The organism is Pseudomonas sp. PA-1-6B, from assembly GCF_021609545.1.
GTDB lineage: Bacteria > Pseudomonadota > Gammaproteobacteria > Pseudomonadales > Pseudomonadaceae > Aquipseudomonas > Aquipseudomonas fluorescens_BV.
On record NZ_WJZM01000020.1, the window covers coordinates 1 to 57,671 of the forward strand.

48 protein-coding genes and 1 pseudogene (1 of these 49 running past the window's edge) are annotated in these 57,671 nt (G+C 62.1%); 18 read left to right on the forward strand and 31 right to left on the reverse strand.

Annotation, left to right across the window (positions count from 1 at the left end; translation table 11 throughout):
* The 5 genes from GIV35_RS11840 to cbiE all read right to left on the reverse strand — a co-directional run.
* Positions 1–298, reverse strand: a 298-nt coding sequence (locus tag GIV35_RS11840) for a DUF2946 domain-containing protein (RefSeq protein ID WP_236491392.1), incomplete at its 3' end; no start/stop codon positions are given.
* A 10-nt stretch (positions 299–308) separates the two neighbouring features.
* Positions 309–791 carry a copper chaperone PCu(A)C gene (locus GIV35_RS11845; protein WP_236265375.1) on the reverse strand — a complete coding sequence of 161 codons (483 nt, stop codon included), beginning with the start codon at positions 789–791 and terminating at the stop codon, positions 309–311.
* Between the two features lie 47 nt (positions 792–838).
* On the reverse strand, positions 839–1,231 hold the full coding sequence (locus tag GIV35_RS11850; RefSeq protein WP_236265377.1) for a DUF2946 domain-containing protein: 393 nt from the start codon (positions 1,229–1,231) through the stop codon (positions 839–841).
* 277 nt (positions 1,232–1,508) lie between these two features.
* Entirely contained in the window at positions 1,509–2,228 is a 720-nt protein-coding gene (locus GIV35_RS11855) for a cobalt-precorrin-6A reductase (protein WP_198715497.1), read from the reverse strand.
* Positions 2,225–3,430: a precorrin-6y C5,15-methyltransferase (decarboxylating) subunit CbiE gene (gene cbiE / locus GIV35_RS11860; RefSeq protein ID WP_236265379.1), complete on the reverse strand. Its 1,206-nt coding sequence runs from the start codon at positions 3,428–3,430 to the stop codon at positions 2,225–2,227. Before cbiE ends, GIV35_RS11855 begins: the two co-directional genes overlap by 4 nt.
* 38 nt (positions 3,431–3,468) lie before the next feature.
* Between cbiE and cobG the strand changes: the two genes are divergently transcribed.
* The 5 genes from cobG (at position 3,469) to GIV35_RS11885 (ending at position 8,819) form a co-directional block, all read left to right on the forward strand.
* The gene (gene cobG, locus GIV35_RS11865) at positions 3,469–4,815 is read left to right on the forward strand and encodes a precorrin-3B synthase (RefSeq protein WP_236265381.1); all 1,347 of its coding nucleotides are present in this window, start codon (positions 3,469–3,471) and stop codon (positions 4,813–4,815) included.
* Entirely contained in the window at positions 4,808–5,434 is a 627-nt protein-coding gene (locus GIV35_RS11870; protein ID WP_034126410.1) for a precorrin-8X methylmutase, read from the forward strand. The genes cobG and GIV35_RS11870 overlap by 8 nt, the downstream gene beginning before the upstream one ends.
* Entirely contained in the window at positions 5,434–6,165 is a 732-nt protein-coding gene (locus GIV35_RS11875) for a precorrin-2 C(20)-methyltransferase (protein ID WP_236265383.1), read from the forward strand. Before GIV35_RS11870 ends, GIV35_RS11875 begins: the two co-directional genes overlap by 1 nt.
* The gene (gene cobJ / locus GIV35_RS11880; protein WP_236265385.1) at positions 6,165–7,802 is read left to right on the forward strand and encodes a precorrin-3B C(17)-methyltransferase; all 1,638 of its coding nucleotides are present in this window, start codon (positions 6,165–6,167) and stop codon (positions 7,800–7,802) included. The genes GIV35_RS11875 and cobJ overlap by 1 nt, the downstream gene beginning before the upstream one ends.
* 237 nt (positions 7,803–8,039) lie before the next feature.
* The gene (locus GIV35_RS11885; RefSeq protein ID WP_202691037.1) at positions 8,040–8,819 is read left to right on the forward strand and encodes a hypothetical protein; all 780 of its coding nucleotides are present in this window, start codon (positions 8,040–8,042) and stop codon (positions 8,817–8,819) included.
* Here the strand turns inward: GIV35_RS11885 and GIV35_RS11890 are convergent.
* From GIV35_RS11890 to GIV35_RS11950, 13 genes and pseudogenes are all read right to left on the reverse strand, one after another.
* On the reverse strand, positions 8,816–9,412 hold the full coding sequence (locus GIV35_RS11890) for a MarC family protein (RefSeq protein ID WP_003171467.1): 597 nt from the start codon (positions 9,410–9,412) through the stop codon (positions 8,816–8,818). The genes GIV35_RS11885 and GIV35_RS11890 overlap by 4 nt on opposite strands.
* A 100-nt stretch (positions 9,413–9,512) precedes the next feature.
* Positions 9,513–12,287, reverse strand: coding sequence for a hybrid sensor histidine kinase/response regulator (locus GIV35_RS11895; protein ID WP_198715492.1), 2,775 nt, complete (start codon positions 12,285–12,287; stop codon positions 9,513–9,515).
* A 116-nt stretch (positions 12,288–12,403) separates the two neighbouring features.
* Complete coding sequence (gene purD, locus GIV35_RS11900) at positions 12,404–13,696, reverse strand: phosphoribosylamine--glycine ligase (protein ID WP_014716727.1); 1,293 nt, start codon at positions 13,694–13,696, stop codon at positions 12,404–12,406.
* A gap of 170 nt (positions 13,697–13,866) precedes the next feature.
* Positions 13,867–15,474, reverse strand: a complete 1,608-nt coding sequence (gene purH, locus GIV35_RS11905) for a bifunctional phosphoribosylaminoimidazolecarboxamide formyltransferase/IMP cyclohydrolase (RefSeq protein ID WP_034126415.1) — start codon at positions 15,472–15,474, stop codon at positions 13,867–13,869.
* An 82-nt stretch (positions 15,475–15,556) separates the two neighbouring features.
* On the reverse strand, positions 15,557–15,877 hold the full coding sequence (fis, locus tag GIV35_RS11910; protein ID WP_002555375.1) for a DNA-binding transcriptional regulator Fis: 321 nt from the start codon (positions 15,875–15,877) through the stop codon (positions 15,557–15,559).
* Positions 15,874–16,887: a tRNA dihydrouridine synthase DusB gene (dusB, locus tag GIV35_RS11915; RefSeq protein WP_034126416.1), complete on the reverse strand. Its 1,014-nt coding sequence runs from the start codon at positions 16,885–16,887 to the stop codon at positions 15,874–15,876. Before dusB ends, fis begins: the two co-directional genes overlap by 4 nt.
* 185 nt (positions 16,888–17,072) lie before the next feature.
* The gene (locus GIV35_RS11920; protein WP_236264516.1) at positions 17,073–18,320 is read right to left on the reverse strand and encodes a DUF3426 domain-containing protein; all 1,248 of its coding nucleotides are present in this window, start codon (positions 18,318–18,320) and stop codon (positions 17,073–17,075) included.
* Positions 18,321–18,350: 30 nt separating this feature from the next.
* Positions 18,351–19,229 (reverse strand): 50S ribosomal protein L11 methyltransferase, encoded by an 879-nt coding sequence (gene prmA / locus GIV35_RS11925; protein WP_034134793.1) that lies wholly within the window; start codon positions 19,227–19,229, stop codon positions 18,351–18,353.
* Between the two features lie 294 nt (positions 19,230–19,523).
* Complete coding sequence (accC, locus tag GIV35_RS11930; protein WP_003188188.1) at positions 19,524–20,885, reverse strand: acetyl-CoA carboxylase biotin carboxylase subunit; 1,362 nt, start codon at positions 20,883–20,885, stop codon at positions 19,524–19,526.
* 17 nt (positions 20,886–20,902) lie between these two features.
* A complete protein-coding gene (gene accB / locus GIV35_RS11935; protein ID WP_105225599.1) occupies positions 20,903–21,367 on the reverse strand; it encodes an acetyl-CoA carboxylase biotin carboxyl carrier protein in 465 nt (154 codons plus the stop codon).
* Positions 21,368–21,391: 24 nt separating this feature from the next.
* Complete coding sequence (gene aroQ, locus GIV35_RS11940) at positions 21,392–21,847, reverse strand: type II 3-dehydroquinate dehydratase (protein ID WP_073524980.1); 456 nt, start codon at positions 21,845–21,847, stop codon at positions 21,392–21,394.
* A gap of 836 nt (positions 21,848–22,683) precedes the next feature.
* A pseudogene (locus GIV35_RS27475) lies at positions 22,684–23,199 on the reverse strand (methyl-accepting chemotaxis protein); the annotation flags it as partial.
* Positions 23,200–24,698: 1,499 nt separating this feature from the next.
* Positions 24,699–26,369, reverse strand: a complete 1,671-nt coding sequence (locus tag GIV35_RS11950; RefSeq protein ID WP_223023811.1) for a response regulator — start codon at positions 26,367–26,369, stop codon at positions 24,699–24,701.
* A 298-nt stretch (positions 26,370–26,667) separates the two neighbouring features.
* On the opposite strand from GIV35_RS11950, the gene GIV35_RS11955 reads away from it, so the two are divergent.
* The 4 genes from GIV35_RS11955 to speA all read left to right on the forward strand — a co-directional run bounded on the left by GIV35_RS11955 (position 26,668) and on the right by speA (position 30,884).
* Complete coding sequence (locus tag GIV35_RS11955; protein WP_105225602.1) at positions 26,668–27,735, forward strand: DUF2333 family protein; 1,068 nt, start codon at positions 26,668–26,670, stop codon at positions 27,733–27,735.
* A gap of 2 nt (positions 27,736–27,737) precedes the next feature.
* A complete protein-coding gene (locus GIV35_RS11960; protein ID WP_198715487.1) occupies positions 27,738–28,274 on the forward strand; it encodes an NUDIX hydrolase in 537 nt (178 codons plus the stop codon).
* Positions 28,275–28,456: 182 nt separating this feature from the next.
* Complete coding sequence (locus tag GIV35_RS11965; RefSeq protein ID WP_003188201.1) at positions 28,457–28,828, forward strand: translation initiation factor Sui1; 372 nt, start codon at positions 28,457–28,459, stop codon at positions 28,826–28,828.
* Positions 28,829–28,970: 142 nt separating this feature from the next.
* Positions 28,971–30,884, forward strand: coding sequence for an arginine decarboxylase (speA, locus tag GIV35_RS11970; protein WP_096144003.1), 1,914 nt, complete (start codon positions 28,971–28,973; stop codon positions 30,882–30,884).
* Positions 30,885–30,964: 80 nt separating this feature from the next.
* On the opposite strand, the gene GIV35_RS11975 is transcribed toward speA, so the two are convergent.
* Complete coding sequence (locus GIV35_RS11975; protein ID WP_223023812.1) at positions 30,965–31,291, reverse strand: hypothetical protein; 327 nt, start codon at positions 31,289–31,291, stop codon at positions 30,965–30,967.
* Positions 31,292–31,391: 100 nt separating this feature from the next.
* Positions 31,392–32,738 (reverse strand): MATE family efflux transporter, encoded by a 1,347-nt coding sequence (locus GIV35_RS11980; RefSeq protein ID WP_236264515.1) that lies wholly within the window; start codon positions 32,736–32,738, stop codon positions 31,392–31,394.
* Positions 32,739–33,037: 299 nt separating this feature from the next.
* Here GIV35_RS11980 and GIV35_RS11985 point away from each other — a divergent pair, with 299 nt between their 5' ends.
* The gene (locus tag GIV35_RS11985; protein WP_236264514.1) at positions 33,038–37,933 is read left to right on the forward strand and encodes an alpha-2-macroglobulin family protein; all 4,896 of its coding nucleotides are present in this window, start codon (positions 33,038–33,040) and stop codon (positions 37,931–37,933) included.
* A 130-nt stretch (positions 37,934–38,063) separates the two neighbouring features.
* Here GIV35_RS11985 and GIV35_RS11990 read toward each other — a convergent pair whose 3' ends face one another.
* On the reverse strand, positions 38,064–38,357 hold the full coding sequence (locus GIV35_RS11990; RefSeq protein WP_003188208.1) for a hypothetical protein: 294 nt from the start codon (positions 38,355–38,357) through the stop codon (positions 38,064–38,066).
* Positions 38,358–38,581: 224 nt separating this feature from the next.
* Here GIV35_RS11990 and pbpC point away from each other — a divergent pair, with 224 nt between their 5' ends.
* The 6 genes from pbpC to GIV35_RS12020 all read left to right on the forward strand — a co-directional run bounded on the left by pbpC (position 38,582) and on the right by GIV35_RS12020 (position 45,443).
* On the forward strand, positions 38,582–40,894 hold the full coding sequence (pbpC, locus tag GIV35_RS11995; protein ID WP_419789552.1) for a peptidoglycan glycosyltransferase PbpC: 2,313 nt from the start codon (positions 38,582–38,584) through the stop codon (positions 40,892–40,894).
* 60 nt (positions 40,895–40,954) lie between these two features.
* Positions 40,955–41,263 carry a MazG-like family protein gene (locus tag GIV35_RS12000; protein ID WP_003188211.1) on the forward strand — a complete coding sequence of 103 codons (309 nt, stop codon included), beginning with the start codon at positions 40,955–40,957 and terminating at the stop codon, positions 41,261–41,263.
* Positions 41,256–42,005, forward strand: coding sequence for a methyltransferase (locus GIV35_RS12005; RefSeq protein ID WP_223023815.1), 750 nt, complete (start codon positions 41,256–41,258; stop codon positions 42,003–42,005). Before GIV35_RS12000 ends, GIV35_RS12005 begins: the two co-directional genes overlap by 8 nt.
* A 23-nt stretch (positions 42,006–42,028) precedes the next feature.
* Positions 42,029–42,631: a DUF4136 domain-containing protein gene (locus tag GIV35_RS12010; RefSeq protein ID WP_236264513.1), complete on the forward strand. Its 603-nt coding sequence runs from the start codon at positions 42,029–42,031 to the stop codon at positions 42,629–42,631.
* A 43-nt stretch (positions 42,632–42,674) separates the two neighbouring features.
* A complete protein-coding gene (locus tag GIV35_RS12015) occupies positions 42,675–43,232 on the forward strand; it encodes a DUF4136 domain-containing protein (RefSeq protein ID WP_034126431.1) in 558 nt (185 codons plus the stop codon).
* A gap of 267 nt (positions 43,233–43,499) precedes the next feature.
* On the forward strand, positions 43,500–45,443 hold the full coding sequence (locus GIV35_RS12020) for a pilus assembly protein TadG-related protein (protein WP_236264512.1): 1,944 nt from the start codon (positions 43,500–43,502) through the stop codon (positions 45,441–45,443).
* Positions 45,444–45,850: 407 nt separating this feature from the next.
* Here GIV35_RS12020 and GIV35_RS12025 read toward each other — a convergent pair whose 3' ends face one another.
* The gene (locus tag GIV35_RS12025) at positions 45,851–48,601 is read right to left on the reverse strand and encodes a PAS domain-containing sensor histidine kinase (protein WP_236264511.1); all 2,751 of its coding nucleotides are present in this window, start codon (positions 48,599–48,601) and stop codon (positions 45,851–45,853) included.
* Positions 48,598–49,041, reverse strand: coding sequence for a TadE/TadG family type IV pilus assembly protein (locus GIV35_RS12030; RefSeq protein ID WP_223023818.1), 444 nt, complete (start codon positions 49,039–49,041; stop codon positions 48,598–48,600). The genes GIV35_RS12025 and GIV35_RS12030 overlap by 4 nt, the downstream gene beginning before the upstream one ends.
* 71 nt (positions 49,042–49,112) lie before the next feature.
* Here GIV35_RS12030 and GIV35_RS12035 point away from each other — a divergent pair, with 71 nt between their 5' ends.
* Together GIV35_RS12035 and GIV35_RS12040 are read left to right on the forward strand one after the other, a co-directional pair.
* A complete protein-coding gene (locus tag GIV35_RS12035; protein WP_223023819.1) occupies positions 49,113–49,616 on the forward strand; it encodes a prepilin peptidase in 504 nt (167 codons plus the stop codon).
* Between the two features lie 71 nt (positions 49,617–49,687).
* Complete coding sequence (locus GIV35_RS12040) at positions 49,688–50,473, forward strand: response regulator transcription factor (RefSeq protein ID WP_200649410.1); 786 nt, start codon at positions 49,688–49,690, stop codon at positions 50,471–50,473.
* A 136-nt stretch (positions 50,474–50,609) separates the two neighbouring features.
* On the opposite strand, the gene GIV35_RS12045 is transcribed toward GIV35_RS12040, so the two are convergent.
* The 8 genes in view from GIV35_RS12045 to cpaB are tightly spaced (at most 19 nt apart) and all read right to left on the reverse strand, a layout consistent with a single transcriptional unit that may run on beyond the window.
* Entirely contained in the window at positions 50,610–50,882 is a 273-nt protein-coding gene (locus GIV35_RS12045; RefSeq protein ID WP_105225613.1) for a DUF3613 domain-containing protein, read from the reverse strand.
* 10 nt (positions 50,883–50,892) lie between these two features.
* Positions 50,893–51,618: a tetratricopeptide repeat protein gene (locus tag GIV35_RS12050; RefSeq protein WP_223023820.1), complete on the reverse strand. Its 726-nt coding sequence runs from the start codon at positions 51,616–51,618 to the stop codon at positions 50,893–50,895.
* Positions 51,619–51,628: 10 nt separating this feature from the next.
* Positions 51,629–52,516: a type II secretion system F family protein gene (locus tag GIV35_RS12055; RefSeq protein ID WP_105225615.1), complete on the reverse strand. Its 888-nt coding sequence runs from the start codon at positions 52,514–52,516 to the stop codon at positions 51,629–51,631.
* A gap of 1 nt (position 52,517) precedes the next feature.
* Positions 52,518–53,399, reverse strand: coding sequence for a type II secretion system F family protein (locus GIV35_RS12060; protein WP_105225616.1), 882 nt, complete (start codon positions 53,397–53,399; stop codon positions 52,518–52,520).
* Positions 53,400–53,408: 9 nt separating this feature from the next.
* Entirely contained in the window at positions 53,409–54,680 is a 1,272-nt protein-coding gene (locus GIV35_RS12065; protein ID WP_223023821.1) for a CpaF family protein, read from the reverse strand.
* The gene (locus tag GIV35_RS12070) at positions 54,677–55,870 is read right to left on the reverse strand and encodes an AAA family ATPase (protein WP_200649412.1); all 1,194 of its coding nucleotides are present in this window, start codon (positions 55,868–55,870) and stop codon (positions 54,677–54,679) included. Before GIV35_RS12070 ends, GIV35_RS12065 begins: the two co-directional genes overlap by 4 nt.
* Positions 55,867–57,072, reverse strand: coding sequence for a type II and III secretion system protein family protein (locus tag GIV35_RS12075; RefSeq protein WP_105225619.1), 1,206 nt, complete (start codon positions 57,070–57,072; stop codon positions 55,867–55,869). Before GIV35_RS12075 ends, GIV35_RS12070 begins: the two co-directional genes overlap by 4 nt.
* A 19-nt stretch (positions 57,073–57,091) precedes the next feature.
* Positions 57,092–57,671, reverse strand: partial view of a Flp pilus assembly protein CpaB gene (cpaB, locus tag GIV35_RS12080; RefSeq protein ID WP_105225620.1) — the 3' portion only. 365 nt of this gene lie beyond the right edge of the window; only the last 580 of its 945 coding nucleotides appear in the window; the start codon falls outside the window, past its right edge; it ends in the stop codon at positions 57,092–57,094.

Consider the following 57,671-nt stretch of genomic DNA (forward strand, 5'->3'; position numbering starts at 1 on the left):
GGGTGCCGAGGGTTGCGTAGCAGACGCTGCCGGGCAGGGCCGGGCAACTGAACAGCAAGCTGCAATAGCCGCATTTTTCCCAGAGAACATGATGCTCGTCGGGGGCTTTGCTGTGCTGCGCAGGTTCACCATGGCAGTTGGGCATGTCCATGGTCATGGACATGCTGGCGTGATGATCCATCGGCATCGCTTGGGAAATCAGCGGACCGATAAAAATCATCAGCATGGCGAACAGGCTGATCCAACTGCCGCGCATCAGGCGGCGGTGGGGAGACAACCTGGCGCGAGGGGCGCCCATCGGGTTTGGCTTACTGGGCGTGCATATGCTCGTGGCCGGCCATTGGCGGCGCTTTGTGCACCGACACTTGCACCTGGACCTTGCCGGCTTTTTCGAAGGTCAGGGTCAGAGGGAATTGCTTGCCATCGGCCAACAGGCTGCGGTCTTTGAGGCCCAGCAGCATGACGTGGTAAGCCATCGGCGCGAAGGTCAGCTCACCCTTGGCCGGTACGGCAACGCTGGGTACTTGCTGCATCTTCATCAAATCGCCTTGCATCACGTGCTCATGCAGCTCGGCTTTTTCGGCAACGCTGGTTTCAACGCTGAGCAGGCGATCCGGGGCCGCCCCGGTGTTATGAATTACAAAGTAGGCGGCGACGGTAGGCGCATTCGGTGGCAGTTCCTGAGACCAGGGATCGCTCACCAACAGGTCACCGGCCTGGTAGTCCTCGGCATTGGCAGCACTGAACACCGGCAGCAGCAACGCGGCCAGAAGCAGGGAAGATTTAAGCATGGCAGTTCTCCAGAACGGTTCTAAACGCAGTTCACTTGCGAAGAAGCTCAGACCGTTGGAGAGGCGCGCGGATTAAGGCTTGGCCATTGCTGGCGTGGCGTAGGATTTTGCAATAAGCGCGGCGGCAAGTTCTGCACCGCCTCGAAGCGCGTCACATACAACTGCGGCACATGCCCCGGCAGCGCCACCAACGGCGCCGAACCTGAGCAACACCAGCAATGCTGCATGGCGGAGTGATCGTCCGGCGGTGCGGGATTTTCCAGCTTGCCCAGGGCAATCGCCTTGAGGCTCGCGCCATTGGACGAACAGAACCCGCCCCACATCAGACGCTTGACCGGGTCATCCGTCTGCTGCATTGCACTGGCCAACGGCATGGCAAACGCATTGAACAGCACTGCTAGGCAGGCGATCCAGGCAATTGCAAAGCGTTGACGGGCCATGGCGGATAATCCGTAGGGTTAAACGATCAGGCGGGTATTTAGCCTGATCGGGGGGGATAAGTAAAAAGGGCGGGTGTGGTTTGGTGTCGCAGTGTTGGGTTTGAGGATAGACGAGAACGGCCGCTTGCCAATTTTGCAGAAGGGACGCGGCGCACCAGGCGACGCTGAACACTGTGGGTGCGGGCTTGCTCGCGAAAGCGGTGTGTCAGTCGCTGGATGTTTTGGCCGACACACTGCCTTCGCGAGCAAGCCCGCTCCCACATTGGATAGGTGGTGTTTAGAAAAGGGTGATTGCCTGTAGCAACGCTGCCACTGCCGTAAATTCTCGATCTACGGCAGCCAACACCGGCCGCTTCAACACCAACACCGGCACCCCCCGCTCACGCGCCACTTCCAGCTTCGGCTCTGTGGCGGTGCTGCCGCTGTTCTTGCTGATCAGCACATCAATCCGCCGTTCTTCGAATAACGTCCGTTCATCCTCGATCAAAAACGGCCCGCGTGCGCCGATCACTTCACAGCGCTTGTTGCCCGGATACACATCCAGCGCGCGCAAGGTCCAGAACTGCTCGGCGGGGATTTCGTCGAGGTGCTGCAAGGGTTCGCGACCCAAGGTGAACAGCGGGCGCTTGAAGGGTTTGAGCGCTTCGACCAGTTCGGCCCAGTCGGCGACCTCTCGCCAATCATCCCCCGGCTGCGGCTGCCACGCCGGGCGTCTTAATGCCCAGCAAGGTACGCCGCATGCCCTTGCAGCCTCGGCCGCGTTGCGGCTGATCTGCGCCGCATACGGGTGCGTGGCATCAAGGATCAGGCTGATGCGTTCGTTACGTACAAACTGCGCCAGGCCTTCACTACCGCCGTAGCCGCCGACCCGCACCTGGCATGTGAGGTCGGAGGGTACGCGGCCCACACCGGCCAGGCTGTAGACGTGTTCCGGCCCCAAGGTACGGGCGATGGCCAGCGCTTCCGTGACGCCGCCCAGTAAAAGAATCCTTTTCATAACGGTTTGATCACTTCCAGCAACGTGATCGGCAGCGCCTGGCGCCAGGTATCGAACTCGCCCAGGGGCTGCGCCTGGGCCACGTGGATGCGGGTCAGTTCACCGCCATGCTCGGCACGCCAGTTCATCAAGGTCATTTCGCTTTGCAGGGTCACGGCATTGGCAACCAGGCGGCCGCCGGGGCGCAGGTGTTGCCAGCAGGTATCGAGCACGCCGTCGCGGGTGACGCCGCCGCCGATGAAGATGGCGTCTGGTGTTTCCAGGCCGCTTAATGCCTCCGGCGCCTTGCCGCGAATCAGTTGCAGGCCGGGCACGCCGAGGGCGTCGCGGTTGTGTTCGATCAGGCTTTGTCGGCCTGCGTCGGCTTCGATCGCGAAGGCGCGACAGCTGGGATGGGTGCGCATCCATTCAATACCGATGGAGCCACTGCCCGCGCCCACGTCCCATAACAGTTCGCCCGGCATGGGCGCGAGGCGGGCGAGGGTCATGGCGCGCACATCGCGTTTGGTCAGTTGGCCATCGTGTTTGAAAGCCGAGTCCGGCAAGCCGGCAAGACGCGACAGACGCGGTGCGTTCGCATCCGCCAGGCAGTCGATGGCGACCAGGTTCAAATCGGCAACCGCCGTGTGCTCCCACGCTTGCGCGTGCCCGTCGATACGCCGTTCAGCCGGGCCGCCCAAATGTTCAAACACACTGATGCGGCTGGAGCCAAAACCACGTTCGACCAACAACGCGGCAATCAAAGCGGGGCTGCTAGCGTCATTGCTCAACACCAACAAGCGCACGCCACTGGCCAGATGCGCATTAAGTGCCGCCACCGGACGAGCCACCACGGATAAAGTCATCACCTCCTGCAACGGCCAGCCCAGGCGCGCCGCCGCCAGGGATACCGACGATGGCGCGGGCAAAATCAACAACTCTTCAGCTGGCACTTGCCGCGCCAGGCTGGCGCCGACGCCATAGAGCATCGGATCGCCACTGGCCAGAACGCACACGGGCTCCCCGCGCCGCGACAACACTGGATCCAGGGAAAACGGGCTCGGCCACGCCTGGCGTTCGCCACGAATACACACCGGCAACAGGTCCAACTGGCGTTGGCCGCCTATAATCTGCGTGGCGCGCAACAGGGCATGCCGGGCATTTCTGCCCAGGCCTTTGAAGCCGTCTTCACCGATGCCTACAACCGTCAGCCAGGGCGACATATCAATTCCTTGAACGACATCCGACGGGCAGGCTTTTCATGCCGCCGGACAAAGCAGGCATAATACCGCGCCTTTACCTGTCAACCGGTAGCCCCGTGAACCCAACGCCCGCTGTGAATACCTTGCGCCCCTCGGCTTGTCCGGGGTTGCTGCGTATTGTCCAGGCGTTGGACGGTGGCATTTGCCGAGTCAAATTGGCGGGCGGCGCGATCACTGCCGCCCAGGCCCACGCCGTGGCGGACGCGGCCCAGGCGTATGCGGGCGGGGTGATCGAGGCGACCAACCGCGCCAACCTGCAGATCCGCGGCATCGGCGCCGAGCAGGAAGCGTTGATCGCCCGACTGCTGGCGGCGGGCCTGGGGCCCAGCAACGCGGGCGGTGACGACGTGCGCAACCTGATGCTCAGCCCCAGCGCCGGCATTGACCCGCAGATGCTGTTCGACACCCGCCCGCTGGCCGCGCAGATCCTCGCCACCCTGGAGAACCATCCGCGTTTCCATGAGCTGTCAGCCAAGTTCGCGGTGCAACTCGATGGCGGCGAAGACCTGGCGATGCTCGAGCATCACCACGACCTGTGGTTGTCGGCCTTCGTACGCCATGGCGAAACCCTGCTCGCGTTTGGCCTGGCCGGCTGTCCCGGTCTGGATGCGCCCCTGGCCGCCGTGCCTTTGAACCAGGGGCATGGGTTGGTCGTGGCAGTGCTGGAAGCCTTTCTGGACCTCGCCACCCCAGAGCAAACGCGCATGCGCCATTTGCCTGTGGATAACGTGCTGAGCCATTTGCGCTTGCCGTTGCTGCCAGTCGACGGCTTCACACGTCCGGCCAGCGACGCGTCGCTCCAGGTGGGCACTTATCCACAAGTGCAAAAGAATCAGTTCTATGTCGCCGCCCTCGCGCCCTTGGGCCGCCTGGACCCGGCGATGCTCAAGGGCGCCGCACAACTGGCCAGTGACTATGGGGACGGCACCTTGCGCTTCACCCCTTGGCAGGGCGTGCTGGTGCCCAACGTCGAAAAGCCTTACGCCGTGACCGAGCGCCTGGCGCAACTGGGCTTTATCTGCTCGCTCGACCACCCGCTGGCGCGCATGATTGCCTGCACCGGTTCCAGCGGCTGCGCAAAAGGCTTGGCCGACACCAAGGCCGACGCCGTGCAACTGGCCGCTCTGCAACCGGGCGTTGAGGTGCATCTGTCCGGCTGCCTGCGCTCCTGCGCTGCCGCGCACACCGCGCCAGTCACCTTGCTGGCGGTGAGCCCCGGCCAATACGACCTCTATTTTCGCGATGCAGCCCAGCCTGGTTTCGGCCGGCTGCACGCGCGTACTCTTTCCATTGAAGCGGCGGGCGCCCTGTTGCGCGCTCGTCCACGGAGCAACACCGATGATTGATTACATCCGCGACGGTCAGGAGATCTATCGCAACTCCTTCGCCATTATTCGCGCGGAAGCCAAGTTGGACCGCATCCCGGCTGATTTGGAAAAACTCGCGGTGCGGGTGATCCATGCGTGCGGCATGGTCGAGGCCATCGACGGTCTGCAGTTTTCCGAAGGTGCGGGCAAGGCCGGGCGCGATGCGCTGGCCGCTGGTGCGCCGATTCTGTGCGATGCGCGGATGGTGTCCGAAGGCGTGACCCGCGCACGCCTGCCAGCCAATAACCCGGTGATCTGCACCCTGCGCGACGACAGCGTGCCGGAGCTGGCGCGGGAGTTGGGCAATACCCGTTCCGCCGCCGCTCTGGAACTGTGGCGTCCGCATTTGGAAGGCAGTGTGGTGGTGATCGGCAACGCGCCGACCGCGTTGTTCTACCTGTTGGAAATGCTCGATGCCGGTGCGCCGAAGCCGGCGTTGATCCTGGGTTTTCCGGTGGGCTTTGTCGGCGCCGCCGAATCCAAGGCCATGCTCGCCGCTGATAGTCGTGGGGTGCCGTTCGTGATCATGCAAGGTCGCCTGGGCGGCAGCGCCATGGCTGCCGCCGCCGTCAATGCCCTGGCCACGGAGGTCGAATAATGCAGCTGCGCGGACGTTTGATCGGCCTGGGCGTCGGCCCCGGTGATCCGGAACTGATTACCCTCAAAGCCCTGCGCCTGCTGCGTGAATCGCCGGTGGTGGCGTACTTCGTGGCCAAAGGCAAGAAGGGCAACGCCTTCGGCATCATCGAGGACCACCTGGTGCCGCAACAGACCCTGATGCCGCTGGTGTACCCGGTGACCACCGAAGTGCTGCCGGCGCCGCTGTCCTACGAGCAGGTGATCAGCGACTTCTACGACAATGCCAGCCTCGACGTGGCCGCGCACCTGGACGCGGGCCGCGACGTGGCGGTGATCTGCGAAGGTGACCCGTTTTTCTACGGCTCCTACATGTACCTGCATGACCGCCTGGCCGAGCGCTACGAGGCCCAGGTGATTCCGGGTGTGTGCTCGATGCTCGGTGGTGCCTCGGTGCTCGGCGCGCCGTTGGTGTATCGCAACCAGAGCTTGTCGGTGCTCTCGGGCGTATTGCCCCATGAGGACCTCAAGCGCCGCCTGGCGGATGCCGATGCCGCAGTGATCATGAAGCTGGGGCGCAACTTTCCGAAAGTGCGCCAGGTGTTGAAAGAACTGGGTCTGGCCGAGCGGGCGTTGTACGTGGAACGCGCGACCATGGCCAACCAGAAGATCGTGCCGCTGGATCAGGTGGAGCCGATGTCGTCGCCGTATTTCTCACTGATCATCGTGCCCGGTGAAAGGTGGCAAGGTTGATGACCCCGGCGATTGTGATTCTGGGCCAAGGCAGCCTGGCGACTGCGCGCAGGCTCCAGCAGGTTTACCCCGGCGCGTTGATCCACGGCCTGGCCACACGGGTTGAGGGGGCAGACCGTACCTACAGCGAATTCGGCGCGACCTTGCGTCAGCTTTATCAGCAGGGCACGCCACTGATTGCCCTGTGCGCCGCGGGCATTGTGATTCGCACCCTGGCACCGTTGCTGTTGGAAAAGGGCGAAGAACCCGCCGTGCTGGCCGTGGCTGAAGACGGCAGCGCTGTGGTGCCGTTGCTCGGTGGCCTGGGGGGCGTGAACCTGATGGCGCGCGACATTGCCGCAGCGCTCGGCGTGTCCGCCGCCATCACCACCAGCGGCGAGTTGCGTTTTGGCACCTGCCTGCTCAACCCGCCGGCGGGCTATCAACTGGCCGACATCGAGCTGGGCAAACGCTTTGTCTGCGACCTTCTGGCCGGCGAAAGCGTGCGCATTGAAGGCGCGGCGCCATGGCTGGAGGACGCTAACCTGCCTCAGGATCAACAGGCGCGCCTGGCGATTCATGTGGGCAGTGCCGAGCGCACACCGGCAGCCAACGAGTTGTTGATTTACCCGCAGAATGTCTACGCCACCTGCCGGCCGGGTGCGCAGTTGGCCGAGCGTGTGCGCCAAGCACTGCATGAGGCGGGGATCGCGGTGCAATCCCTGGCCTGCCTGCTGGCCAGCGACCTGCAGATGGCTGACGCGTCCTTGCATGAAGCCGCGTCGGCCTTGGGCGTACCGCTGCGTTTTGCCGTACTGGAACCCGTTGCGGACATCAGTATCACCGTGGCCGAGCAGCCCTTGGATCTGTCACAGGTTGGGCGCCCCCGCGGGCGTCTGGCGGTGATTGGCCTGGGCCCCGGCGCTGCTGAATTGATGGTGCCGGCGGTGAAGGCGGAACTGGCGCGTTGCACCGATGTGCTGGGGTATGAAACCTACGTGCGCATGGCCGGGCCTTTCCGGGACGACCAAGTGCAACACTGCACTGACAACCGCGAAGAAATGCAGCGCGCCCGCCACGCCTTCGAGCTAGCCGCGCAAGGCCGCTCGGTGGTGGTGGTGTCCTCTGGTGACCCGGGTGTATTCGCCATGGCCGCAGCGGTGATCGAGGCGCTGCACGAGTCCAGCGAGCCGGCGTGGCATCAGGTCGACCTGGAAATCCTGCCGGGGGTTTCCGCTTCGCTGGCCACCGCTGCCCAGGCGGGCGCGCCGCTGGGGCATGACTTCTGTGTGATGTCGCTGTCGGATAATCTCAAGCCCTGGGCGATCATCGAAAAACGCCTGGACCTGGCTTCCCAGGCCGACCTGGCCTTGGCGTTCTACAACCCGATCTCCAGGTCGCGGCCTTGGCAACTGGGACGCGCCCTGGAGATCGTCGCGCTGCATCGCACGCCGCAGACGCCGGTGGTGCTGGGCCGTGACATCGGTCGTCCAGGCCAGACGCTGCGCGTCACTACCTTGGGGCAACTGACGCCCGAGCAGGTGGACATGCGCACCATGGTGCTGATCGGTTCATCCACCACCTGTGTGTTCCCGCGCGCGGGTGGCGGCGAGTGGGTGTACACACCACGTTGGTATGGCGACAAACCCAACTCCTGAAAACAGCCCGGTTGGCTGCCGGAAAGCTCCGAATAACCCAGGGATTCCCCTGGCGTTGTTCGGAGCTTTTTCTTTTTTATGCGATGAAAACCGCACGCCTGCCCGCCGCGCCTTGTCATTGCTGGACGCTGGTTTTGGGCGGGGCAGTCCAAGGGATGTTTATCGCATGGAAACCCCGCAGCTCCCTGGACTAGGGTGGAAGCAAGCCCCATGTGGGGTGCTTGTGGAGAACAGAAAATGGAGCGACGTCACAGAAGGATCAACAGTAAAAAAAGGCGCAAGTTGATTGCCGCCTACAAATTGCCGGGCGCACCTGCCAGGCAGGCCGCTTGCGCGCTGGATCGCGACGATGATTGCAATGCGGCCGTGGTCAACAACGGGGTGATTTCATTTGCCGAAGGCTTGTCGGCGTTGAACCGCGAATACGTACGCAAAAGCTATCTGCTGGCCAGCAGTTATGTGAGCGATGTGCTGAACGTCCAGCGGGGCAGCGAGGCGTGGTACGAGGAATTTATCAAGGTGATGGTCAGCCTGGGGTGGCTGCCGCTGCGCAGTCGCTTTGAGCGGGTCTCGCGTGCGGGCAAGGGCCTGACGGTGCAACTGGCGGCGCTGAATATCATCGCCTCGATGCTGACGTCGACGGCGCTGTTCGGGCCACTGCTTAGCGCCTTGCCCAAGCTGGCCGCCGATGCGCTGGATGCATTGAAGCGTCAGCCAGCGTCTTTCGAGCTGTTCAAGCGCAATTGCGCGGTGCATGAGGGCGGCGATTTCGGCCTGGCCTCCTGCGCTGAAACAGACGGCGAGTTGATCATGGTGCTGGTGACCTACAGCACCCATGGTGTGGATAAACAGGTGGGCCTGCCCTTCCTGGAGTGGGACAGCTCCTCGTTCGAGGCCTTCAGCGGGCAGACTTGCCTGGTGCTCAATACCTCTATGGTCAACGAGAAAACCGTCCAACTGATGCGCGAAAGCGCCGGTGACAAAGTGGAAATGGCTATCGCCAAATACCGGATCTAGGGCACCAGGTAGCCGCGTACCCCGGTAAAAATGATTTGCGCGGCCAGGGCGCAGACGAACAGGCCCATCAACCGGCTGACAATCTGCAAGCCCTGGTCGCCGAGAATGCGTTCGATACGGTTGGACAGGTACAGCACCACGCCCACCGTCAGGCTGGCCAGGGCAATACTGAGGATGGCGGTAAGCTTGTCGTCCCAGTGTGGTTGGCTGACGCCCATCACCAGCAAGGCGCCGATGGTGCCGGGGCCGACGGTGAGGGGGATGGTCAGCGGCACGATGGTCACGTCCTGCTGCACGTTGTCGGTCTGCACCGCCGACTTGCCCTGGGCCATGCCCAGGGCGGAGATAAACAACACGCTGCCGGCGCCGATACGGAACGCGTCGACGGTAATGCCGAACACACTGAAAATCACCCGGCCAAACAGGTAGAGCAGCACGCTCGATACCAGGGTGGCCAGTGCAACTTTCCACGCCAGGCGCCGACGCTCCTTGCTGGAATAGCCACGGGTCAGGCTGATAAAGCAGGACAGCACAAAGAACGGGCTGTAGAGCACCAGCATCTTCAGGTAAACGCTGAATAACACATGGAGCATGGGGGCGGCTCGCGGGCGGGGAAAGTGTGGAGGAGTCTATCCGACACAGATCAAATGTGGGAGCTGGCAAGCCAGCTCCCACAGGGGATGGTATTTCAAGTCAGGAAAGGGTGCTGTGCTCAGGGCGCTGTTGGCGCTGCGCCACCCAGTAGTCCACCAGCTCGCGCAACTGCGACAGTTCCACCGGCTTGGCCATATGCCCGTCCATGCCTGCCTGGCGGGCGCGTTCTTTGTGTTCCGACAGGATATGCGCGGTGAGCGCCACCACTGGCGTGCGCACGCGTTGGTGGCTGACTTCCCATGCCCGCAGTTGCTGTGTGGCGGAGAAGCCATCGAGAATCGGCATTTCGCAGTCCATCAATACCAGGTCATAGCGCTGGGTTTTCATCGCTTGCAGCGCTTCTTCGCCGTTGCTGGCGGTGTCCGGGTCGAGATTGAGCTTGCCGAGCATGCCGCGAATCACTTTGGTGGAAATGCTGTTGTCTTCGGCTACCAGGATGCGGAAATCGCTGGGCACGGTGATGGCTGCCGGTGCGCTGGGGGCCGGGCGTGCCACGGGGGCGCCTTTGCTGCGCTGGGCCAGTTCATCGGCCAGGGTGGTCTTGAGGGTGTAGCCAGCCACTGGTTTGGCGAGGATGCGCTTGATCCCGCAGTTGCGCGCAATGATCTTGCTCGGTGCGTTACTGATGCCGGTGAGCATGATCAGCAGGATGTCGTGGTTCAGGCTCGGATCTTCCTTGATCTTCGCCGCCAGTTGCATGCCGGTCATGCCGGGCATGTTCTGGTCCAGCAGTACCACATCGAAATAATCACGCAGGTGCGCCTTGGTGCGCAGCAGCGCCAGGGCCTCCTTGCCCGAAGGCACGGCGCTGACGTTCAGGCCCCAGGCCGTGCATTGCTGCACCAACACTTTGCGGCAGGTGTCGTTGTCGTCCACCACCAGCACGCGGGCGTCCTTGAGCGGGCCGTCGAGGTCGCTGGTCGGGTGTTCCAGGCGTTCCGGGTCCAGCGGCAGGGTCAGCCACAGGGTACTGCCCTGGTGGCTCCCGCTCTTGACGCCGAACTCGCCGTTCATCAACAAGATCAGTTGGCGTGCGATGACCAGGCCCAGGTGGCCGCTCAAGCGCGTCGCCGAAAGGAAGTTCTTGCTGTGCAGTTCGCTGTGCAGCAGGGCGTCGCGTTCGGCAGCTTCCATGGGTACGCCGCTGTCTTGCACGGCAATGCGCAGGCGTGGCTTGCTGCTGCGCTCATCCAGCGCGACAACGATCAGCACTTCGCCTTCATCGGTTTTGTGCAGGGCGTTTTCCAGAAGGCTCAGTAAAGCCTGGCGCAGTCGTGTCGGGTCACCGCTGATCACCCGTGGCACCTGGGGCTGGATAAAGCTGATCAGCTCGACATTCTGTTGCTCGGCCTTGGCGCGGAAGATGCTCAGGCAGTCGTCGATCAATGCATTGAGATCGAATTGCACATCATCGAGTTCGATCTGCCCGGATTCGAGCTTGGAAATGTCGAGAATCTCGTTGATCAGGGTGAGCAACTCATTACCGGCGCTGTGGATGGTCTGCACATAGTCGCGTTGCTTCACCGACAACGGTGTGCCCAGCAGCAACTCGGTCATGCCCAGCACACCGTTCATGGGCGTGCGGATTTCGTGGCTGATCTTCGCCAGGAACTCGGCTTTGGCGGCGACTTCGGCATTGCTGGCCGCCAGATCGCGGCTCAGGCTGAAACGAGTTTCGACAATGGCGCGCTGGCGCTCGCCGAGGGCCAGGCTCATCAGCAGGCCGCTGAGGCAGATAAAGCTCAAGAGGGTGACGATCAGCCCCTGTGGCGCCACCAGGGTAAGGCCGAGCAGTGCGGGCAGAATGATCAGCGTGCCGATGTTGAACACCACCATGGCCGCCACGAACAAGCGCGCCGGGCGGTAGCCTTTTTGCCAGTGATAGGCCGAGACAAACAGCATGCTCAGGCCCGCCAGCGCGACCAGGGCATAGGTGATGATGTTCAGCGGTAAGGTATTGACGAACAACAACAGCAGGCCGCACAGGACGATCAGCAGGATGTCGGCCATCAACACTTTGTTCAGCGGGTGCGGGCCCAGGGGCATGAAGAAGCGGTAGGCAAACATCAGCCCGCAGGGTGCGGTCAGCAGCAGGGCCAGGTAGGCGCCAGGGGTCTGGATTGCGTGCCAGTTCGGCAGCCATGGCCCCACCAGGTTGAGCAACAGCGCCAGGCTGAGCATTAACAGGAACTCGCACGCGGCCAGCCACAGGCTGCTGCGCGAGCGGTGGTAGGCGAAGCGCGTGAGGTTGTGCAGGATCAGCATCGACAGCACGCCGAACAGCAGGCCGTAGATCAGCGTCTGGTTCTGGTTGGCGGCGGCCAGCACCGCTGGTTCCAGAGTGATGTAAGGGCGCAGCTCGTGTTCCGAGACCAGGCGCAGGTACACCTCCAGTGGCCGTTGGCTTTGAGGCATCGGCAGCATGAAGTCACTGCTGGGCAACGGACGCTCAGCCTGGGGCTGGCGTGTGCCGGTGGTTTGTTGCTCCACCAGGGTGTCGCCGTCCAGCACGTACAGGCTCAGGCTGGACAGGTCTGGGGCGAACACCCGCAGCACTTTTTCGTGCTTGCCGGGCTGTAGCCTGAAGCGCACCCACAGCGCACCGTCCGGCTGAGCGGCTGTGATCCGGTCCAGTTCGATGGGGCTGAATTGATTGGTATAGCGGGCGGAACGGATGTCGCTCAGTTGCAGGTCGGCCTGTTCATCGAGCAATACTGCCCAGCCACTGCCTTGCGCGGCGGCCTGGGCCGGTAGCAAGCAGAGCAGGGTCAGCAGACTGATTGTGAAACCTATGGCGATCCTGAGCCAGCGCACGGCGAAATCCCTTCGGTAGGTGGATGCACGGGTTAACTATGCGCGGGGCGACAGGGTACGGCAAGGGCCAAAGGCCCTTACCTAACCGAACGGATAGCTACTGCAAGTGTAGCTGCTCAGTTGTTCTCACCGCGTTCGCGGGCAATGGCACGGTAGCCAATGTCGGTGCGGTAGAAGCAGCCTTTCCAGTCGATTTTCGCCGCCAGTTTGTACGCCTGTTGTTGCGCGGCATCGACACTTGCACCCATCGCGGTGGCGCACAATACGCGGCCACCGGCGGTTACAACTTTACCGTCCTTGAGCGCGGTGCCGGCATGGAACACTTTGCCTTCCAGCGCAGCGGCCGCGTCGAGGCCTTCGATCACATCGCCCTTGGCGTAGTCGGCAGGATAGCCACCGGCCGCCAGCACAATCCCGACGCTAGGACGTGGGTCCCACTGCGCTTCGACCTTGTCCAGGGCCTGGGCGAGGGCGGCTTCCACCAGCAGCACCAGGCTCGATTGCAGGCGCAGCATCACCGGTTGGGTTTCCGGATCGCCGAAGCGGCAGTTGAACTCGATGACTTTGGGGTTACCGGCTTTGTCGATCATCAGGCCAGCGTAGAGGAAACCGGTGTACACGTTGCCTTCATCCGCCATGCCGCGCACGGTTGGCCAGATCACCAGGTCCATGACGCGCTGGTGGACGTCGGCGGTGACAACGGGCGCCGGGGAGTAGGCACCCATGCCGCCAGTGTTCGGGCCGCTGTCGCCGTTGCCGACGCGCTTGTGGTCCTGGCTGGTGGCCATCGGCAATACGTTCTTGCCGTCGACCATCACGATAAAACTGGCTTCCTCGCCGTCGAGGAACTCCTCGATGACCACACGCGAACCAGCGTCACCAAAGGCATTGCCGGCGAGCATGTCGCGCACCGCGTCTTCGGCTTCCTGCAGGGTCATGGCGACGATCACGCCTTTGCCGGCAGCCAGGCCATCGGCCTTGATCACAATCGGTGCGCCTTTCTCACGCAAGTAAGCCAGTGCAGGCTCGATCTCGGTGAAGTTCTGGTAGTCGGCCGTCGGGATCTTGTGGCGAGCCAGGAAGTCCTTGGTAAAGGCTTTCGAGCCTTCCAGTTGGGCGGCGCCAGCGGTAGGGCCAAAGCAATCCAGGCCACGGCTGCGGAACAGATCGACGACGCCTGCTACCAGTGGCACTTCCGGGCCGACGATGGTCAGGGAAACATTCTTCTCGGCAAAATCTGCCAACTGCTCCAGGGCCAGCACGTCGATGGCGACGTTTTCACACTTGGCTTCGATGGCGGTGCCGGCGTTGCCGGGAGCAACGAAGACTTTCTGCACGCGTGGGTCCTGGGCTACTTTCCAGGCCAGGGCGTGTTCACGGCCACCGCTGCCAATGATCAAAACATTCATTTCAAAAACCTCGGATGACGCAAATTCGGGGGAGCACTGTTGGCTGTTTTCCTGTGGGAGCTTGCTTGCCTGCGATGCGGGCACCTCGGTGTGTCAGTTGCACCGAGGTGCCCCCATCGCAGGCAAGCCAGCTCCCACATCAAGCCAGCGCCCGCTTGAGATCAAATCAATCAGTGGCGGAAGTGGCGCATGCCGGTGAAGACCATCGCAATGCCCGCTTCATCAGCGGCGGCGATGACTTCTGCATCACGCATCGAACCGCCTGGTTGGATCACGGCGGTCACGCCTGCTTTCGCGGCGTTGTCCAGGCCGTCACGGAACGGGAAGAACGCATCGGAAGCCATCACCGAACCCACCACCTGCAAACCGGCATGCTCAGCCTTGATCGCGGCGATACGTGCCGAGTTCACGCGGCTCATCTGGCCAGCGCCGACACCGATGGTCTGGCGGTTCTTGGCGTAGACGATGGCGTTGGACTTGACGTATTTGGCCACTTTCCAGGCGAAGATCAGGTCGTTGATCTCTTGCTCGGTCGGCGCGCGCTTGGTCACGACTTTCAGGTCATCGCTGCCGATCATGCCGATGTCGCGGCTCTGTACCAGCAGGCCGCCATTGACGCGCTTGTAGTCCCAGGCCGCGGCGCGGTCTGCCGACCACTCGCCACAGGCCAGCAGGCGCACGTTGGCTTTGGCGGCGACGATGGCGCGGGCTTCTTCGCTGACGCTTGGGGCGATGATCACTTCGACGAACTGACGCTCGACGATGGCCTTGGCGGTCTCGGCATCCAGTTCGCGGTTGAAGGCAATGATGCCGCCGAATGCGGATTCGGTGTCGGTGGCGTAGGCCAGTTCGTACGCCTGGCGGATACCGCCTTCAGCGTCCGGGCTGACGGCCACGCCGCACGGGTTGGCGTGCTTGACGATCACGCAGGCCGGCTTGACGAAGCTCTTCACACATTCCAGCGCAGCGTCCGTATCGGCCACGTTGTTGTAGGAGAGTTCTTTACCTTGCAACTGAGTGGCGGTGGCGATGCCCACTTCGGCCGGCTTGGCTTCCACGTAGAACGCCGCACTCTGGTGCGGGTTCTCGCCGTAGCGCATTTCCTGGGCCTTGATGAACTGGCTGTTGAAGGTGCGCGGGAACTGGCTGCGACCTTCTGTGCTCAGGGTGTCAGCCGCTTGGTTCACTGTGCCCATGTAGTTGGCGATCATGCCGTCATAGGCGGCGGTGTGTTCGAACGCCTTGAGCATCAGGTCGAAGCGCTGGGCGTAGGTCAGGCCGCCGGCCTTGAGGTTTTCCAGGACGTTGGCGTAGTCGCTGGCATTGACCACGATGGCCACGTCCTTATGGTTCTTGGCCGCCGAGCGCACCATGGTCGGGCCGCCGATATCGATGTTTTCGATGGCGGTCGGCAGGTCGCAACCTGGCTTGTTGATGGTGGCTTCGAACGGGTAGAGGTTAACGGCCACCAGGTCGATGGGCTTGATGCCGTGCTCGGTCATGATGGCGTCGTCGATGCCGCGACGGCCAAGGATGCCGCCGTGGATTTTCGGGTGCAGGGTCTTGACGCGACCGTCCATCATCTCTGCGAAACCGGTGTAGTCCGCGACTTCCACTGCGGCCACGCCGTTGTCCTGCAGTAGTTTGAAGGTCCCGCCCGTGGAGAGGATTTCCACACCCAGGGCTTCCAGCTCCCGGGCAAATTCAAGGATCCCGGTCTTGTCTGAAACACTGATCAAGGCACGGCGGATCGGCAGGCGGGTGGTCTGGTCGGTCATCTCAATTTCCATCAAAAGCAAAGGAAGTCAGCAAAAAAGGCGACCGGTTTTACGCGGGCGCCTTTCTGGTTTGATTGAATGCTTACAGCAAATCGTACTGCTTGAGCTTTTTGCGCAAGGTGCCACGGTTGAGGCCCAGCAGCTCACTGGCTTTGGTCTGGTTGCCCTTGACGTAGTTCATCACGCTTTCGAGCAAGGGCGCCTCGACTTCGGAGAGCACCAGGTTGTACACATCCGTGACGGAAGCGCCCTCAAGGTGGGCGAAATAATTGTGCAGCGCCTTCTCGACACTCCCGCGAAGGGTCTGGCCTTCTTCGCTCGGCGTGTTGAGGTGCTGTTTCAAATTGACATTGTCGCTCACGGGTGTTGTTCCACTCACTAAAGTCTCGGTCATCATCGTCATGCGGCCACCCCTTCTCCATCCCCTGTTCCCAGGCTCTTGTCGCGTCCGGCGAAGAACTCACGAACGGTGGCGACCTGTGCCTGCGTTTCATCCAAACGATTGAACTGAGCGCGGAATTCCTTGGCGCCCGGCAAGGTGGCGAGATACCAGCCGACATGCTTGCGAGCAATGCGTACTCCCATCACGTCCCCATAAAAGGCGTGCAGGGCGGCCAGATGCTCTAGCAGAATACGTTCCACCTCGACCAACTCTGGTGCCGGCAAGACTTCACCGGTACGCAGGAAATGCTCGATTTCACGAAAAATCCACGGCCGCCCCTGGGCGGCCCGGCCAATCAACAAGCCATCGGCACCGGTCGCGTGCAGCACGCGCCGGGCTTTCTCGGCACTGTCGATGTCGCCATTGGCAAAGACGGGCATCGACACGGCCTGCTTGATCGCGGCAATGGTGTCGTACTCGGCTTCACCGGTGTAAAGGTCGGCGCGGGTACGGCCATGCACCGCCAGCGCTGTAATGCCTGCCTGTTCAGCGATCTTCGCCACCGTCAGGCCATTCTTGTTGTCCCGGTCCCAACCGGTACGAATCTTCAGGGTGACCGGTACATCCACTGCGCCAACAACGGCCTGCAGGATCTCGGCGACCAACTGCTCATCTTTCAACAGTGCGGAGCCGGCGGCCTTGTTGCAAACCTTCTTGGCCGGGCAGCCCATGTTGATGTCGATGATCTGTGCACCCAGCTCCACATTGGCCCGTGCGGCATCCGCCAGCATCTGCGCATCGCCCCCGGCGATCTGCACCGAGCGTGGCTCGGGATCACCTTCGTGGATCATGCGCATCCGCGACTTGCGGGTGTTCCACAGACTCATGTCGCTGGTAACCATTTCAGAGACTACTAGACCCGCGCCCAAACGCTTGCACAGCTGACGAAAGGGCTGGTCGGTGACACCCGCCATCGGGGCGAGGATCAAGCCGTTTTGCAATGTGTATGGGCCGATGCGTACCGCCGACATAGGACTTCCCTGTTGTGGGGCCGGATCATTAGAGTTCGAAAAAGGGTTGGCATGATACCCGCTCTCGATGACTGGTTAAAGGCTGAATTGGATAAAATCTGAACAGTTACTTTTTTATCGCCATCGGTTTGGTCGACGGCGGTCAAGTCAATAATCCGCCGTCAAACCTCGGTGGGCACACCGTTTTACTCGGGCGAGTGGAAGCTCAGGCTGTAGTTCACGGCTCTATTGCCCGGATCAAGAATGTCCAGGGAGATGTGGATCGGCGTCTGCGAGGGCATTTCGCTGACGCCAGCCAATTCGCCGCTGAGGTATTCGGCGGGCTTGAAGCGACGACTGGCAATCAGGCTGCCGTTCAAGTCCGCAAAGCGCAGCTCCAGCAGCGGGAAGGGCTGGGAGAAGGTCGCGCGGTTATAGATGATGGCATCCACCACCAGCGCCCCGGCGAATTCGGGGTGGCTGCGCACCACCAGATTGCTGCTCTTTATATGGGTAATGTCGACCCGCGATGGCACGGTGCACCCCAGTTTCGGGCATAGCGCCTGGAACCAGGGACGGTAGGCGTCCTGGCGGGCCAGGTCGTCGAATTGGTAGGCGATGTACTGGCCGGCCAGGCCTGCGGCGGCGAGTACCACCAACAATATCCAGACCAGACGGCGACCCCAGCCTGGCGGACGCTTCTGCGCATACAGGTGCAAGGGGTCGTCTTCCAGGTCCTGGAGCAACTCGTCGTGTACACCAGCCTCCGTTCGCGTGCGCTTGCGGCGCGGCTGCGTGCGGTCTTCGGGTTCAGGCTCATCGTGCTCGTCGCGGGTGGGTGTCAGCGGCGGGTCGAGGTCGTCATCCACGGTAGGGGCGTGCAGAGCTGGTTCGTCATCGAGTTCGTCGACGTGGGCCGACATGGACGGTTCGGTGCGCTGTTTGGACGCAGGTGCCTTAACGGGCTCGGGCTCTTCTTCTGGTGCCTGGGCGCGCTCTTCGGGGGGCTCACTGAACAGGCTGGCCGCCCACTTTTCTTCCTCGGCCTTGACTGTGTCGCGGCTGGCGCTGAAGGACTCTTCCTTTTGCCGGCGGTCGGCACCTGGCTGGCGACGTTCCGCACCCAAGGCCTGGGTATGTTGGATCTCGCGACGTTCCAGCTTGGCCAGTTCCTTGTCCAGGTTATCCAGGTCCAGCTCTTCGGCCGTCCACTGTTTCTGGCTGATGGCCCGTGGTGGCTCGGGAGGTGCTTCGCCAATCGGTTCGGGGGTTGTCGGCGCCTCAGGTTCCGGCGCAGACGCCTGGGCACGTTGCTCCAGCAACTGGCGGGCGGCGTTGAACACTTGCAGGCACGAGCCGCAACGCACCACGCCGCGGGCCACGCTCAACTGAGCGTGGTTGACGCGAAAGCGCGATTGGCAATGTGGGCACTGGGTGACGAAACTGTCGGTCATGCGGCCATCCGATTCAGGCAAGCGCTCATTCTAGCGCCGACGACCGCTGATGCGTACCCAGCCATCACGGTTGGCGATCGGGTCCAGCTCGAAGTCTTTGGCGTAGGCCGCAGCCACGTCTTCGCCTTGCTCGGCGAGGATGCCCGACAGCGCCAGGCGCCCGCCCGGCTTGACCAGGCTCGACAGTTGCGGCGCCAGCGACACCAGTGGCCCGGCGAGGATATTGGCCACCAGCACATCGGCCTGAACCTGGGGCAGGTCCTCAGGCAGGTAGAGTGGGAATTTGCCTTCGGCAATGTTGTTGCGCCCGGCGTTATCGCGGGAGGCTTCCAGGGCCTGCACGTCGATATCGGTGCCCACGGCCTCCTTGGCGCCCAACAGCAGGGCGGCGATGGCCAGGATCCCCGAGCCGCAACCGAAGTCCAGTACGTTGCTGTCGGTCAGGTCCTGGCCGTCCAGCCATTCCAGGCACAGGGCGGTGGTCGGGTGCGTGCCGGTGCCGAACGCCAGGCCCGGGTCCAGCAGCAGGTTGACGGCGTCTGGCTCGGGCGCGGCGTGCCAGCTTGGTACGATCCACAGGCGCTGGCCGAAACGCATGGGCTGGAAGTTGTCCATCCAGCTGCGTTCCCAGTCCTGGTCTTCGATGACTTCGCTGTGATGCTCGGGCAGCGGGCCGCCGGTGAGCAGTTCCATATGGGCCAGCACGGCGGCGGCGTCGGTGCCGTCCTCGAACAGGGCCAGCAAGTGGGTGTGGGACCACAGCGGCGTGGTGTTGAGTTCCGGCTCGAAAATCGGCTGGTCTTCGGCATCCATGAAGGTCACCGACACGGCGCCCACTTCGAGGAACGCGTCTTCGTAGGTTTCGGCTTGTTCTGGGCTGATGGCGAGACGGACTTGCAGCCAAGGCATGGCGGGCACCTTTGAAAAAAATGAATGTGCGGCGGGCAGGCCGCGAAAGCGCGCAAGTTTACGCGAGCGGAGGGCAGAAGACGACACCACAGGCAGCACACTGTTTAAATGTGGAGCTCGTGTGGGAGCCGGGCTTGCCCGCGATGCAGGCACCTCGGTTTTTCTGCCGGACCGAGGTGATGCCATCGCAGGCAAGCCAGCTCCCACGCAAGCCTGCTCTCACAGGGCTTTGTGGTGTTATCGGGGCCCATAAACAACAAAACCGCCCGAAGGCGGTTTTGTTGGGTGAAGCACTTACTGGTTGGCCAGCTTGTGTTCCAGGTAGTGAATGTTCACACCACCTTCGCAGAAGCCTTCATCACGAACCAGATCCCGATGCAGCGGGATGTTGGTCTTGATGCCGTCGACCACGATTTCGTCCAGGGCGTTGCGCATACGGGCCATGGCCTCGTCGCGAGTGGCGCCCCAGGTGATCAGCTTGCCGATCAGCGAGTCGTAGTTGGACGGAACCTTGTAGCCGCTGTACAGGTGCGAATCCACACGTACGCCGTTGCCGCCGGGCGCGTGGAAATGCTTGACCAGGCCAGGGCTTGGGATAAAGGTTTTCGGGTCTTCGGCGTTGATGCGGCACTCCAGGGAGTGGCCATGCATCTTCACGTCGTCCTGGGTGAAGGACAGCACGTTACCGGCGGCGATGCTCAGCATCTCCTTGACGATGTCGATACCGGTGACCATCTCCGATACCGGGTGCTCTACTTGCACACGAGTGTTCATCTCGATGAAGTAGAAGCGGCCGTTTTCGTAGAGGAACTCGAAGGTACCGGCGCCACGGTAGTTGATGTCGATGCACGCCTTGACGCAACGCGCCAGTACTTCCTGGCGGGCTTTCTCGTCCAGGCCCGGTGCCGGGGCTTCTTCCAGTACCTTCTGGTGGCGACGTTGCAGCGAGCAATCGCGATCACCCAGGTGGATGGCGTGGCCCTGGCCGTCGGACAGTACCTGGACTTCCACGTGACGTGGGTTGGTCAGGTACTTCTCCAGGTAGACCATCGGGTTGCCGAACCAGGCGCCCGCTTCGGAGCGGGTCTGCTTGGCGGCTTCGATCAGGTCTTCTTCCTTGTGCACCACGCGCATGCCGCGACCACCACCGCCACCGGCGGCCTTGATGATCACCGGGTAGCCGACTTCGCGACCAATGCGCAGAGCGGTTTCCTCGTCTTCAGGCAGTGGGCCATCGGAGCCTGGAACGGTTGGCACGCCGGCCGCGATCATGGCGTCCTTGGCCGAGACCTTGTCGCCCATCAGGCGAATGGTTTCGGCTTTCGGGCCGATGAAGGCAAACCCGGATTTTTCCACTTGTTCGGCGAAGTCGGCGTTTTCCGCGAGGAAGCCGTAGCCCGGGTGGATGCCATCGGCGCCGGTCACTTCTGCCGCGGCGATGATATTCGAGACTTTCAGGTACGAGTTCGTGGCCAGTGGCGGGCCGATGCAGATGCTTTCGTCCGCCAGTTTCACGTGCATCAATTCGGTATCGGCCGTCGAGTAAACAGCGACGGTCTTGATGCCCTCTTCCTTACAGGCGCGCAGGATACGCAGCGCGATCTCGCCGCGGTTGGCGATCAGGACTTTTTGCAGTTTCTTCGCAGGTTTCAACATCGAAGGCGCTCCGCGGTTCAAACGATGGTGAACAGCGGCTGGTCGTACTCAACCGGCTGACCGTTTTCTACCAGGATGGATTCAATGACGCCGGCTTTTTCCGCGGTGATGTGGTTCATCATTTTCATCGCTTCAACGATGCAGATGGTGTCGCCCACTTTCACGGTCTTGCCCACTTCAACGAAGGCTGGCGAGGTCGGTGCCGGGGTGCGGTAGAAAGTACCGACCATTGGCGACTTGACCACGAAGCCGTTCAGCGCAGGAGCGGCTGGGGCGGCAGGTGCAGCGGCGGCGGCAGGTGCGGCAGCCGGAGCTGCAGCGACTGGAGCCGGTGCTTGCATCTGTGGCGCGTAGAACTGTTGGGCCGGGGTCTTGCTGTGACGGCTGATCCGTACGGACTCTTCGCCTTCCTTGATTTCCAGCTCGTCGATACCGGATTCTTCCAGCAGTTCGATCAGTTTCTTAACTTTACGGATATCCATGAATCATCAACTCCCAAGGGTCGGTCAGGGGCGTTTAGCCTGTTCTTCAATGTGTTCCAGGGCGGCCTCCAGGGCCAGTCGGTAACCGCTGGCGCCAAGGCCGCAGATCACTCCTACCGCTACGTCGGAGAAGTAAGAGTGATGGCGGAAAGCTTCGCGTTTGTGCACGTTCGATAAATGCACTTCGATGAATGGGATGCTCACCGCCAGCAGCGCGTCACGTAATGCAACGCTTGTGTGCGTAAAAGCGGCGGGATTGATCAGAATAAAGTCCACGCCTTCGCCGCGCGCGGCGTGGATGCGATCAATCAATTCATACTCGGCATTGCTTTGCAGGTAGAGCAAATGGTGGCCGGCAACACGGGCCCGCTTTTCCAGGTCGAGGTTGATCTGGTCCAGGGTCACTGCCCCGTAGACGCCCGGTTCGCGGGTGCCAAGCAGGTTCAGGTTGGGTCCGTGAAGAACCAGTAAGGTCGCCATTGGCTGTTCCTTGTTATTGGTGTGGGTGCGTCAGAACCCGGCGACTATGCCGCAAAGCCTTTGTGACTGTCCAGTTCTATGCAGTAGCCGGCACGATTAGCGAGGATTGCGCAAAATTTGTGACCAAGAGCCTGCGTTCGGTCAGTGTGGGAGCTGGCTTGCCGGCGATGACGGTGTATCAGTGGCGAACGAGTTGGCTGATCCTGCGCTATCGCAGCGTAGGTATCTATACCACTTCGGTACGACACTGACCCTGTGGCGAGGGAGCTTGCTCCCGTGAAGGCCTGACAACCGGCGCCTGTCTACCTGACACCCCGCGATCCAAATGTGGGAGCTGGCTTGCCTGCGAAGGCGGCCTGACAGTCGACCAGCATGTCAGGCGGTGTACATATTCCGTTATTTAGGTAACGGCCACTTAGGGTTCCGCCCTGACGGCGGCTCACTTTCGAAAAGCGCGAAAGTAAGCAAAGCGCTCTTGCCCCACCACTCGGCATCTCGCTTAGGCTCGATGTGCCCGTAATCCGCCAGTGATTTGGGGGGCCGCCGCCACGCGCCATCCATGGCGCGGGGCGGCTAAACCGGCATCCCTGCCGGTTTACCCCCCAAATCCCTGTCGAATTCCGGCCAGCGTGGTTTAACGGGGCGCCTGAGATCAAGATCAAAAGCAGATCAAGAGCGGCTCGCTTCGCGTCGTGGAGTGTGTGGCCGGACACGGTCAATTGTGGGAGCTGGCTTGCCTGCGAAGGTATCGACTCGGTTCGCCTGAATCACCGAGTTGATTGGATCGCAGGCAAGCCAGCTTCCTCATTTTGGTCTTCATGGAGCATCAGATCGGGTTAGACGCGGAAGGCTTGCACGGCGGTAGTCAGTTGCCCGCCCAGTACCAGCAGGTGCTTGCCCTGGCTACGGCCCTGGCCAATACGCAGCAAATTATCCTCACCCAATTGATGAATCCGCTCACTGTTGTCGCGTATCTCGCTCACGGCGCCACTCTGCTGTGCGGTCACATCGGCAATGCGTACGGCGGTATCCGAGATGGTCTGGATCGCCCCGACGATTTCATCCAGCGCGCCATCCGCCGCCTGGGCCTGCTGGGCGGTGGCTTCGGCGTGTTCGACCTGGGCGCGCATGCCTTCTACCGACTGGTGCGCGGCGCTTTGCAGGCCGGCGATCAGGCCCTGGATTTCGGCGGTGGCGCCGGCGGTACGCTGGGCCAGGGAGCGCACTTCGTCGGCTACCACGGCGAAACCACGTCCGGCTTCACCGGCGCGGGCGGCTTCGATAGCGGCGTTGAGCGCCAGCAGGTTGGTCTGGTCGGCAATCGAGCGAATCACCGTGAGCACGCCGCCGATGGTGGCGGACTCTTCGGCAAGTTTCTCGATCATCTGCGCGTTTTGCTGCACTTCGCCTACCAGCGCATGCAGCCCGGTGAGGCTCAGGCCGATCACACGCTGGCCTTGCTCCACCGCCTGGCCCGCACTGCGGCTGGCCCCGGCGGCCTGGCTGGCATCCCCGGCGACTTGCTGAATGGTGGCTTCCAGCTCGCCCAGGGAGTCACGGATTTGCGCGGTGTCGCCGGCCTGGCGCTCGGCGCCGTCGTGCAGGCCGCTGCTCAGTTCGGCCAGGGCGCGGCTGCTGCCTGCCACTTCTTCGGCATTGCCACGGATTGTGCCGACCAAATCCACTAGGTAGGCGCGCAGGCGGTTAAGGGAGGCCTCGATATCGTGCAGTTCACGGTTGGTCTTGCCCAGGGCAATCGGTTGGCTGAAGTCGCCTTCGGCCCAGGTCGACAAGGCTGGTGCCAGGTTGGTCAGCACGCGCGCCAGGCGGCGTTGCAGGGTATCGATCAGCAATGCGATCAGCAGGATCAGGCCAATCATCACCCCTTGCATCACACGCACTTCACCCTGAATCTTCGCGTGTTGCGCGCGCACCACGGGTTCGAGGCCGGTGATGGCCTGTTGTACGTTGGTGATTTTCAGGTGGGTGCTGGCGGCAAGGTCACTGCGTTGCTGAATCTGTTCACGGGTGCGTTGGAGTTCGGCGGGGTAGCGGGTCAACAGGCTGTTGAGTTCGCGCTTGAGGTCGACGCCGGTGTCCTGGGCTTCGGTTTTTTCGGTATTTTCCAGGCCCATCAACGCGGAAAAATCATCGGTGTTGGATTCAGCGCTGGCCTTTATTCCCAATAAGGGCAGCTGCGCAAGCAGGTCGGCCTGGGTTCGCAGGTTGGTCACTTCTCGCTCGACATCCGCGGCCAACTCGGCGCGCCCGCTGCTGACCAGCTTGTCGCGGGCCAGGGACAGTTTGCCCAGGTGCTGTGAGGCGGCGAGCAGCGGCGACAGATAGCGTGCAGCCTCAGCGGAATTGACACCGCTGGCGTACTGGCTCAATTGCTCCAGGTTCGCGCCCAGTTCACGCTCGGCTTGAAGCAACAGGGCTTGCGGGTCGCCAGCCAATTTACCGGCGGCCAACAGGTCGGTCTTGCTGAAAGTCTCCAGGTCCATGAGGCTGGGGCGCAGGGTTTGCGCCAAGTCGGGCGGCAGTTCGCCCAATTGAAGCTGCAGGCTTTCCAGGCTCTGGGTGGCACTGCTCAGGCGCAGGGCATCGCCGCTGGCCAAGTAGTCCTCGATGTTACGGGCAGCCTGGTTTTGAAAGACCTGGGACAACCCGAGGTAGCGTTCCATCAACAAGTACGGGCGCTCCAGCGCCCGTTGCGACCACCACAGTGTCGCCCCGAGGGCCAGGCACACAGCCACCAGCAGAAGGGTATTGAGATTGGTCAGCAGCTTCAGGCGCATGCGGGGTTTCAACCGACGGCAAGAGATAAGCGCCTGAATTTATTGCGTTTGTATTACAGCGTTATGACCGAATCGGTGGATTCTGGTGAAAAGATGGCACTTTGCTTTGATGTACGAGCGGCTTGCACGCGATTACGTCCGGCGTCCTTGGCGCGGTACAGCGCTTCGTCAGCCTGGGCGGCCATCATCAAGCTGTCGGAACCGTCGCACAGCTCCACCAGGCCGGCGCTGAAGGTGCACCACAAATCCTGCGGTTGGGCGGGGTAGTGGATTTCTGCAAAGCGCCGACGAATGTCGTCCAGCACCTTGCAGGCCGATTCCAGGTCGGTGTCGGGCATCACGATGGCGAACTCTTCACCGCCGTAGCGGCCGATGTAATCGGTCTTGCGCAAACGCTGCTTGAGAAACAGTGCCAGGCTCTTGATCACCCGGTCGCCCATGGGGTGGCCGTGGCTGTCATTGACGCGCTTGAAGTGGTCGATATCGAGCATGGCAAAGCTCAAGGGCTTGTTCTCGCGGCGGGCGCGGAAGCTGCAATCTTCGAGCAGTTGCAGGATATGCGTGTGGTTGTACAGCCCGGTCAGGCTGTCGCGCACCATCCGTGCCTTCAAGTTGCGCGCACGTGACGCACGGTTGCGCACAGTGGTGATCAGGTGACGCGGCTTGATCGGTTTGGTGAGGAAATCGTCACCGCCCTCGCTCATCGCATCCAGCTGTTTATCCAGGTCGTCCTCAGCCGATAGGTAAATGATCGGCACACTGACGTAGCGGTCGTTGTGGCGAATCACCTTGGCCAGTTCGGTGCCGGTACAGGCAGGCATATACATGTCGAGGATGATCAGGTCGGGCTGGAAATCCGCCAGCTCGGCCATGGCCTGGATCGGTTCGGTCAAGGTGCGGGTGACAATGCCGGCACTGTTGAGCAGGCGTTCGGTGTGCAGCGCCTGGGCCCGCGAGTCGTCGATGATCAGCACTTTGTACGGTTCGTACTGGGCCGCGCAGGTTAGCACTTCGATCTTTTCCAGCAGGCTTGAGGCCTCCAGGGTGCCGGTCAGGAACTCTTCGCCGCCGGCGCGTACGGCGGCCAGGCGTGTCGGGGTGTCGGTTTCGTGCAGGCTGAAAAACAACAGCGGCAGCTTTTGCTCCAGGCCCTCCTGGGCCTCTGCCGCGAGCTTCAGGCCCAGGCCCGTGCCGCAGAAGTCCACGTCCATCACGATCGCCGACGGCAAACGCTCGGCCATGGACGCGCGAAAGGCGGCGATGCTGTCCAGGGCGTGGGCGCCCATGCCGAAGAACTCCAACTGCTTGGCCAGGCGTTCGGCGCGGTCATGGTCGGCCAGCATCACATAGATCGGCTTGCGCATTGGCGGCAGGAAGGTTTGCTCAAGCTGATCGCCCTGGCGCAGGCCGGTGCGGGACAGGCGTTGCATCAAGCGGTTGAGCTCGGTGATCAGTTGGCTGCTCAGACGGCCACGGTTCTCGTCCACGGCCTGCAAGGATTGACTGATATGCCGCGCCAGTTGTGTGTGTTCGGGCTGTTCGAAGCGTTCGGCGAAGCGTTGCAGGCGCAGGTTGGCTTCGCTGAGTTCGGAAAAGTCGGCGTTCGACCACTCGCTGCGTTGCAGGCGCTGCCAGATCTCAAGAATTTGACGTGCCTGATGAATTACCCGCTGGGCAAAGTGCTGCTTGAGACGCTCGCGGCTGGGGTCTTCTGACTCGGTCATATCCTGACTACTGTGAGGGTGCATGCTGAGGTCGACTGATGGCTCTATGCTAGCACCTCTTTTCTGATAGATGAGTGTCATACGTCAATTAAGTCTGCGTGCCTGCCATTCAGTTATTGACCAGTGGGTCGCGCAGCGTAAATCGCGTGCATCCTTTATAGTCCAAGCGCGCTGGTGCGCCAGTTTCGTGTAAAAGCCCCGCACCGATGGGCACGATGGGGTAGGGTTGTGGTCGGAATGTCTGAACGCACCCGGACAATTGACGTGCATGAACTCAAGTGATTGAAAGGATATCGCCATGCTGGACTGGAAAAACCGCGAAGGCAGTGCCAAAGGCCCCGCCCCTGAGCCCAAGTCGGCCAATCGCAGCTATTTTCGCAACCTGCTGATGAGCCGGGCGTTGCTCAGCATCATCGGCTTGTACCTGCTGGTCACCGGTGGCCTGGGTTGGTACTGGAGCCAAGAGCCGGCGCTGTTTCCGGTGCAGCAAAATGCCCAGCTTGCCGCCGAGAAGGAAGGCAAGCAGATGGTGGTGGGTTACACCACCGTCGAAACCCTCAAGACCGTGGTCGGCACCTTGCTGAACAAGCCAGGCGGCTACATCTCCAACGACCGTTTCCCGCCAGGCTTGTGGATGGACAACATGCCGAGCTGGGAATACGGCGTGCTGGTGCAGGTGCGTGACCTCACCCGTGCCCTGCGTAAAGACTTCGCCCGCTCCCAGTCGCAGTCGGCTGAAGACGCTGACTTGGCCAAGGCCGAGCCGCGCTTCAACTTCGATAACAAGAGTTGGGTGCTGCCATCCAGTGAGTCGGAATACCAGGAAGGCATCAATTCCCTGAGCCGCTACGAAGCGCGCCTGTCTGACCCGAACCAGCGCGGCGCGCTGTTTTATGCGCGTGCCGACAACCTCAACAACTGGCTGGGCGATGTGGCCACACGTTTGGGCTCGCTGTCCCAGCGCCTGTCCGCCAGCGTGGGCCGGGTCAAGTTGAACACTGCGCTGAAAACCGAGACGCTGGCGCCGGGTGAAGTGCCGCAGGTCGATGAAGAAGTGGTGGAAACCCCATGGATGCAGATCGACAACGTGTTCTACGAAGCGCGCGGCCAGGCATGGGCGCTGTCCCATCTGCTGCGTGCCATCGAAGTCGATTTTGCCGACGTACTGGCCAAGAAAAATGCCACCGTCAGCGTGCGCCAGATCATTCGGGAGCTGGAGGCCTCGCAAGAACCGGTATGGAGTCCTATGATTCTTAACGGCAGTGGCTTCGGCGTACTGGCGAACCATTCGCTGGTGATGGCCAACTATATTTCCCGGGCAAACGCTGCAGTGATCGACTTGCGTCAGCTCCTCAACCAGGGTTGATAATGGACGCGACTCAAAAGGAGGCCGCACACCGAGCGGCCTCCGACGCTGAACTGATCTGCTGGGTCGACAAGCAGGACCACCTGCTCGGTCACCTGGTCAGGTCCGACCTGCGCCAGCGCGGCTTGATCGGCCGCTGCACGTTTATCTTCCTGTTCAATTCCAAAGGCGAGCTGTGTGTGCACCGGCGCACGCTGAGCAAGGCGTTGTATCCAGGGTATTGGGATACGGCGGCGGGTGGGATGGTGGCCAAAGGTGAGAGTTATGCCGTTTCGGCAGCCCGCGAGTTGGAAGAGGAATTGGGCGTCAGCGGTGTGCCCTTGACCGAACATGACCATTTCTATTTTGAGGATGGCGACAGTCGGCTTTGGTGCAAATCCTACTCTGCCGTCTGGGATGGCCCCCTGCGCCTGCAGCCCGAGGAGGTCATGGAAGCGCGGTTTTTAAGCATCGAAATCATCCAGCAAGAGGCCGAACAAAAGCCCTACTGCCCGGACGCCCAGGAAGGCTTGCGGCGCTATCTGGCCTCGCGTCGCTAAAGTTGCAAAAAATGGCGCCATTTGGCTCTTAGCAAGTCGGCTTTTTGCCGTTACACTGCGCGCCTTTTCACCCGAACCACATTAGCGGTTCGGTAGCGCTGCCCCTGCCTGAGTGGGGCTTCGCGGTCGGTCACCGCCTTGTGCGGCGCCGATCAGTCTTCATCCTCCCAAGAGGATTGCCGGTGGCCAAAAAAGCCGCATCCTTCGCCGCCCTTGGTGGCCTGGTATTTTCCACCGACGCAGGTCGACACTGCCCGGACTGTCGTCAGCCCGTGGATTCGTGCACCTGCAAACAGACCCTGATCCCCGAAGGCGACGGTATTGCCCGCGTGCGTCGCGAGAGCAAAGGCCGTGGCGGCAAGACGGTGACCACTATCACCGGCGTGCCCCTGGCTGAAGAAGCCCTGAAGGAATTGGCCACCTCGCTGAAAAAGCGCTGTGGCACCGGTGGCGCGTTGAAAGACGGGGTTATCGAGATTCAGGGCGATCACGTCGAGTTGCTGTTGGCCGAGCTGATCAAACTCGGGTACAAGGCCAAGAAGTCCGGCGGCTGAAAGCCTCTTCCCAACCTGTGGCTAAACTCTGTCCTGCCAGTGGGGTCTACTTCCCTTGCAGGCAAATCGTCATTTTCATTCTTTAGACTGCGCCAGCCTCCGCGAGAGGTGGCGCCTTCGCCTTCATTTATAGGGGACTTCGATGTCCGTACGACGCACACGCAAAGACGATGGCAGCCAATGGACAGTTGCGGACAGCCGCAGTGTTTACGGGATTCGCCATTGGGGGGCCGGGTATTTCGCGATCAATGAAGCCGGTCGCGTAGAAGTCCGTCCGAACGGCCCGAACAGCACGCCCGTCGACCTGTACGAGCAAGTCGATGAGTTGCGCAAAAGCGGCCTGTCGTTGCCGCTGCTGGTGCGCTTCCCCGATATCCTGCAAGACCGCGTGCGCCAATTGACCGGTGCCTTCGATGCCAACATCGAGCGCCTGGAATACCAGAGCAAGTACACCGCGCTGTACCCGATCAAGGTGAACCAGCAGGAAGCGGTGATCGAGAACATCATTGCCACCCAGAACGTTTCCATCGGCCTGGAAGCCGGCTCCAAGCCTGAGCTGCTGGCCGTGCTGGCCCTGGCGCCGAAGGGCGGCACCATCGTCTGCAACGGTTACAAGGACCGCGAGTTCATCCGCCTGGCGTTGATGGGCCAGAAACTCGGTCACAACGTTTTCATCGTCATCGAGAAAGAATCCGAGGTCGAGCTGGTGATCGAAGAGGCCGCCAGCCTCAAGGTCAAGCCGCAGGTGGGCCTGCGTGTGCGCCTGTCGTCCCTGGCATCGAGCAAGTGGGCGGACACCGGTGGCGAGAAATCCAAATTCGGTCTGTCGGCAGCCCAGTTGCTGTCAGTGGTCGAGCGCTTCCGCGCAGCCGGCCTGGACCAGGGCATCCGCCTGCTGCACTTTCACATGGGCTCGCAGATCGCCAACCTGGCCGACTACCAGCACGGGTTCAAGGAAGCCATTCGTTACTACGGCGAACTGCGCAACCTCGGCCTGCCGGTGGATCACATCGACGTCGGCGGTGGCCTGGGCGTGGACTACGACGGCACGCACTCGCGCAACGCCAGTTCGATCAACTACGACATGGACGACTACGCCGGCGTGGTAGTGGGCATGCTCAAGGAGTTCTGCGACGCGCAGAGCCTGCCGCATCCGAATATCTTCTCCGAAAGCGGCCGCTCCCTGACCGCTCACCACGCCATGCTGGTGGTACAGGTCACTGACGTCGAGAAGCACAACGACGAAATCCCAACCATCGAAAACAAGGAAAGCTTGCCGGAAACCGTGCAATGGCTGGTGGACCTGCTGGGCCCGACCGACATCGAGATGGTCACCGAAACCTACTGGCGCGCCACCCACTACATGAGCGACGTGGCCACCCAGTACGCCGACGGCAAGCTGACCCTGGCCGAAAAAGCCCTGGCCGAACAGTGCTACTTCGCGGTGTGCCGCCGCCTGCACAACTCGTTGAAAGCCCGCCAGCGCTCGCACCGCCAGGTGTTGGACGAACTCAACGACAAGCTGGCCGACAAGTACATCTGCAACTTCTCGGTATTCCAGAGCTTGCCGGATACGTGGGCCATCGGCCAGGTCTTGCCGATCCTGCCGCTGCACCGCCTCGACGAAGAGCCGCTGCGCCGCGCCGTGCTGCAAGACCTGACCTGCGACTCTGACGGCAAGATCAAGCAATACGTCGACGAGCAGAGCATCGAAACCAGCCTGCCGGTTCACGGCTTGAACGAAGGCGAGGACTACCTGCTGGGTATCTTCCTGGTCGGCGCCTATCAGGAAATCCTGGGCGACATGCACAACCTGTTCGGTGACACCGACTCGGTGAACATCTACCAGCGTGAAGACGGTTCGGTGTACAGCGCCGGGATCGAGACTCACGACACCATCGAAGACATGCTGCGCTATGTGCACTTGTCGCCGGAAGAGTTGATGACGCACTACCGCGACAAGTGCGCGAGCGCGAAGATCTCGGCGTCCGAGCGTACCCAGTTCCTGGATGCGTTGCGTCTTGGGTTGACTCGTTCTTCTTACTTGTCTTCTTGAGTCGCGCGGCCTCACCGGAACTGAGCGAGTGTTCATTTAGTTCCTGTGAGGCCGACTGCATTGGCACGACGTTGATCAAGTCACCTTACGAGCAAGCATTGCGTCACTGGGCATTTGCTCTCTGAGTGAGCGTTGAGGGCTATCTGCGTTATTGTGCCCTGACTGTTGAGGCGCGACAGGAGCACCTCTTTTCCATCGATTGTCAGGTCCTTTGATTCGCCTTTGGTGATTCTGTGCTGTTCAGTCCCATGTATCACCACGAGTGTGTACTCACCGGCCATTTGGTTCTCCACCCGCAGTGTCCCGGCCGGCTGCGCTGTTGAGTCCGATGGCGCCGTGCAGCCTGCGGTAGTCAGCGTGGCGATTACCCAAAGGGTGACGATGCCTGTTTGTCGTTTGATATTCATAGCGATTTTCCTTGGCGTAAGCAGGGGAGGTTGCCCACCGCTATTCAACGCTTGAAAAATCGGCTTGTAACCTGTCAGAAGTAACAGGTAGGGGCTCGTGTCAGCGGGTATCGCTCAGCCAGCGATTCTGCGTGCTCAACCACCAGGCAATCGCCCCCAGGATCAAGCTGCGTACCGCCATGAATAGCAAAAAAGTTATCCACAGTCCGTGGTTGCCCAAGCCCTGCAAGGCCCAGGCAATCGGCAGTACCAGCAGCACCGTCAGCAACATCCCATCGCGCATTTCCCGCGCCCGCGTTGCACCGATAAACAGCCCATCGAGCAAATAGCTCCACACCGCAATCAACGGCAATACCGCGAGGTAGGGCAGGTAGATATCGGCGGTTTCGCGCACGCTGGGGATATCGGTTTGCATGGCGATGAACAGATGGCCGCCGAGGGTGAACAGCAGGGCGAAACCCACGCTGGCGATCAGCGACCAACCACAGGCAACCACCAATGACCGCCGTAACGCTTGCCGGTCACGTGCGCCGATGGCGTGGCCGCACAGAGCCTCGACCGCGTGAGCCAGGCCATCCAGGGCATGTGCCGTCAGCAACAGGCCATTGAGCAGCAGCGCATTGGCTGCAACGGTAGCGTCCCCCAACCGTGCACCTTGCACCGTGATCATGAAAAAGACTGACTGCAAGGCGAGGCTGCGAATAAAGATATCGCGGTTCACTGCCAGCAGCGGGCGCCAGCTTTGCCACAGTGTCAGCGCGGCCCAGGCGATATGCCCAGGATAGGCGCGCAGGGCTTTTTGCGTAAGCGCCAGGCCGAGCAGGGCGCCGGTCCACTCTGCGATCACCGAGGCTCGGGCGGAGCCGACCACGCCCCAGTCCAGCCCGAGGACGAACCATAGGTTAAGCACAATGTTGACAAGGTTGGTGGTCAGCAAAATCGCCAATGGCGCTCGTGCATTCTGGGTGCCGAGGAACCAGCCGACCAGTGCATAACTGGCGAGGGCGGCGGGCAGGCCGAACAGGCGCGTGTGGAAAAACTCGCGGGTCAGTTGGTTCAGTTCGGGCGAGGGCTGCATCCATTCCAGGGCCAGATGGCTCAGGGGAATGCCCACGGTACCGAGTAACATCGCCAGCCCCAGCGCCAACAGCAAGCCTTGCAACAGGATTTGCCGCAGCGCTGCACCATCGTTGCGCCCGGCGGCCTGGGCGGCGAACCCGGTGGAGCCCATGCGCAGGAAACCCATGGCCCAGGCGAGGAAGGTATACAGGCTGGCGCCGACAGCCACGGCACCCAGTTGGTGGGCGTGGGGCAGGTGACCGATGACCATGCTGTCCACCAGAGCCACCAAGGGCACCGAGATATTCGACAGGATCATCGGCGCGGCCAGGGCCCAGACGCGGCGATGGGTGGGGCGGTGGCGCCAGTCGGTCAGCAGGGCGGTCATGAAGGCTCCTTGGTGGAGCGCCATTGTAACCGTCAACCCGCCACACAGCAGAACCAATGTGGGAGCTGGCTTGCCTGCGATAGCAGTGGGTCAGCCAGTGAAGGTATCGGCTGAAAGACCGCTATCGCAGGCAAGCCAGCTCCCACCGTTTGATCTCCAGTGGCTGTGGGATTTGGCTTGGCTTCATGCCCACCTAGAACCAACCGCCCCTCCGTCGGTCAATGTGACCGGCGCCGCAGCAGCTTGGTCGGCGCTGATATATAGTTCACCCCTCGGTTCCCTCTGACTATGAGTGCCCCATGCTTAACAAAGGACTGTTCCTGGCCTGCGCGCTGGCCCTGCTGAGCGCTTGCGATTCTTCTGATAAACCCGCAGCACCGCCTGCGCCCACTGTGGCGGTAGCGCCGAAGCCGGTGAAAGCGGCGGTGGACGTGGCAGCGTTGAAGCAACGCTATGCCGGACGTGAGCTGAGCGTGGTGGATGTGTCCGAGGTGCAGTTGGATGGGGCCAGCACGCTGTCGGTGAGTTTTTCCATTGCGCTGGACCCCGATCAGAAATTCGCCGACAAGCTGCACCTGGTAGACAGCAAGTCCGGCAAGGTCGATGGCGCCTGGGAACTCTCCGATAACCTGATGGAATTGCGCCTGCGCCACCTTGAACCGCAGCGCAAACTGGTGCTGACCGTGGACGCCGGGGTGAAGGCGATCAACGGCAACACCCTCGCCGCCGAATACAGCGCCCGCCTGGAAACCCGCGACCTGCAAGCCACCGTCGGCTTCGCCAGCCGTGGCACCCTGTTGCCGACGCGCCTGGCCGAGGGCCTGCCGGTGATCGCGTTGAATGTCGACAAGATCGACGTGGAATTCTTTCGGATCAAACCCGAATCCCTGCCGTCGTTCCTGGCGCAGTGGGGGCGTAATACCAGCCTGCAAAGCTATGAGTCCCGTGAACTGCTGCCAATGGCCGAACTGGTGTACGGCGGGCGTTTCGACCTGAACCCGGCGCGCAATACCCGCGAAACCCTGTTGCTACCGATTGCCGGCCTCAAGCAGTTGCAGCAGCCGGGCGTGTACCTCGCGGTGATGCGCGCTTCGGGCACCTACAACTATTCGCAACCGGCCACCCTGTTCACCTTGAGTGATATCGGCCTGTCGGTGCACCGCTATGCCAATCGCCTGGATGTGTTTACCCAGGCCCTGGAAGGCGGCAAGGCACTGAACGGCGTCGAACTGGAAATCCTCGATGCCGAAGGCCGCGTGCTCGGCCAGGGCAAGACCGAAGACGGTGGCCACGCCGAGTTGCCGCTGCCGAAAAAAGCCCAGGTGTTACTGGCCAAGCAGGGCGAGCAAACCAGCCTGCTGCGCCTGGACAGCGCCGCGCTGGATTTGGCGGAGTTCGATATCGGCGGGCAACCGTCCCACCCATTGCAGCTCTTTGTGTTCGGCCCGCGTGATTTGTATCGCCCCGGCGAAACCGTGCTGCTCAACGCGCTGTTGCGTGACAAGGATGGCAAGGCGGTGAAGCCTCAGCCGGTTAGCGTCGAAGTGCGGCGCCCGGATGAACAGGTGAGTCGCAAGTTCGTGTGGGAGGCCGACGCGTCGGGCCTGTATCAATACCCGTTGCAGCTGGCTGGCGAGGCGCCGACCGGGCGCTGGCAGTTGGTGTTCGACCTCGGTGACGGCAAGCCGCAACTCTATGAATTTCTCGTCGAAGACTTTCTGCCCGAACGCCTGGCGCTGGAACTCAAGGGCAGTGACACGGCGTTGAGCCCGGCGGATAACCCGGTCATCCAGGTCAACGGTCGTTACCTCTACGGCGCGCCCGCCTCCGGTAACCGCGTCAGTGGCCAGGTGTACGTGCGGCCACTGCGTGAGGCGGTCAAATCCCTGCCGGGCTACCAGTTCGGTTCCGTCACTGAAGAAGAGCTGAGCCAGGATTTCGAACTGGACGAAAGCGTACTCGACGCCAATGGCGAGCAAGCGCTGACTCTGGAAAGCAAGTGGGCCGAGGCTAAATCGCCGTTGCAACTGATTGTGCAAGCCAGCCTGCAGGAGTCCGGCGGTCGGCCGATCACCCGGCGCCTGGTGCAGCCGATCTGGCCGGCCGAGCAACTGCCGGGCCTGCGTGGCCTGTTTGACGGCAAGGAAACCAACGGCGATGGCCCGGTGGAATTCGAAGTGCTGGTGGCCAACCAGGACGGTCAGAAACTGGCCGCGCAAGACCTCAAGGTGCGCCTGGTGCGTGAGCGCCGCGACTACTACTGGAACTACTCGGAGAATGACGGCTGGAGCTACCACTTCAACGAGAAATTCCTCAACCTCGATGAGCAGAGCCTGAACATCAAGGCGGGCGACACCGCCAAGGTCAGCTTCCAGGTGGAGTGGGGCCCTTACCGTGTGGAGGTTGAAGACCCGCACACCGGGCTGGTCAGCAGCCTGCGTTTCTGGGCCGGCTACCAGGCCCAGGACAACACCGAAGGCGGCGCCGTGCGCCCCGACCAGGTCAAGCTGGCGTTGGACAAGCCCGCCTATGGCGATGGCGACACCGCCAATGTCACCGTCACGCCACCGGCTGCCGGTAAAGGCTACCTGTTGGTGGAGTCTGCCGAAGGTCCGCTGTGGTGGCAGGAAATCGACGTGCCGGCCGAAGGCAAAAGCTTTGCGGTGAAGCTCGACCCGAAATGGTCGCGCCACGATCTGTATGTGAGCGCCCTGGTGATTCGTCCCGGCGAGCGCAAAGCCAATATCACGCCTAAACGCGCCGTGGGCTTGCTGCACCTGCCGCTGGATCGCACCCAGCGTAAACTCGGCCTGACCCTCACTGCGCCAGAAAAAATGCGCCCCAAACAACCTCTGACGGTGAAGATCGCCGCCAGGAACGCCGATGGCAGCGTGCCCCAACAGGTGCACGTACTGCTGGCGGCGGTGGACGTGGGCATCCTCAATATCACCGAGTTCCCAACGCCCAATCCGTACGCCAGTCTGTTCGGCCGCAAAGCCTATGGCGTCGACCAATTCGACATCTACGGCCAGTTGATTGAAGCCGGCCAAGGGCGCCTGGCCAGCCTGGCATTTGGTGGCGACGCGGCGTTGGCCAAAGGCGGCAAGCGCCCGGATACCAGCGTGACCATCGTCGCCCTGCAAAGCGCCCCGGTGACGCTGAACGACAAAGGCGAGGGCGAGGTCAGCGTCAATATCCCCGACTTCAATGGCGAACTTCGCCTGATGGCCCAGGCCTGGAGCGATGATCGCTACGGTATGGCCGAAGGCAAGACGGTGATCGCCGCCCCGCTGATTGCCGAGCTGTCGGCGCCGCGCTTCCTGGCAGGAGGCGACCAGACCACCTTGGCCCTGGACCTCTCAAACCTGTCGGGCAAGGCGCAGAAACTCGATGTGCAATTAACGACGCAAGGGCCGTTGGAACTGGTCAACAGCGACGCGCAATCGGTTGAACTCAAGCAAGGCCAGCGCACCACCCTGCGCATTCCGGTACAAGCCTGGGGCGGTTTCGGTCAGGGCAAGGTCAAGGTTACGGTCAATGGCCTGGACCTGCCGGGGGAAAACCTGCCGCCGTTCAGCCGCGAATGGACCTTAGGCGTGCGCCCGGCGTACCCGGCCTTGCTCAAGCATTACCGCGCCGTGATCAAGGATCAGCCGTGGAGCTTGCCGGCGGGTGCGCTGGATCAGTTCGATGCCTCGGGGCGCGAGGCGTTGTTGAGCCTGTCGAGCCGGCCGCCGTTGAACCTGGGCGCGCAGATCAGTGCGCTCAAGGCGTACCCCTATGGTTGCCTGGAACAAACCGCCAGTGGCTTGTACCCGTCGCTGTACGCCGACGACGCGCTGCTCAAGCGCCTGAGCATCAAGGGCGAGCCGGATGCCGAGCGCAAGCGCAAGATCGAGTTGGGCATCGAGCGCCTGCTGGGCATGCAGCGCTACAACGGCAGCTTTGGCCTATGGGGCGCTGACGGCGAGGAAGAGTATTGGCTGACTGCGTATGTCACCGACTTCCTGCTGCGCGCCCGCGACCAGGGTTTTGCAGTACCGCCTGAAGCCTTGAAGAAGGCCAGCGAGCGCCTGTTGCGGTATGTGCAGGAGCGTAATCTGATCGAGGTGGATTACAGCGACAACGCCGAACACACCCGGTTTGCCGTGCAGGCGTATGCTGGCATGGTGCTGGCGCGCAGTCAGCAGGCGCCGTTGGGTGCCTTGCGCAGCCTGTTCGAACGGCGCAGTGATGCGCGCTCCGGCTTGCCGTTGGTGCAGTTGGCCATCGCCCTGCAGAAAATGGGCGACCAGCCGCGTGCCGATCAAGCCTTGCTTGCCGGTTTGGCGGCGCAGCGCAGTGCCAAGGAGTGGCTGGCCGACTACGGCAGCCCGTTGCGCGATCAGGCGATGATTCTGGCGTTGCTGGAGGAAAATGACTTGGCCAAGGGCAAGCGTGAAGAGCGCCTGTTTACCTTGTCGGACCAGTTGGCGGCCAGCCCCTATCTGTCGACCCAGGAGCGCAACTCGCTGTTCCTGGCCGGGCGGCTGGGTTTCGCCCAGCCCGAATCGGCGTGGAAGGTGCTGTTGGATGGCGGCGACGGGGAGCATGAGCTGAATAACCAGCAGTCGACGCTCAACCTGGAAGGCAAGCTGCTTTCCGGCAATTTGAGCCTGACCAATCAAAGCGATGTGCCGGTCTACCAGCAACTGACAATCTCGGGTTACCCACAAGTGCCGCCTGCCCCGGGTGGCGAGAACCTGAGTATTCGCCGCGAATACCTGGGCATGAATGGCCAGCCGTTGAATTTGCGCAGCCTCAACAGCGGCGACCTGGTGCTGGTGCACCTGGCCGTCAGTGCCAAGCAACGCGTGCCGGATGCCTTGGTGGTGGACTTGCTGCCCGCCGGTCTGGAACTGGAAAACCAGAACCTGGCACAAAGCGCAGCGAGCCTGGAGAACGCCAGCAGCCAGGTGAAGGAGTGGCGCGAGTCGATGCAGAACGCATCGCTCAAGCATCAGGAGTTCAGGGACGACCGCTATGTGGCGGCGATGAATCTGGATGGCTATGGCACCACGCACTTGTTGTACCTGGCGCGTGCGGTGACACCGGGAACCTACCGCGTGCCGCCGCCGCAGGTAGAGTCGATGTATCGGCCGAACTGGCAGGCGGTGGGCGAGACGCCGGTGGATATGGTGATCAAGGGCCGCTGAAAGACACTGTAGGAGCGAGCTTGCTCGCGAAAAACGTCAACGAGAACGCGTGTTTCCTGAATCAACGCGGCGCTTTTGAGTTCTTCGCGAGCAAGCTCGCTCCTACAGGGGGAGTCGAGTGGTTGCACCGTCAGTGCACGACCCAACTGAGTAGCCAAAGCCCCAGCATCAGCCAGATGATCCCCACGATAATCGAGGCCCGCATAAAGGCGCGTACCGCCGAGTACAGGAAGAGCAACCCGACGATCAGAGTGATGATGCTGATGATCGAGGTGTCCATGCCCAAGGTGCGTGACAGGCCGTCGATAAAGTTGCCGCCGGCGTGGGTCAAGGCCCCGAACAAACCGCTGAGCCCGTCGACGATAAAACGGATGACGGAACCGAGCGCCTGGCCCAACCATTCGAAAAAGCTTTCTACCTGCATGTGCGTGTCCTGATGAGAAGGTGGGCGTAACTGTGCCTTTGGTTGTCGATAACGCAGGCGAGTTCCCTGCAAGCATAGAGGTTTGCCCGTTTGAGTTTTAGTTTAATCACCTGCAGATGTACGCGGCCCAATGTGGGAGCTGGCTTGCCTGCGATAGCGGTGGGGCAGTTGTGGATAAGTTGACTGATCCTGCGCTATCGCAGGCAAGCCAGCTCCCACAGTTGCTGCGCTGGGTCTTGGGCTGTGTGGTGTTGGTGGCCGCCCTGCTATGGCTGGCCGATCGCATCTGGCCCTTGCCCCTGCCCCAGGACGACCTGGCGCGGGTGGTGCTGGCCGAAGATGGCACGCCGCTGTGGCGATTTGCCGATGCCAATGGCGTATGGCGCTACCCGGTACAAACCCGCGAAGTCTCACCCTATTACCTCGACGCGCTGCTCACCTATGAAGACCGCTGGTTCTACCAACACCCCGGCGTAAACCCGTTGGCGCTGGTGCGTGCGACCTGGCAAAACCTGAGCGGCGCGCGAGTGGTGTCCGGCGGCAGCACCTTGTCGATGCAGGTTGCGCGCCTGCTCGACCCACACTCACGCACCCTGCACGGCAAGTTACGCCAGCTGTGGCGTACCGCGCAGTTGGAGTGGCACCTGTCCAAGGACGAAATCCTCAACCTGTACCTGAATCGCGCGCCCTTCGGCGGTACGCTGCAGGGCGTGGCGGCAGCGAGTTGGGCGTACCTGGGCAAGTCGCCATCACAACTGACTCACGCCGAAGCCGCGTTGCTCGCGGTATTGCCCCAGGCGCCGAGCCGTTTGCGCCCGGACCGCCATCCGCAGCGCGCCCAGCTGGCCCGGGACAAAGTGCTGCGCCGCCTGGCCGAGTTTCAGGTATGGCCGCAATCGGCGGTGGATGAAGCCTTGGAAGAACCCCTGTTGCTCGCCCCACGCCTGGAACCGAGCCTGGCGCCCTTGCTCGCACGTCGCCTGAATCGCCCCGACAGCCCGCCACTGATTCGCACCACTCTGGATGCCACCTTGCAACGCCGTCTCGAAGACCTGCTGTTGGGCTGGCGCGCACGCCTGCCGGAGCACACCTCGGCGGCCATCCTGGTGGTGGAAGAAGAAAGCATGGCGGTGCGCGCCTACCTGGGGTCGGTGGATATCAACGACACCAAGCGCTTTGGTCATGTGGACATGATCAGCGCGCTGCGTTCGCCCGGTTCCACCTTGAAGCCTTTTCTCTACGGGATGGCGTTGGATGACGGCCTGATTCACTCCGAATCGCTGTTGCAGGACGTGCCTCGGCGCTATGGCGATTACCGCCCTGGCAACTTTTCCATGGGCTTTACCGGGGCGGTACCGGCCAGCACCGCGTTGTCCAGTTCGTTGAACCTGCCTGCGGTGCAACTGCTGGAAGCCTACGGGCCCAAGCGCTTTGCCGCACAGATGCGCATCGGTGGCATGCCCTTGGCGTTGCCGGCATTGGCCGAGCCGAACCTAGCGCTGATCCTCGGCGGTGCGGGCAGTCGTCTGGAAGAACTGGTGAGTGGCTACAGCGCCCTGGCCCGTGATGGCAAGAGCGCCAGCCTGCGGTTACAGCCGGACGATACGCTCAGGGAGCGGCCGTTGCTGTCGCCCGGCGCCGCTTGGATTGTGCGGCGCATCCTCAGCGGCCAGGCGCGGCCCGACCGTGACCCGCGTGCCGAGCTGGTCCAACGGCCGGTGCTGGCGTGGAAAACCGGCACCAGTTATGGCTTTCGCGATGCCTGGGCGATTGGCGTGGGCCCGCGTTACCTGATTGGCGTATGGATCGGCCGGCCCGATGGCACGCCGGTACCGGGGCAGTTCGGCCTGGCGTCGGCAGCGCCGTTGATGTTGCAGGTGCATGACGTGCTGACCAACCGCGATAGCCAGCGCGGCATCAGTGCGCCAGTCAAACCGGTGCCTGCCAATATCGGCGTGGCAGCGATTTGTTGGCCGCTGGGCCAGCCCATGAGCCGCAGCGACCCCAATTGCCGCCGCCAGCGTTTTGCCTGGACCCTGGACAACACCACGCCGCCGACCTTGCAGGCATTGGATCAACCCTTGAGCGTGGGCTTGATGGAAAGCATCTGGGTTAACCCCAAGGGTTTGAGGGTCGATGCCCATTGCCCTGGCGCAACCGCCAAAAGCGTTGCCCTGTGGCCGGCGCCGCTGGAGCCCTGGTTGCCAAGGATTGAACGCCGTGAAGCACGCATTCCTGCGCCTGACCCGGATTGCCCTCCGCCGGCGCTGGCTGCGGCGTCGCCGTTGTCCATCGTGGGCGTACGCGAAGGCGACCAACTGCGCCTGCCCGCTGCCAGTCAACAAGCCTTGCGCCTGAACATCTCCGCCCTGGGCGGCAGTGGCCGGCGTTGGTGGTTCCTCAATGGGGCGCCGTTGGGCGACAGCGCGAACCAGGACAGCATCAATGCCAGTTTTGAACGGCTGGGCCGCTATCAGCTCAGCGTATTGGATGAAGCCGGCCAAACCGCCAGGCTCGAGTTCAGCGTTGTCGACTGATCGTTCCCACGCGGAGCGTGGGAGTGATCGGGTAAGCTATACCCATTCAGGAGCCCCCGCATGAACCTCGAACACCTCACCGAACGCCTGCACCGCATCCGCGATACCAACGACTGGAAGCAGTTCCACAGCCCGAAAAACCTGGCCATGGCTGCCAGTGTGGAAATGGCCGAGCTGGTGGAAATCTTCCAATGGCTCACCGAAGATCAATCCCGCCAACTGCCCGCCGATAAACTTGCCCATGCGGGCCAGGAGGTCGGCGATATTGTCCTGTACCTGCTGTTGCTGTGCAGTGAACTGGGCCTGGATATGAACGAAGTGGTGCGCGCCAAGCTGGCCGATAGCGAACGGCGGTTTGCCCATGAGTGATCGTCATTTCGACCAGTTGGCCACGCGCTTTGCCGAGAAGATCTACGGCGGTGCCAAGGGCGCGATTCGCCTGGCGGTGCTCCAGGCCGACCTGATGGAAGCCTTGCCGCAACGCCCGTTGCGCGTGCTGGATATCGGCGCAGGCCTGGGGCACATGTCGCTGTGGCTGGCCGAGCGCGGCCACGAGGTAACCCTGGCCGAACCCGCGGCGCCGATGCTTGAAGGTGCGCGCCAGCGCTTCGCTGACGCGGGCCAAAGCGCGACCTTTATTCATGCACCGTGGCAGGAGTTGCTCGGCCAACTCACCGAGCCTTACGATCTGGTGCTATGCCATGCCGTGCTGGAGTGGTTGGCCGAGCCCCACGCCATCCTGCCGGTACTGCACCAACTGACGCTGCCGGGTGGCTGGTTGTCCCTGGCGTTCTACAACCGTGATGCGTTGATCTACCGCAACCTGCTCAAAGGCCACTTCCGCAAAATGCGCAAGAACGACATGGCCGGCGAAAAGCAGAGCCTGACGCCGCAACAACCCCTGGACCCACGGGAGTTGGCGGCGCAACTCGAAGGGCTGTGGCAGGTCGAAAGCCAAAGTGGCGTGCGGGTGTTCCACGACTATATGCCGGTGGAATTCCAGGCGCGCGCCAACCTGCAGGACTTGTTGGAGATGGAGCTCGCTCACCGTCGTCACCCAAGCTTTGCCGGGCTTGGGCGATATTTGCACTGGATCTGCCGCCCGGTTTAAGCGGCCCAGCGTGGGAGGTCGACATGCGTCGTCTCGGTTTAATCCTGTTGTCTCTAGGCCTTGTGGCCTGCTCGAGCCCCAATCCTTACGTGGCCAGTTCGGCACCGATGCCGCCGGCGCCCGCCCAGGCGGCCACTACCTTTGATGCCAGCGCCTACCCCGCGCCGGTGCGCGACTATGGTGCCTACCGCAGATGGGGTTGGCTCAACGGTCAGTTGCCGGCGGGCACGGCCTGGGCCGATTCGGCGCAGATTGCCGAGGCTGTCAGCGGCGCCCTCGATCAGCGCGGCTTGCGCCCCTTGCATGACAAGCGTGCACCCGACCTGCTGGTGAGCGCCGATGTACGCCTGGAAAAACGCCTGCGCCAGGTCCAGGACGATTATGGTTACGGCTACGGCGGCTATAACCGCTATGGCAACGGTTACGGCATGTACAACAGCGTGCCCGTGGTGCGCACCTATGAAGTGACAGTGGCCGTGGCGCGTATCAGCCTGTTCGATGCGCGCACCCGCCAGCCGGTGTGGAGCACCAGTGCCGAAACCACCAGCCAGGGCAGCCTGAGCGAACGCGCCGATAGCTTGCGCAAGGCGATGCAGAAGGCAATGGCTGCCTATCCGCCCAGTTAGCAGCTATTCTCATTGCAAGCCCACGTTGTTTTTGGAGAACACCATGCTTCGTCGCATCGCTGCGCTTGCTGTTGTCATGTTGCTGGGCGGTTGCCAGAGCAACCAGGTCAACCACGATTTCGACGCCAGCCGAGACTTCGGCGCCTACCGCAATTGGGCCTGGAAAGACCCAGCGTTGCAGTACCGTCCCGATGATCCGAGGATCAAGAGCGACCTCACCGAGCAACGCATCCGCCAGGCCGTGGGCGAACAGCTGGATCAGCGGGGTTTGCGTCCTGCGGCGGCGGGTACCAAGGCTGACCTGAATGTACAGGCCTACCTGATCGTCGAAGACCGCCAGCAGCAAGTCACCACCAACTATGGCGGTGCCTGGGGCGGCCCGTGGAATGGTTACTGGGGCGCGCCGATGTACAACGAAACCCGCAACATCACCTACAAGGTCGCGACCATCCAGATCGACCTGCTCGACGGCAAGGACGGCAAGCTGGTGTGGCGCGGCAGCGACGAACAGATGATGGCCAGCACGCCGAACCCCGAGGAACGCAACAAAGCCATCCGCAGCACCGTGACCAAGATCCTTTCCAACTACCCGCCGCGCTGATCCCCCCGTACCCCTGTGGGAGCGGGCTTGCTCGCGAAAGCGGTGTGCCAGTCACTGCTTCAGTGACTGCACTACCGCTTTCGCAGGCAAGCCAGCTCCCACATTTGATCTTCAGTGTTTTGAGCATAGCGTTCGCTTAGCTGAGTTGTATTAGGGGGCCGACATTCAGGGCATCTCCGCCAGTCGCCAATGTGGCGAGTTGCCAGCAACCTGCCGAAGCCTTGTCTACACTCCAGTGCAACGGAGAGTTAGCGCAGGAGTGCTTCGATGTCTCCCCGATTCGGTTCCAGGCAGCGTGGTGCAATAGGCTTGATGGCGGCAGGCACCTTGGCCTTGGCCTTGGTGTTTACGTTGCTGGCGGTTGACAGCGGGCGCTTGTATTTGGAAAAGCGCAAGCTGCAATCCGTCGCCGATACCTCGGCGTTGGAGGCAGCCAGTCTCGGTGGCCAATGCGGTACCAACACCACCGCAAACGCCTATGTCACGCAAAATGCCGCGCGCAACGGTTTTGTGGTCGGTAATGGCAGCACCCTGGCGGTGACGTGCGGCACCCTGGCGACCAATGCTCTGAACACCCGTGTGTTTACCGCGGATGCCACCAAGAGCGACGCGATCCGCGTGGTGGCCTCGCGCACCGTCCTGACCAGCATCGCCAATGGCCTGTGGAACCTGTTCAGCGGCGCGCCGATCACCCCGCAAATCAACTTGAGCGCCACCGCCGTCGCAGCGACACCGCCGCCCGTGGCGCAGCTCTCGATCCGCAGCAGTCTGGCCAGCGTCGACTCAGGCAAATCCCCACTGCTCAACCTGGTCATCGGCAACCTGCTCGGCGGTAACCTTTCGCTCACGGCGGCGGGTTGGAACGGCTTGCTGCAGACCAACGTCAACCTGCTCAGCTATTTGGACCAACTGGCGATCAACCTGAACGTGAAGGCCGGTGAATACGATGCCTTGCTCAGTACCGCAGTCTCGGCTACTCAACTGATCGACGCTGCTGTGAAGGTTTTGCAGAAAAACGGTGCGGCGGTCACGGCGGTGGTCAATGACGTGATTTCGATTCAAGCCATTGCACCCAACAGCAAGCTGTTGACCGTGGGTGACCTGATCGACATCGCCACCGGCACGCCGACGGCGGCGCTGAACAGCAATGTGCAATTGTTTCAACTGTTGGAAGCGGTGGCGCAGTTGTCCAGCAGCAAGAATGCGGTGAGCGCGGCGGCGCAGGTCGCGATTCCGCTGGTGGGCAATGTGTCGATCCAGACCAAGGTCATCGAACCGCCGCAGCTGTCGGCCATTGGCAATCCTGTGCTGGCCAAGAAGGGCTTGCAAAATACCCCGCCGACCGATCAGATTTTTGTACGCACCGCGCAAGTGCGCACGTTGGTGACCGTGCAGGCACCGATCATCAAGGCGGTCTCTGGCGTGGCGTCCATATTGACGGGCCTGGGCACGCCGGTGTCCCAGGTGGTCAAGGGCTTGTTGAACCTCAACCTGCCAGCGGTGGTTGGCGGTGTGTTGTGCCTGGTGGCCTGCAATGTGGCTGACGTGGATGTCACCACATCGCTGGCCATTTACATCGAAGCCGGCAGTGCGCAAACCCATGTCACGGATTTCAATTGCGACTCGCCGGCCTCCAAATCCTTGACGGTGGAAACCACTACGTCCCTGGCGACCCTGGCGGTCGGTACGGTGGATCCGGAGGCGGCTTTTTCTTCCTCCGCAGCAGTCGATGTGCAGCCGGTCAGGCTGATCGATTTTGGCCAGCGCTACTGTGTGGTCCTGACGCTGCTGTGCAGCCCTAACCGTACACCCAATGTGGGGGGCGGTTTGCTGTTGAAAGCCAACTCCACCATTGCTGCGCAAACCAGCACGATGGTGTTTGCGCCGGTGGCCGAGATGAATGCGCCGCCCACCTACAAGTTCGCGCCGGGCACCGCCAATATCGTCGGCAGCCTGGCGGCGACCCTTAATGGCTTGCAGGTAACTTATGCACCGCCCAGCGGCAGTGTCTCCAATGGTGCGCTGGCTGGGGTCGCCGGGCTGTTGGCGACCATCACCACGGCGGTGGTGGGGCTGATCCAGAACGTGCTGTCGCCGATTCTCGACCCTATCGTCAACACCTTGCTCAGCGCCTTGGGCATCAACTTGGGCAATGCCGAAGTTGGTGCCAATCTCTCTTGCCATATGGGCCGGGCTTATCTGGTGATTTAGCCTGTTGGTCTATCTGATGCACCGCGTTCCAAATGTGGGGGGTTGCCTGGTATGGCGGCCTGACAGCCGACGCCTATCTGGCTGACACCCCGCGTTCCAAATGTGGGAGCTGGCTTGCCTGCGATAGCGGCCTGCCAGTCGACACAGTTATACCGAGTACATATCCATTGCTGCGGTAACGGCCACTTAGGGTTCCGCCCTGACGGCGGCTCACTTTGCAAAAGCCGGGATGCCGGCCCAGGCCAAAGTAAGCAAAACGCTCTTGCCCCACCACTCGGCACCTCGTCTGGGCTCGGTGTGCCCGTAATCCGCCAGCGTGGTTTGACGGGGCGCCTAAGAGCAAAAGCAGAGCAAGAGCAAGAGCAAGAGCAAGAGCAAGAGCAAGAGCGGCTCTCTTCGCGTCGTGGTTAGCTGATTGAGTTCTGCGCGATGGGTAACTCGACGCAGAATTTCGCGCCGGCCTCGCCGTTGGTGACGCTCAGGCGCCCACCCATGTTTTCCACAATCCCATAGCTCACCGAGAGCCCCAATCCGGTGCCGACGCCTATCGGCTTGGTGGTAAAGAACGGTTCGAAAATCCGCTCCAACAGGCGCGGGTCTATCCCGCCGGCGTTGTCTTCGACCCAGATACGCACATGGCGGCTGTCGTGCTCGCTGTGCAGGGCAATCCAGGGGCGCAGGGCAGGGTCTTTTTCTCGCTGGCTGAGTAATGCGTCGCGGGCATTGACCATCAGGTTGATCAGCACCTGTTCCAGCTGGTCGACATAGCCTTTGACCTGCACCGAGAAGTCCGTAGGGCTGATGCGCACGTCTACACCTTTGCCGCGCAGGCCTTCGCTGAGCAGGGACAGGGTGCCCTCCAGCGCCTGCGCCGGGTCGAATGGTTGTTGCTCGATTTCCGAGCGGCGGCCGAAGACGCGCATATGGTCGACCACCCGTGCCGCGCGTTGCACCTGGGCGTCGATACGGTGCAGTTTTTCCGTGAGGTAGTCGATCTGCACATCGCCATTGCCCAGGCGCTTGAGCACATTGGTGATGGCCATGTGCATCACGTTCAGCGGCTGGTTGATCTCATGGGCCAGGCCGGTGGCCATTTCGCCGAGGGTGGCCATTTTCGCGCTTTGGGTCAGTTGCTGCTGGGAGCGGCGTACTTCGGTGTTGTCGCGCCCTACGGCTTGCACTTCGATCAGGGCGCCTTGTTCATCGAAGACGCCACGGTCCGACCACACCCACCAGGCATGTTCGCGCCCCGGCAGTTGCAGGCTGATTTCCGCGGTGCTCACCGGGAATTCCGGGGTCAGTTGCTGAATGCGCTGCATAAAGGCGGCGCGTTGTTCATCCGACAGCCACTGGCCCAGGTCGATGCCTGGCAGTTGGTCGGGCCGGCATTCCAGGTAATTGGCCAGCGGCGTGTTGCCGAAGGTGAGGATCAGGTCGGGACGGTAGCGACAGATCATCGCTGGCGAGTCTTCCACCAGGATGCGGTAGCGCTCTTCACTTTGGCGCACCTGCTCGGCGGCCAGGGTCGCCTCGGTGACGTCCAGCCAAAGGCCCACGGCTTCCACCGGCAAGCCGAGGTCGTCGCGCAAAAGCTTGGCTTCGTCGAGCAGCCAGTGGTAGTTGCCTTGCTTGTCGCGCAGGCGGTAGCGGCTGCGCACGTTGCCTTCGCGCAGCAGTTGGCGGGTGCGTTCGAAGTAGCGCTCACGGTCGTCGGGGTGGATCAGCGCCGCCAGGGTGTCGTGGTTGCAATCGGCCAAGGTCCAGCCCAGCAGCGGCAACAGGCTGGCGCTGAAAAACGCTGGGTGCAGCGCGCCGTTGACGTAGCGCTGCACATAGATGACGGCCGGTGAGCTGGCGATCAGGTTGTCCAGGCGCGCATGGGCGGCGGCGGCTTGCAGTTGCTGGTTCTGGATGTCGCTGATGTCGAGCATGAAGCCGACCCAGCGCCGTTCATTGCCGGCGCCCAGCACTTGGCCTTGTATGCGGTACCACAGGGGCGACTGCTCGGACTCGGTGCGTTGCAGGCGCACGCTGGTCAGCAGTGGCTTGCCCAGGGCTTGCAGGTCTTGCAGGCGGCTGTCGAGGGCCTGACGGTCGGCGGGGTGGATGAGTTCGAGCCAGGTGCCGAGGGGTTGGCGGGTGGGGCCTTCGTCCAGGCTCAGGTTGCGCAGCAATTGTGGCGCCAGTTGGATTTCCTGGGTGGCGGGCAACAGTTCCCACCAGCCAGTGCCGAGCAGGCCTTGCAGGGCTTCTACCCGTTCCAGTTGCTGGTGGTGACGCTGTTCGCGCAGACGGCCCAGCAGCGGCGCGGCGAGTGCCGCGCACAGGTTCAGCCAGTCACGCTCGCCGGTGTGGTGTGCCTGGCCGTTATAGAAGCCACACAGCAGCCACGCGGCGGCGCCATGGCTGTCGCGGTACGGCACCAGGAAGCCGTCGGCATTGCCAAATACACTGTGCAGGCGCGGGTTGTCGCTGCGCCCCTGGGCAATGTCCAGGCTCAGTGGCGTGTTGCCGTTGATGCTGTCCAGGCTGGTGCCCAGGTGTTGCCCGGTTTGCCATAAGGCTGGGGCGTCGTGCGCGGCGTAGTGGCTGTAGATGCGCCAGCCCTGGTCATCTTCGTCGAGCAGTGCCATGGCGACGCAGGGGATGCGCCAGCGCTGGGCCACGCTGCGCAGGTGTTCGCTGAACACCTGGGGCAGGCGGTTGGGGCTGCACACGCGCAGCTGTTCGCTCATCAGGGCGGCGAGTTGGTGGTTCTGTTCGCGTTGCTGTACCCGTGCTCGGTCGGCCAGCAGGTCCGTGATGTCCAGCAGGTGCAGGGCCCAGCCGTCGCCCTCCGGCTCGATCCAGCCGCGGGTATGCAGGACCTGGCCGGCAGCGCCCTGGAAGTCGAGGTCCAGGCCGTGTCGTTGCCACTCTTGCGGCGTGCCCTCGACACTCAGCGCGCTGTCGGCGCACAGCAAGGTCTGCAACGGTGGGTTCGGCATGCCAGCAAGATGCTGGGCAAGCAAAGGCCTCAAGGTGCCTGAGATGTTCAGCACCCGACCCAGGTTGTCCAGTTGCAGTTGCAGGCCGGGCGCGGGCGTCGTGGGTACATCCAGAGCCAGGGCGCTGGTGCGCCCGCGCAGGCGTGCGAACAATTTATCCCCCGTCGTCAAAACTGAAGGCTCGAGGTGGCGGTGAGGTTGGTGGGCAGGTTCGGTACGGTGCCCACCCCGGGCAATACCAGGGCCGGCAAGACCGCTTTGATATTGGCCGTGGGGTAGGTGATCTTCACCGTCAGCAAATTATTGGTGTAGGTAGCGGTGATATAGCCGGGCAAGAAATTCAAGGAACTGGGGATCCAGTTCAACTGGGCCTGGGTCGCATCCTTGGCGCGTTGTACAACCAGGGCCGAATAGCCTGCACCTGCAGTGATTGGGTCCAGGGACACACTGCGGCGTACCCCTTCGGCCGCCGCTTGGTGAAATGACTGCATCAACAGCAGCGGCAAGCTGTAGCTGAGCATGCCGTAGAACACTGCAAAGAAAATCACGAAAACCAAGGCAAACTCGATCGCCGCAGCGCCTTTTTGCTTTCTCGGGAGGCTCGATTTCATGACTGCGTCTACCCTGAGGCGAGTACTTGATATCAGCATAGAATCATTCAGCCAAAAGGGATGTTTTTTACGTGATCCAGACGCTAGTGATTGTGCTGTGGTTGGGCGTATGTGCTGTGCAGGATATTCGCCGGCGCCAAATTGCCAATACGCTGACCCTGGGCGTCGGGCTGTTGGCGCTGATTTACCTGCTATGGGCGGGCTCGACCTGGCTGGGCGCGCCCCGCAGCGAGGGTGGCCTGGCCTTGGCTTTGGCGCTGGTGCTGACCCTGCCCGGCTACGCGTTGGGCCGCTTTGGCGCGGGGGATGTGAAGTTGCTAGCCGCCTTGGGGCTGGCCTCCAATATCGAGTACCTGCTGGGGTCGTTGATCGGTGCCGGCATCGCCATGGTGGCCTGGACACTTATGCATCAATGGCTTAGCTCAAATAGCGTTGACCGGGCAGAGCACGCGTCAACAAAACAGCCCTTTGCGCCCTTCGTTTTGACAGGTTTTGCCGGCAGCTGGTTTTGGATCCATCAGTCGCACGAGTTGATTAATGCTATGTACATAGTCGGAAAGTACGTCTACGTTTAATGAGTGCTTATGTAGGAATTTTCGTCAGAAAGGATAGGTCATTATTTGGCTTGCCAGGCATGGAGTAGCGCGTGAACAAGCTTACGTCTGCAGTAAAAGTGCTCGTGGTCGACGATCAGCCATTAATCGTGGAGGAGCTCTGTGAATTTCTTGAAAGCAGTGGGTACCGTTGTGTCCCCTGCGAGTCCAGCCAGCAGGCTGTCCAGCGTTTTGGCGAAGACCTTCAGATTGGTTTAGTGCTGTGTGACCTGCATATGCCGGACATGGACGGCATCGAGCTGGTCCAGGCGCTGCAACGGATCGCCGGTAAACATCGCGCGTTCGAAGCGATCATGCTCACCGGTCGCGCCGACAAACAGGATGTGATCAAGGCCCTGCGTGCGGGCATCGCCGATTACTACCAGAAGCCGATCAACCTCGATGAATTGCTCGAAGGCCTCAAGCGCCAGGAAGCCGCGTTGGAGGAACGGCAAAAAGACCTGCAACTGGGCACGCTCAACCAGAAGTTGCAGTACCTGTCCGAATCGATCAACGACTTGTATATGGACTTGGACAAAGTGCGTCGCAACCCGGTGCCCCAGGACCATGACAGGGACCCATCGGCTGATGAAGCCGGGCCGTTGGAGATCCCGGCGATCTTCAATCAGCTGTCACCGCGCCAGCTGGATGTGGCTCGCCTGGTGGGCAAGGGCCAGACCAACTATCAGATTGCCTGTGAACTGGGAATTACCGAGAACACAGTCAAACTGTACGTGTCCCAGGTGCTGCGCCTGACCCATATGCACAACCGCACGCAGTTGGCGCTGGCGTTGTCACCGAGCAACTCGGCGATGCGCCAGCGGGTGACTGCGCACTAAAGGCCCAGGCAAACCTTGCAGGAGTCATCTTTCTGTGGCGAGGGAGCTTGCTCCCGCTCGACAGCGCAGCTGGAGTCGGCTTTTCTTGGGGGCGCTTCGCACCCCAGCGCAAGCAGGCTTGCTCGCCACGGTAGCTTTACTTGCTTCCACTTTGCGCAGTGCCGCCTATTTTCTGATCAAAAAACTCCGGAATCGGGTGCTTGTTGCTGTCCAGCCAGCGCTTGAGCGCCTGTTCGCGTTCTGCCGGCGTGGTTTTTTGCGGGTTGGCCGAGGCTGCGCGCCCGCTCAGTTGCAGCGCCATCCAGTTTTCCGTTTCTGCCTGCCGGGGTGAGGACGGCCCCGCTTCGATGGCCGACGCAAGGAGGGGCAGGGCCAGGCATGCAAGGCCGGCGAGGTAATGGAATTTCATCATCGACTCCCTATTTTACAGAGGCCGGCAGCGTGTCGCTGACCGCCGCTACCTGATCTTTGACTGGGCGCTGCGGTGCCGCGCCAGCGTCCTTGAGGTGTTGCGCCCGTGCCTGGGCTCGGGTCACCTGATCAGGGCTCAACCCGAGTTGGCCGACCACTTTCGCGGCTTGCTCCCAGTTGTCCTGATAGATCAGCAAGGTCACCAGGTTCACCGCCGCCAATTGATCGCTCTGCTTGAGTTCGATGGCGGTCATGAATTCAAAGCGCGCGTCATCCAGGCGCCGTTGATCGAGGTACACCACGCCCAGGTCGTTGCGGATTTTTTCGTCGGTGGGCGCCAACCGTGCTGCGCGTTGCAGGTGAGCCATGGCCTGGCCGTTGTCGCCCTTGGCCGACGCGAGTTGCCCCAGGCCGTGCTCACCGTCGGCGGCCAGGCAGGTGCCCAGCAGGCTGCGGTACAACGGCTCGGCGTCAGGACGGCCTAGCAAGCGATAGGCACGGGCCTGGCGTTGACGAACCTGGGGCAGGGCGCTGGGCAGGTTCTGCAGGTTGGCGAGGCTGGCGTGCAGCTTGCCCTCGTTGGCCATGTCATCGGCCAGGTTCAGCGACAGCTCCTGGTCCGAGCTGGGCTTGGGGCAATTGCCCGGCGCCAGCAACCCGGCCCACGGAACCTGGCCGTTGCTGGCACAGCCGCCCAGCATCAGCAGGCTCAAGGCGACGATCAGTGGTTTCATGGCAGGCTCCTCAAAAGTTATTCAAGGCTCGGGAGATGGCGATCATGGCCGGCCCCCCCAGCACGATCAGCAAGGCGGGAAACAGGAACACCATCATCACCACGGACATCTTCGCGGACATCTTCGAGATGTATTCCTGCAGGCGGGTCAGGCGGCGGTCGTCAAGCAACTGCTTGAGGGCCAGCAAGGATTTCATCGCGCCGCCGCCTTGGTGGATCAACTGCTGAAGGATGATGCAGGTGTCGGTGAACTCATCCACGGCCAACAGGCGTGCGGTCTTGCCCAGCTCTTCGGACAGTTCCAGGCCTGAGTCGACCCTTGCCAGGATCAGGCGCAGTTCATGGGTCAGGTCTGGCAGCAAGCGCTGGGCTTCGGTGCTCAACACCCGCAGCGATTGCTCAACTGCCATGCCGGATTCGAACAGGATGCGCAGTAATGGAATGAAGGTGGAAATTTCCCGAGCGATACGCTCCTGGCGATATTTCGCACTGAGGGCGAGGATGCGTTTGGGCAGCAAGTAACCGATGCCCAGGGCAATCGCCGGGGCAATCCAGGGTGAGCCGGCATGGGGAAACAGCAGTTGCTGGCCGAGCAGGGTCAAGCCCAGCAGCACGATGGGCACGCCGATCTGGAAAGCGGCAAACATGGAGCGCTGGTTGGCTTTGCGCCAGCCGACGCGGTTGAGCAGGGTCTGGGTTTCGTTGTCCAGGCTGACCGAGCGCTGGGCCACGGTGCTGGCGCCCAACTGGCGCATTAGGCTGCCGAGTTTGTCCTCGCGGGTCAGTTGGCCTTGCAGGCGTTGGCTGACCAGGCGTTGACGGCGCCTTTGCTCCAGCAGGTTGCCGACGATCAAGGCGGCGGCGGCGAGCGATAACAGGATGCAAATCAGGATGGCCATCTCAAATACTCCGCAACATGCGCCACATGACGAAGGTGCCCGAAATGTCGAGCGCCACCGCGGCCAGCAGCAGGTGGCGCCCGGTTCCGTCATTCCACATGCTCATCAGGTAGCCCGGGTTGACCATCAGGAAGTAGCCGACCATGACGATAGGCAAACCCGCCAGCACATAGGCGGTCATGCGCGTTTCGCCAGTCATGGCCTTGAGTTGGCGCGCACCCTGTTCGCGCTCGCGGATCATCTTGATCAGGTTTTCCAGCAGCTCGCTGGCGTTGCCGCCGTAGCGGTGGTTGACCTTCAGGCCAAGAGCAAACAGGCGGAATTCATCGCGCTCGTAGAACTCGGCAAAGTCGCTGACCGACTCCGGCAGGCTCACGCCCATTTGCACGTTGCGCTGGATGCGGCTCATGGCCTGCTTGAGCGGCGCTTCGGTGCTGTCGATCGCGCCCAGCACAGCGTCCGCGAGGGTGCGCCCAGACTTGAGGCTGCGCACGCTGTGGTCCAGCAGCTGCGGTAATTGTTCGACCATGCGCTGCACTCGCCGTTGGTAGCGCCAGGCGATATACACCCGCAGCAGCAGCGGCGGCAGGATCAGCATGGCCAACAGGCCCAGCCCGCCGGCCAGCAGATAGCCCAGCAACATGCCCAGCGCCCAGCCGCTCAGCCACAAACCCAGGCGGTCGGTGGGTTTGCCCAGGCCGGCGCGCTGGAACATGCGCTCCAGCGCGACCCAGCTGCCGTTCGGCTCCTGGGGCACCGGCTGGCCGTCGCTGAGCCGCTCCAGCACCCGGTCGGTGCCGGCCTGGCGTAACCCTCGCTGGAACAGCCAGACGGACAGGCTGATCAGCAGGATGCAAATGAGCAGCAAGACAAGTCCGGTCATGAGCCCTCTCTACAACGGCAATGCCGATTCGCGCCGCAGCTTGTCGCCGGCCGGGTTGAGCGCTTCGCGCAGAAAGCCGAAACCGCTACGGCGGTCGAGGCGGAACAGGGTGTTGGTGACATACACGTCGTCGCGCACCCCCACCACTTCCACCACCTCACTGACGCAACGGCGCCCATCGGGCAGGCGCGTCAGTTGCACCACCACATCCAGTGCGGCACAGATCATCTGCCGCAGGGTTTTCTCCGCCACCACCCGGCCGGTCAGGCCCACCAGGGTTTCCAGGCGCAGCAACGCGTCCTGGGCATTGTTGGCATGCACGGTACTCATGGAACCGTCATGGCCGGTGTTCATGGCCGTCATCACGTCGAGCACTTCGACGCCACGGATCTCGCCAAGGATGATGCGGTCCGGGCGCATCCGCAGGGCGTTGCGAATCAGGTCGCTGGCCTTGACCTCGCCATGCCCCTCGGCATTGGGCGGGCGGGTTTCCAGGCGCACCACGTGGGGGTGGCCCAGTTGCAGCTCGGCTACGTCTTCGATGGTGACCAGGCGTTCGTGGGGGTTGATCAATTGGCTGAGGATATTGAGCAGCGTGGTCTTGCCGGTGCCGGTGCCGCCACTGATGAGAATATTGCAGCGCTTGCCCACCGCCTCCTGGAAGAACTCGAAAATATTGTGGTCGATGGTTTGCATTGCTACCAGGTCACTGCTCTTGAGCATGTCCTTGCGAAATTTACGGATCGACAGGCACGGGCCGTCCAGGGCAATCGGCGGGATGATCGCATTGACCCGGCTGCCATCCGGCAAGCGCGCATCGACCATCGGTGACGACTCATCCAGGCGTCTTCCGAGGGGCGCGAGAATGCGCTGCATCACGCGTTCTACATGGTGCGCGTCGATAAAGCGCAGGTCGCTCTGGTGGAGTACTCCGTCACGCTCGATAAACACCCTGTGCGGGCCGTTGACCAGGATCTCGGTGATCGACACATCGCGCAGCAGCACTTCCAGCGGGCCGAAGCCGGTCAGCTCATCGACGATTTCCTCGGCCAGGCGCTCCATCTCATAGCGCGAGATCGCCAGGTGCATGCGCGTGATGTATTCGGCCACTTTGTCGATGACAAATTGCGCCAGGGATTGGCGCGAGCCTTCCAGCAGGTTCTGGCCCGACTCTTCGATGGCATCGATGATGTAGCGATGCAGCACCAGTTTCAGGCCGTCGTGGTCGTTGTGCGGGGTACTTCCACGGGCCGGAGCGCCGAAGAGTTTTTCGCCGTTCATCGACTCGCTCCCAGCAGGCGTTCGAACCAGCGCGTCGAAGGTTTATCCAGGCCTTCGGTGCGTTTGGCCAGGCGCTCGCCCAGGTGGCGCAGGGCTTGGGTCAAGGCTTCGCGTGGGGCCAGGGTGAACAGGCTTTGCCCCTGGTTCTTGGCGTTCAGGCGCACTTCGGGGCTCAGGGGCAGCACGGCGATGCACTCCAGGCCGAAGCTTTTTTCCAGGGCTTCGGTGCCGGGGGCACAGCCTTTGACGTAACGATCGACGAGCAGCTTGGCATGGTCGAGCTTCATGCCTTTTTCGCGCCACAGGTTCAGCATCGCCAGGTTACGCCGACAGTCGAGTACGCATTGGTCGGTGCACCACAACAGCTTGTCGCAGTGGCTGACAAAGGTGCGCAGGGCTTCGCTGTCCGCTTGCCCGGTGAGGTTGACCACGATGTGCTGGAAGTGCTGGCGCAAGGCGCTGAGCAACATGTACAGCTCCGCGGCGCTGGTCATTTCCAAGGGCTCATCGCTGGCGGCGTAGGCGAGGATCCGCAGGCCGTCGTCGGTGCTGGTGAACGCGCTGTTGATCAGGGTGGCGTCGAGGCGGCGCAGGTGGCGCAAGGCGTCGCCGAAATTGAAGGTGCTGTCCAGGCCCAGCAGCGCCAGGCTGTCGCCCCTGGGCAGGCCGAGGTCGAGCATCAGCGTCTGTTGGCCGCTCTTTTGCACCACCATCGCCAAGTGGCTTGCCAGCAGGGCGCCATCGGTATTGCCCTGGGCACCGTAGAGAACGGTGAGGCCGCCAAGATGGGCGTTCGGCGCGCTGGGCGGCAAGCGCTTGCTCAGGCGCCGCACCAGCCCGGCCACTTCGCTGGAGCGTGAGCCATAGGCGACAAAATCCCGAGCGCCGGCACGCATGGCGTTGAGTACCAACTGGTTGTCCATGCCGTCGCCCAAGGCCACCACCGCCAACATCGGCTTGGCTTCCAGGGCGCCTTCGATCAAGGCGCTCTGGGCCACCAGATGCTCGCGGTCCAGGCCCACGAACACCAGGTTGGCGAAGGTCACGTCCACCAGTGCCAGCAATTCATCGAGGCTGCCGCCGCCCACGTTGATCACTTGGCCAAGAGGGGCCAGGGCACCCTGGAGCCATTCCAGGTCGGTGCTGTTGCGGGTGATTGCCAGGAAGGTCTGGCTCAGGCTATCGCTCATTGGGAAAGTCCACTGCGCCGGTCGAAGTTACCGTTTTCCAGGAAGAACAGGCGGAACCAGTTCGGGTCATAGGTGCGCAGTTTTTCGCCGGGCAGCGACGGCAACTGCGCATTGGCAGCCAGTGGCTGGACCAGATGCGGCGTGACAATCATCAGCAGTTCTTTTTCTTCGCTGCTGATATTGGAGTCGCGGAAAAATGCGCCAAGGATCGGGATGTCGCCCAGGCCTGGGAGCTTGGCGATGGTCGAACGGTTGGTGCTGCTGATCAGGCCGCTGATCACGAAGCTTTCGCCGTCGGCCAGTGACACGCTGGTGTCGGTACGTCGCACGGTCAGGGCCGGCACCTGAATGCCTTCGATGCGAATCGCATTGTTGTAATCCAGCTCGCTGACTTCCGGGGCGACTTTCAGGGCGATGCGGTTGTGGTCGATGACCGTGGGCGTGAGGGTCAGGCGAATGCCGAACTCCTTGTATTCGATGGTGATGGTGTCGCTGCCGGCACTGGGCACCGGAATCGGCACTTCGCCGCCGGCCAGGAAGGTCGCGCTCTGGCCGCTCATGGCCACCAGGCTCGGGCGCGCCAGGGTATAGGCGAAACCGCTGCTTTCCAGGGCGTTGATCAGTGCCTTGACCCGGCCACCGCCAAACCCGATGTTGAAGTTGTCGGCACTCACCGGCAATTTGAAAATGCCCTCTGACGGGGACAGTAAATCGGGGCTGCCGAGGAAAAAGTTTTTACCCATGCCCAGGATCTTGGTGCTGGCTTCCTTGAGCTTGGTGCGGCTGACCTCGACAAAGCGAATATCGGTCTGCACCTGGCTGGGCAGCGTCGGGTCTTCGGAGGGCGACAGCGATTGGCTGGTCAGCGCCGAAGTAGCCTTGCCCTTGACGAACACCATGCTCTGGCGCGGCGTGGTCGAGCAGCCGGTCCACACCATCAGGCTGGTAGCGCCGCTGCCGACGCCAGTGAGCAGGAAATGGCGGTCGCCGTTGACCCGCACATCGGCGATTTTCGGGTCGCCGATTGCCAGGCGCGTAATCGCTACCGGCGATTGCAGTTCGGTCTGCAAGCCTTCGCCCACCTCGATCACAGCGGGCAGTTGGCCCAGAGCGTTGCAGTTGCCCGATGCGCCCATCGCCATGCCCAAGGGCAGGCACGGCAGCATCAAGGCCAAGGCCAATTGAGCGTAGCGTTGGCTCATTCAAGGCATCCTTGTTCAATCAGGGGGTAGGTTGTGCTGCCGCTGCGCCGCGAATCACTTCGACGCCCCGACGCTGGCCGGTGTCGGCCACCGTGGGGGTGATTTTTTTTGGCGGGCCGCTGAGGGCCAATTGGGTGAATTGGTAGAGGTCGCGGTTGGCGCTTTGCACCTTGTCCGGGGTGTCGCTTTCACCGGCCCAGTAGCGGCTGAGCAATTGTTCGTCGGCACTGCGCACGGCCAGGCGCAGCGTGCCGGCTTGGGAAGCGAGCATCAGCCGACTCAGCAATTGTTCGGGCACCGCCAGCACCACACTGCGCGCGGCGGTGCGACGTTGAGCCGCCTGGGCGCGTTCTTCGGCGGTGGCGGGTGGCGGTACTGCCGGGGTGCCGTCGTTGGCCAAACCCAGTTGGTCGCCGACGCTGAGCAGGCGAATCGCCGGGATGACCACCTGTGCCGACTGCTCGGCATTGGCATTGTCCTGGCGCAAGAACAACAAGACATCCACGTAATCGCCGGGGCTCAACTGGCCACCGGCACCGATGACCTCGTCGACGGCGACGGCGAGCGCGCGTTCATCTGCACGAATCATGCGGGCCAGG

What these genes read in the sequence shown, in the direction of transcription:
- GIV35_RS11845 (WP_236265375.1), bottom strand. Translation starts at nt 791, where the DNA reads ATGCTTAAATCTTCCCTGCTTCTGGCCGCGTTGCTGCTGCCGGTGTTC.
- GIV35_RS11850 (WP_236265377.1), bottom strand. Translation starts at nt 1,231, where the DNA reads ATGGCCCGTCAACGCTTTGCAATTGCCTGGATCGCCTGCCTAGCAGTG.
- GIV35_RS11855 (WP_198715497.1), bottom strand. Translation starts at nt 2,228, where the DNA reads ATGAAAAGGATTCTTTTACTGGGCGGCGTCACGGAAGCGCTGGCCATC.
- cbiE (WP_236265379.1), bottom strand. Translation starts at nt 3,430, where the DNA reads ATGTCGCCCTGGCTGACGGTTGTAGGCATCGGTGAAGACGGCTTCAAA.
- cobG (WP_236265381.1), top strand. Translation starts at nt 3,469, where the DNA reads ATGCCGCCGGACAAAGCAGGCATAATACCGCGCCTTTACCTGTCAACC.
- GIV35_RS11870 (WP_034126410.1), top strand. Translation starts at nt 4,808, where the DNA reads ATGATTGATTACATCCGCGACGGTCAGGAGATCTATCGCAACTCCTTC.
- GIV35_RS11875 (WP_236265383.1), top strand. Translation starts at nt 5,434, where the DNA reads ATGCAGCTGCGCGGACGTTTGATCGGCCTGGGCGTCGGCCCCGGTGAT.
- cobJ (WP_236265385.1), top strand. Translation starts at nt 6,165, where the DNA reads ATGACCCCGGCGATTGTGATTCTGGGCCAAGGCAGCCTGGCGACTGCG.
- GIV35_RS11885 (WP_202691037.1), top strand. Translation starts at nt 8,040, where the DNA reads ATGGAGCGACGTCACAGAAGGATCAACAGTAAAAAAAGGCGCAAGTTG.
- GIV35_RS11890 (WP_003171467.1), bottom strand. Translation starts at nt 9,412, where the DNA reads ATGCTCCATGTGTTATTCAGCGTTTACCTGAAGATGCTGGTGCTCTAC.
- purD (WP_014716727.1), bottom strand. Translation starts at nt 13,696, where the DNA reads ATGAATGTTTTGATCATTGGCAGCGGTGGCCGTGAACACGCCCTGGCC.
- purH (WP_034126415.1), bottom strand. Translation starts at nt 15,474, where the DNA reads ATGACCGACCAGACCACCCGCCTGCCGATCCGCCGTGCCTTGATCAGT.
- fis (WP_002555375.1), bottom strand. Translation starts at nt 15,877, where the DNA reads ATGACGATGATGACCGAGACTTTAGTGAGTGGAACAACACCCGTGAGC.
- dusB (WP_034126416.1), bottom strand. Translation starts at nt 16,887, where the DNA reads ATGTCGGCGGTACGCATCGGCCCATACACATTGCAAAACGGCTTGATC.
- GIV35_RS11920 (WP_236264516.1), bottom strand. Translation starts at nt 18,320, where the DNA reads ATGACCGACAGTTTCGTCACCCAGTGCCCACATTGCCAATCGCGCTTT.
- prmA (WP_034134793.1), bottom strand. Translation starts at nt 19,229, where the DNA reads ATGCCTTGGCTGCAAGTCCGTCTCGCCATCAGCCCAGAACAAGCCGAA.
- accC (WP_003188188.1), bottom strand. Translation starts at nt 20,885, where the DNA reads ATGTTGAAACCTGCGAAGAAACTGCAAAAAGTCCTGATCGCCAACCGC.
- accB (WP_105225599.1), bottom strand. Translation starts at nt 21,367, where the DNA reads ATGGATATCCGTAAAGTTAAGAAACTGATCGAACTGCTGGAAGAATCC.
- aroQ (WP_073524980.1), bottom strand. Translation starts at nt 21,847, where the DNA reads ATGGCGACCTTACTGGTTCTTCACGGACCCAACCTGAACCTGCTTGGC.
- GIV35_RS11950 (WP_223023811.1), bottom strand. Translation starts at nt 26,369, where the DNA reads ATGACCGAGTCAGAAGACCCCAGCCGCGAGCGTCTCAAGCAGCACTTT.
- GIV35_RS11955 (WP_105225602.1), top strand. Translation starts at nt 26,668, where the DNA reads ATGCTGGACTGGAAAAACCGCGAAGGCAGTGCCAAAGGCCCCGCCCCT.
- GIV35_RS11960 (WP_198715487.1), top strand. Translation starts at nt 27,738, where the DNA reads ATGGACGCGACTCAAAAGGAGGCCGCACACCGAGCGGCCTCCGACGCT.
- speA (WP_096144003.1), top strand. Translation starts at nt 28,971, where the DNA reads ATGTCCGTACGACGCACACGCAAAGACGATGGCAGCCAATGGACAGTT.
- GIV35_RS11975 (WP_223023812.1), bottom strand. Translation starts at nt 31,291, where the DNA reads ATGAATATCAAACGACAAACAGGCATCGTCACCCTTTGGGTAATCGCC.
- GIV35_RS11980 (WP_236264515.1), bottom strand. Translation starts at nt 32,738, where the DNA reads ATGACCGCCCTGCTGACCGACTGGCGCCACCGCCCCACCCATCGCCGC.
- GIV35_RS11985 (WP_236264514.1), top strand. Translation starts at nt 33,038, where the DNA reads ATGCTTAACAAAGGACTGTTCCTGGCCTGCGCGCTGGCCCTGCTGAGC.
- GIV35_RS11990 (WP_003188208.1), bottom strand. Translation starts at nt 38,357, where the DNA reads ATGCAGGTAGAAAGCTTTTTCGAATGGTTGGGCCAGGCGCTCGGTTCC.
- GIV35_RS12000 (WP_003188211.1), top strand. Translation starts at nt 40,955, where the DNA reads ATGAACCTCGAACACCTCACCGAACGCCTGCACCGCATCCGCGATACC.
- GIV35_RS12005 (WP_223023815.1), top strand. Translation starts at nt 41,256, where the DNA reads ATGAGTGATCGTCATTTCGACCAGTTGGCCACGCGCTTTGCCGAGAAG.
- GIV35_RS12010 (WP_236264513.1), top strand. Translation starts at nt 42,029, where the DNA reads ATGCGTCGTCTCGGTTTAATCCTGTTGTCTCTAGGCCTTGTGGCCTGC.
- GIV35_RS12015 (WP_034126431.1), top strand. Translation starts at nt 42,675, where the DNA reads ATGCTTCGTCGCATCGCTGCGCTTGCTGTTGTCATGTTGCTGGGCGGT.
- GIV35_RS12020 (WP_236264512.1), top strand. Translation starts at nt 43,500, where the DNA reads ATGTCTCCCCGATTCGGTTCCAGGCAGCGTGGTGCAATAGGCTTGATG.
- GIV35_RS12030 (WP_223023818.1), bottom strand. Translation starts at nt 49,041, where the DNA reads ATGAAATCGAGCCTCCCGAGAAAGCAAAAAGGCGCTGCGGCGATCGAG.
- GIV35_RS12045 (WP_105225613.1), bottom strand. Translation starts at nt 50,882, where the DNA reads ATGAAATTCCATTACCTCGCCGGCCTTGCATGCCTGGCCCTGCCCCTC.
- GIV35_RS12050 (WP_223023820.1), bottom strand. Translation starts at nt 51,618, where the DNA reads ATGAAACCACTGATCGTCGCCTTGAGCCTGCTGATGCTGGGCGGCTGT.
- GIV35_RS12055 (WP_105225615.1), bottom strand. Translation starts at nt 52,516, where the DNA reads ATGGCCATCCTGATTTGCATCCTGTTATCGCTCGCCGCCGCCGCCTTG.
- GIV35_RS12060 (WP_105225616.1), bottom strand. Translation starts at nt 53,399, where the DNA reads ATGACCGGACTTGTCTTGCTGCTCATTTGCATCCTGCTGATCAGCCTG.
- GIV35_RS12065 (WP_223023821.1), bottom strand. Translation starts at nt 54,680, where the DNA reads ATGAACGGCGAAAAACTCTTCGGCGCTCCGGCCCGTGGAAGTACCCCG.
- GIV35_RS12070 (WP_200649412.1), bottom strand. Translation starts at nt 55,870, where the DNA reads ATGAGCGATAGCCTGAGCCAGACCTTCCTGGCAATCACCCGCAACAGC.
- GIV35_RS12075 (WP_105225619.1), bottom strand. Translation starts at nt 57,072, where the DNA reads ATGAGCCAACGCTACGCTCAATTGGCCTTGGCCTTGATGCTGCCGTGC.